This window comes from Vibrio agarivorans (genome assembly GCF_030409635.1).
Classification (GTDB): Bacteria; Pseudomonadota; Gammaproteobacteria; order Enterobacterales; family Vibrionaceae; genus Vibrio; species Vibrio agarivorans.
This window is the reverse complement of the sequence record NZ_JAUFQF010000004.1, coordinates 1782222-1839892: the sequence shown is the minus strand read 5'-3', so window position 1 is coordinate 1839892 and position 57671 is coordinate 1782222. Positions and strand designations below refer to the sequence as shown.

Sequence of the window (57671 nt, the reverse complement as noted above, 5' to 3'; positions counted from 1 at the left end):
GCTGCACTGTGAGCACATCTTTGTACGTCACATCACCTGCTTCGATAGAATCACGTACGCCTCCTGAGTTCATCACACCAAAGTCTGCTTTCGCTCTTTGCATGTGCGATGTGGCAATCAAGCGGCCCAAGTTTGTTTGCTGAAAACGCACCACGTTTCGATCCCCTTCCAACTTACCGTTGGTTTGGGCGATTTTCTCATTAAGCTGAGCTTGGCCCTGCTCTTGGAATGGACGTAAAAAGTCAAGCAGTTCTTGGTCTTGAGCGATTTGGTCACCAATTAACACACGTTGAGACTCTCCATCCACCTTAATTTTCTTCTTCAAGTTCACCGGCACTAGATCATAGCTCACCATGTTGAGCTCACCATTCTCAAACTCAAAATCGGCACGGCCTACATATTTCCCCCACTCATGAGCCTGCACGATATAGGTACCATTCTGTACATCTGGCTTGCACTCATCACCCGGCTTAAAGTTACGGTTGTACATGTTCGGCCCTTCCATACAGACCGGCTCTTGAGAGTGACCACCGACGATCATGTCAAGGTCACCCTCTTGCATATAGCGCGCTAGTGCGACATCACCGGGAGCATTGACGCCTCGGTTACCATTTTCATAGTGACCCATGTGTGTCACCGCAAAGATCAAGTCTGGCTTTTCTGTCTTTTTCAACTCGGCAATAAGTTGCTTCGCTTCTTGTTTCGGGTCACGAAAGTCAATACCACCGATAAACTCTGGATTACCAATCTTTGCAGTGTCTTCGGTCGTTAAGCCAATGACCGCAATCTTGATGCCTTGTTTGGTAAACATCTGATAAGGTTGGAACATGCGCTCGCCAGTCGCCTTATCGTAAATGTTGGCAGAGAGCATTGGGAAGTTAGCCCACTCAATTTGCTTTGCCAGCACATCTAACGGGTTGTCGAATTCGTGATTACCGAGTGCCATCGCATCATAGCCAATGATACTCATACCTTTAAAATCAGGCTCTGCATCTTGTAGGTCCGACTCAGGAACACCAGTATTAATGTCTCCGCCGGAGAGCAGTAATACGCTCCCTCCTTCTGCTTCTATCTCAGCACGCATTTCATCAATTAGCGTTTTTCGTGCCGCCATGCCATATTCACCATACCGGTTCTGCCAGAAGCGGCCGTGGTGATCATTGGTGTGCAAAATAGTCAGACGATAAGTGGTATCGACTTCCCACTCTGGAGCAGATTGAGAAGCGCAGCCTACGAGCGCGGCCATGATAGCGGCACTTAACGTAGCCTTTAACATTCGGCGATGAGTCATATTGATTACCTTATTTTATTTTTTAGTCTATCCACTGCTGCTGGTATTAGGCGATAAAGCGCTCAACATCAACAAAAAACATGATTGAGTCTAAATGCTTATCCAGGCTATCTCACTCCCCTCTCACAAAAACGTGCCGCAGATCACTAACATAACCATCACAAAGTCATTACTTTGTAGGCCTAATTGTTTCAGACATAAAAAAAGCGAGCCGAGGCTCGCTTATGTTTGTTCATTTTAATTCTAGCGAATATCAATGTGCTCAAAGCCTTTAATAAGATCATCAAGGGCTTTCATTTGGGCTAGGAATGGCTCTAGCTTGTCTAGTGGCAACGCCGAAGGGCCATCGCAAAGTGCTTTCTCTGGATTCGGGTGCGCTTCGATAAATAGGCCAGCAATACCAGTCGCAAGACCAGCTTTAGCAAGTTCTACTGTCTGTTCACGACGACCACCAGAAGCCGCGCCTGATGGGTCACGCATCTGCAATGAGTGAGTCACATCAAAAATGATTGGGCTGCCTTTTGATGCTTGCTTCATTACGCCGAAACCAAGCATATCAACCACAAGGTTATCGTAACCGTGGCAAGCACCGCGTTCACATAGAATCACATTGTCGTTGCCACACTCAGCGAATTTCTCAACAATGTTACCCACTTGACCTGGGCTCATAAACTGAGGTTTCTTGACGTTAATTACAGCACCAGTCTTCGCCATCGCCTCAACCAGATCGGTTTGACGTGCAAGGAACGCAGGTAGCTGAATAACATCAACAACATCAGCAACCGGTTGTGCTTGTGCTTCTGTGTGTACGTCAGTAATGATTTTCACGCCAAAGGTATCTTTCAGCTCTTGGAAAATCTTCATGCCTTCTTCAAGGCCAGGGCCACGGTATGAGTGAACAGAACTGCGGTTCGCTTTATCAAAAGACGCTTTGAATACGTAAGGGATACCTAGCTTTTCTGTCACTTTTACGTAGTGCTCACAGATCTGCATCGCTAGATCACGAGATTCCAGTACGTTCATACCAGCAAATAGAGTAAATGGCTTGTCGTTTGCGACAGGGATATCGCCAACGTGGACTACTTTTTGTTCCATAGTGATTCTCTAATTATTTTCGGCAGGGATTTGTCTGCCTGTTAGTGTAGTACAACTTCCTTACGACTCATCAGATTCACTTGAGTCTTAAGCAGCTCTGCCGCTGGGTCTTCAGGGCATTGATCAATAAAAAACTGATAGTCATTCAGGGCAACATTATGACACTCAAGTTGCTGATAGATAAAGCCACGGTCGCGGATCTCATACGGATCATCTGGTACAAACGTCAGTGCTAGGTCAGTACAACGCAGCGCTAGCGCAAAGCTCTCTTCACGCAAAAGTGCACTTTTTAATAGGGCCAGCCAACGACCAATCACGGTTGCGTTATCGGTCACTTCCAAATCCGCGGCGCTGATTTTTGCTAATGGGCCATCATGCCCCACGAGCCAAGCACGCATCGTGTGTGTCGTTACATACTCACCATTGAATGGGTTAAGGTAGCTATGCTGGCCATCTTGCCAATCAATACGCAACACAAATTGAGTCGGAAAAGCGATACCGTGAACACGAAAACCGAGATGGCGGGCAACGTACATTAAAATAGCGCCTAAGCTGACCGGGATGCCCTTACGGCGTTCGAGCACTTGATCCACAAAGCCATTATTTGAGTGAAAGTAACTCTCTTTGTCACCTTGAAAACCCCAGTCGGAGTAAAACAGGCGTAACAAACCCTCAAAGCGAGTTTGCTCATGGCGCTCTGCCACTAGTGCCAGCTCAGCCTCTTTCAATAGTCGACTGAGCTCTTGATGAGCCCAATGCACCTGAGTCTCAGGATTGATCGCTTCATTGAGAATCAATGCCCCTTCGACTAACTCAATCGAATCAAAATCTTCGTCAAACAGTTCTTGCATGGTGTTCCTACAGACTCTTAATGAAGGTCAATTAACCGAAAAACAGCGGTGTTTTCGTTACTGCGATTTTACCAGCCATCGCTAACCATCCCATCGCACCGAAAAATGCAAAGGTACGCAATAAGTTATTTTTTGCTAATTTCAACGAAAAGAAGCCAAGCGCAATGTAGGCAAATACACAGGTAAACTTCTCAGTTAACCATAAGCCTTGTGGTGTAAACGGCACAAAACCGGTAATCATGATAAGCACAAGCCCTGATATCAGTAATACGGTATCATTGATGTGCGGAAATACCTTAAAAAACTTCGCGTTAGTCAAACCTGAGCTTGCCATCATCATCGCATAGCGAACCGTTAACAAAGCGGCGCTCAATGCAATCGTTAACAGGTGAAGATGCTTAATTCCTTCGTACATAACTGTTCCTATTCCTTTATGTTCCACTGACCGAGCGTTACACGGTCATTGTCACCAAAATCTTTCTCGGTTGACACGCTGTCAAAGCCAAACTCAACCAATATTTCGCGTACTGCTTCACCTTGTTGGTAGCCATGTTCCAATAGCAACCATCCGCCTGTGGCAAGATATTGCCGAGCGTGTTCAGTGATGTAACGAATATCGGCAAGACCATTGTCATCGGCAACCAAAGCCGTTTTTGGCTCAAAGCGCACGTCACCTTGGTCTAAGTGCGGATCAGCCGCGTCAATGTAGGGTGGATTTGACGTGATAACAGCAAACTTTGCGCCAGGTTGAATCGGTTCATACCAACTGCCCTGCATAAACTGTGCATTGTGCAGTTGCAAACGATCACGGTTCTCACTGGCTAACTCAAATGCGCTTTGCTGAAAGTCGACGCCAAATACCTGCCTTTTCGGCAACTCTGACGCCAAAGCCAATGCAATCGCACCGGTACCTGTGCCTAAATCCAGAATATCGCCTTCTTGATCCATCGCTTTATCGAGTGCAAGCTCGACCAAACGTTCTGTATCTGGACGGGGAATGAGCGTCGACGTGGCCACTTTTAAGTTCAGTGACCAAAACTCACGAAAGCCGAGAATATAAGCCATAGGCTCACCCTTCTCACGACGTATCACGAACAACTCCAGTTGCGACAGCTCTTGCTCCGAAAGCGCTTTTTCTGGCCAAGTTAAAAGGTAACTTCTTGGCTTATCCAAGATATGACAAAGCAGCAGGGAGGCATCCAAAGAGGGAGACTCACTGCCGCTCTCAACCAAGCGAGCCGTTATCGCTCGCAAGGTAGTATCGATACGTTGTGTAGACATCGAATTAGTTATTTTCAGCCAATGCAGCTAGCTGATCCGCTTGGTGCTCTTGAATCACTGGATCAACCAATGATTGCATATCGCCCTCAAGCACTTCATTTAGACGGTAGATAGTCAGGTTGATACGGTGGTCTGATACTCGGCCTTGTGGGTAGTTGTATGTACGTATACGGTCACTACGATCGCCAGATCCTAATAGGTTACGACGCGTATCAGACACCTCTGCAGCGCGGCGTGCTTCTTCAGCCTGTACAATACGTGCCGCAAGAACCGACATCGCTTTCGCTTTGTTCTTATGCTGAGAACGCTCGTCCTGACACTCAACTACTGTCCCGGTTGGTAAGTGAGTAATACGGATTGCAGAGTCGGTGGTGTTAACGTGCTGACCACCCGCGCCTGATGCACGGAAAGTATCAATTTTCAGGTCTGCCGCTTTAATTTCTGGCAAGTCCGCTTCTGGAATTTCAGGCATTACCGCTACAGTACAAGCAGACGTGTGCACACGACCTTGAGATTCGGTTTCAGGCACACGCTGTACGCGGTGACCGCCTGACTCGAACTTCATCGTACCGTAAACGCCATCGCCACTGACTTTTGCGATCATCTCTTTATAGCCGCCCTGCTCTGACTCGTTGCAGCTCATCACTTCAACACGCCAGCCTCTCTTTTCTGCGAACTTAGAGTACATACGGAATAAATTACCCGCGAAGATACCTGCTTCATCACCACCCGCACCAGCACGGATCTCTAGGAAACAGTTGCGCTCATCGTTCGGATCTTTTGGAAGAAGAAGGATTTGAAGCTCATCGTTTAGGCGCTCAATCGTCTCTTTGGCTTCTTTAATTTCTTCTTGCGCCATTTCGCGCATCTCTTCGTCGTCTTCTTTTGCCATCTCTTCTGCCGCTTCAAGATCTTCTTGAGCTTGCTGATAGGCTTGGAAACACTTGGTGACCTCTTCAAGCTGTGAGTACTCGCGTGACAGCGCACGGAACTTGTCCTGATCGCCAATCACATCGGGATCACCCAGCAGGTGTTGAACTTCTTCATAACGTTCAACGAGCGTTTCTAGTTTCACTAAAATTGAGGCTTTCATAAGTGTCGTCTTATCTGGTTGTTATCCATGAGAGGCGTCAGTATCTAAACCAAGCGACTCTCGGATAATTTGTAGTTTATCGTGTTGTCCTTCTTGCGCCGCTTGCTGCATCGCTTGCGTCGGGGTATGGATCAACTTATTGGTGAGCTTATTACTCAGCTCTGTAAGCACTTTTTCAGGGTCAGTACCAGAAGCCAAAGCTTGCAGGCCCTTTTCTAATAGTGACTTACGAATTTCATGCGCATTATCACGGTAGTCACGAATCCCATTCACCGACTTGAGTGAACGATGCCAGTCCATGAAAACTGTGCTCTCTTCTTTGACTATCGCTTCTGCTTGCACCGCCTCGGCTCGGCGTTGTTCTATATTTGAATCTACTATCGATTGTAGATCATCCACCGTGTAGAGATAAGCGTCATCAAGATCGCCCACTTGAGACTCAATATCACGCGGCACCGCAATATCAATCAATAGCATCGGTTGATGTTTACGTGTCTTAAGTGAGGTCTCCACCATGCCTTTACCGATGATAGGTAGAGGACTTGCAGTAGAACTGATCACGATGTCTGCTTTCGCTAAGTGGTCAGGGATCTCACTTAAAGAGATCACTTCAGCACCAAACTCAGTTGCGAGGCCTAGCGCACGCTCACGAGTTCGGTTAGCAACAATCATCTTACTGCAGCCATTACTCGACAAGTGTTTTGCCACCAACTCAATGGTTTCACCCGCACCGACCAACAACACGGTAGATTTGGCCAGTGACTCGAAGATATGCTTTGCCAGCGTACAAGCCGCATAAGCCACCGAGACTGCTGAACCACCGATATCGGTTTCTGTTCTAACCCGCTTCGCAACAGAGAAGCCTTTCTGGAACAGTTTTTCAATCGACATATTGACAGATTGATGCGTTTTCGCGTCCGCAAAGGCTTGTTTTACCTGCCCGAGAATCTGAGGCTCACCCAACACCAACGAATCCAACCCACACGAAACACGCATTAAGTGCGAAATTGCATCAGCGTCTTGGTGAACATAAATACTCGAACGAAGCTCACTGGATTCCACTTGGTGAAACTGGGTTAGCCAATCGACAAGCGCACGTTCATCATGAGCACTAACGTCACAATAAAGCTCGGTGCGATTGCAGGTAGAGAGGATCACACCACCATCGATACCATCAACTTGCTTGAGTTCAGATAAAGCCTGAGACAGCTTATCGGGACCAAAGGCGACTTTTTCACGCAACTCTACAGAAGCAGTATTGTGGTTGATGCCAAGAGCAAGCAAGGTCATGAAATAGAGGTTCTCTGTTGATGAGGGGAACAAATAAGAGCCGAATTTTACTTGATGCCCCTGTAGATGAAAAGAGCTGTAACCCGCTTTTATGCGCTTTGACTGTCCTATGTGTTTATCAGACAACCAATTTTAGTGATATAGTTGTAGTTTCTTGGTCGCTATTTTACTGAATTATCGCCGCGACGATCGCTAAGACAGAGACTTATCAAACCAATGAATCTTAAAAACTTCTTACGCGTAGCCATACTTTTATCTAGTTCACTGCTCATACTTGCAGGCTGTAGCTCTTTGCCTGAAAGCGAAACCAGTGTTGAGTGGCAAAGCCACCAGCAAAAACTGCAAACCATCGCGAGTTATCAAGCCAATGGTAAGTTAGGTTACATCGGCCCCGAACAACGCCAATCACTCAACTTTTATTGGCGTGACTCAAAGCAGAACAATCAACTGACTCTGCGTACGATCATTGGCCAAACCGTACTCTCTATTTCATCTAGCCCATCTGGGGCTGAAGTAACAACAATGGAGGGTGATACCTATAAAGGCCAAAATGCACAACAGCTGATTGCTGAGCTTACTGGCTTAGATATCCCAGCAGACTCTCTGCCTCGCTGGCTACTTGGCCTGCCTGCTGATGCTGACCAATTTGAGCTCAACAACGAGAACACACTTGGGGCATTAGATAAACAAATCAACGGCCAGCATTGGCGCTTAACTTATTCTCGTTATAGTGATGTGCTGTTGGATGGTGAGAATATCCCACTGCCATCACGCATGACACTCACCAACGGCGAAACCAAACTCAATATTGTTATCTCTAAATGGGCAATCAATCGATGACTCAAGCTTTCATCTGGCCATCACCAGCTAAACTCAACCTTTTTTTGTACATCAACAATCAGCGCGCAGACGGCTACCACGAACTGCAAACCCTATTTCAGTTTGTCAATTTCGGTGATGAATTAGTGATCACTCCCAACCAGTCGGGCAAAATCACGATTTCACCGCAAATCGAGGGACTGGCACTTGAAGATAACCTTATCTGGAAAGCGGCCATGTCACTTAAAGCGCATACTACTCCAGAGCAAGGCGCACACATCGAGCTCACCAAAAAACTGCCAATGGGGGGAGGCATTGGTGGCGGCTCATCCAATGCGGCGACAGCATTGGTAGCGCTAAACACACTTTGGTCAGTGAACTTGTCTGACGATCTCCTTGCAGATATCGGTTTGAAATTGGGGGCAGATGTACCGGTTTTTGTGCGTGGTCACGCCGCGTTTGCAGAGGGGGTTGGCGAGAAGATTGTCGCTGTTGAGCCGCAAGAAAAATGGTATTTGGTGGTGAGACCGGATGTCAGCATCGCGACTGTCGATATTTTTCGTCATCCTGATTTGACGCGAAATACGCCAAAACGCCCACTGGACAAGCTTTTGAACTCGCAATACGAAAACGATTGCGAAAAAATTGTCAGATTGCTGTATCCAGAGGTTGATAACCAACTTTCATGGCTGCTACAATACGCGCCGTCAAGATTGACGGGGACAGGTTCGTGTATTTTTGCTGAGTTTGACGATGAGCAATCCGCTCAAAATGTCCTCACAAAACTGCCGTCAAATGTCACTGCTTTTGTCGCTCAAGGGCGTAATATTTCGCCACTGAAAGAAGCATTAGCCACCTTCAATTCTCCGACAAATTAAACAATTTAAATTCTGCATGCAACCCTGAGGTTTCCACCGTGCCTGATATGAAGCTATTTGCTGGTAACGCAACACCTGATCTAGCCCAACGTATTGCTGACCGTCTATACATCTCTCTTGGAGACGCTACTGTTTCTCGTTTTTCTGACGGCGAAGTTGCAGTGCAAATCAACGAAAATGTTCGTGGTAGTGATGTATTCATCATTCAATCTACTTGTGCTCCAACCAATGACAACTTAATGGAATTGGTTGTAATGATTGATGCAATGCGCCGCGCTTCAGCGGGCCGTATTACAGCAGTAATCCCTTACTTCGGTTATGCTCGTCAAGACCGTCGTGTACGTTCTGCTCGCGTGCCAATCACTGCTAAAGTCGTTGCTGATTTCCTATCAAACGTGGGTGTTGACCGCGTTTTGACAATCGACCTACACGCAGAACAAATCCAAGGCTTCTTCGACGTTCCTGTTGATAACATCTTTGGTACTCCAGTACTTCTTGAAGACATGCAATCTCGTGGTCTAGAAAACCCAGTCGTGGTTTCTCCTGACCTAGGTGGTGTTGTACGTGCTCGCGCAACAGCGAAAGCACTTGGCGACATCGACATTGCTATCGTTGATAAGCGCCGTCCACGCGCTAACGTATCTGAAGTGATGAACCTGATCGGTGACGTTGAAGGTCGTGACTGTGTTATCGTCGATGACATGATCGATACTGGTGGCACACTATGTAAAGCTGCAGAAGCGCTAAAAGAACGTGGTGCTAAACGTGTATTTGCTTACGCTACACACGCCGTGTTCTCTGGTAACGCGCCTTCAAACATTAAGAACTCTGTTCTTGACCAAGTGATCATCACAGATTCTATCTCTATCTCTAAAGAGATGGCAGCGACAGGCAAAGTCACCACACTTAGCCTTTCTCGCATGCTTGCTGAGGCAATCCGCCGCATCAGCAATGAAGAGTCAATCTCTGCGATGTTCAATCAGTAATCACTGATTTAAAACCTTTTCAAAAGCACCTCTCAATGAGGTGCTTTTTTGTTTGTGCCATCTCTGCTATTGCGATTAACACCGTTTTGATAGAGAAATGCACGACATAATATTTCTGTGCTATCATACGGCGCTTTAAAAAATACCCTAAGAGATCCTACCTTGAGTCAACAAATTAAATTGCTTGTTGGTCTAGCGAATCCTGGACCTGAATACGCTAAGACACGCCACAACGCAGGGGCGTGGGTAGTTGAAGAATTAGCTCGTTCAAACAATGTTATCTTGAAAAACGAAACCAAGTTTTTTGGATACACTGGGCGCATCATGGTAAACGGCGAAGATCTCCGCCTACTGATACCGACGACTTTTATGAACTTATCAGGGAAAGCTATTGCTGCATTGGCAAAGTTTTACCAAATTAAGCCGGAAGAGATCATGGTGGCACATGATGAACTTGATCTTCCTCCAGGTGTAGCTAAGTTCAAAAAGGGTGGCGGACACGGAGGCCACAATGGCTTGCGTGACACCATCAGTAAACTTGGGAACAACAAAGAATTTTACCGTCTAAGAATTGGCATTGGCCATCCTGGGCACAAAGATAAAGTAGCCGGTTATGTGCTAGGCAAAGCTCCAGCAAAAGAGCAAGAATGTCTCGATGCTGTGGTCGACGAATCCGTTCGTTGTTTAGATATCCTTATTAAGGATGGCCTAACTAAAGCACAAAACCGTTTACACACGTTCAAAGCTGAATAAGGTTACTATCATGGGTTTTAAATGTGGCATCGTTGGTCTACCAAACGTAGGTAAGTCAACTCTGTTTAACGCACTGACTAAAGCGGGTATCGAAGCCGCTAACTTCCCTTTCTGTACGATCGAGCCAAACACTGGCATCGTACCTGTGCCAGATCTACGTCTAGATGCACTCGCGAAGATCGTTAATCCACAGAAGATCCTGCCGACAACGATGGAATTTGTTGATATCGCTGGTCTAGTAGCAGGTGCATCTCGAGGTGAAGGTCTAGGTAACAAATTCCTAGCGAATATCCGTGAAACTGATGCGATTGGTCACGTTGTTCGCTGTTTTGAGAATGAAAACATTGTTCACGTTGCCGGTAAAGTATCACCAATCGAAGACATCGAGGTGATCAACCTTGAACTTGCACTGGCTGACTTAGACTCTTGTGAGCGCGCTATTCAGCGTAATGCTAAGAAAGCAAAGGGTGGCGACAAAGACGCGAAATTTGAAATCACAGTACTTGAAAAGCTACTTCCTGTGCTAACTGAAGGCGGTATGGCACGTACTGTTGAGCTTAGTAAAGAAGAGTTGGCGGCGATCGGCTACCTAAACTTCTTAACATTAAAGCCAACAATGTACATCGCTAACGTTAACGAAGATGGCTTTGAAGATAATCCATACCTAGACGCGGTACGCGAGTTCGCAGCAAAAGAAAACAATGTTGTTGTGCCAGTTTGTGCAGCGATTGAATCTGAGCTTTCAGAACTAGAGGACGAAGACCGTGAAGAGTTCCTAGCTGATATGGGTATTGAAGAGCCGGGTCTAAACCGCGTTATCCGTTCTGGCTACGATCTACTAACTCTGCAAACTTACTTCACTGCGGGTGTAAAAGAAGTTCGCGCATGGACTATCCCTGTTGGTGCGACTGCACCTCAATCAGCAGGTAAGATCCACACTGACTTTGAAAAAGGCTTCATCCGAGCTGAAGTTGTTGGTTATGACGATTTTATCGAGTTCAATGGTGAGAGCGGTGCTAAAGATGCAGGTAAATGGCGTCTAGAAGGTAAAGATTACATCGTAAAAGACGGTGACGTAATCCACTTCCGCTTTAACGTGTAAACCAAATGCTCAAATAAGTATCAAACAGTCAGCGCTATGCTGGCTGTTTTTTTATATGTGTTTCAAAAGCTCAAACAAAAGCAGCCTATATCCAAACAATTAACTAAGAATGAAACGGAAAAAAACCACCACTTTTAGATCACAAATACGCCTCTTTGCTCAAAAAGAGAGCGAACGGCCGATTTAGCCATTTTTTCTCAAAAAAACTGTTGACGGCTGGCAGGGATCTCCGCATAATCCGCACCGTTCTCAGCGATACCGCAGAGAAACAAAAACATGGCTACGTAGCTCAGCTGGTTAGAGCACATCACTCATAATGATGGGGTCACAGGTTCGAATCCCGTCGTAGCCACCATTTTCTAAATGCTTTTTTAAAGAGTTTTTAGAAAAGACAACGTTATTAAGATTAACCAATCATCTTAGATAACTACACTCTTAGCTAGAGATTAAACAGCAATGCGGAAGTGGCGGAATTGGTAGACGCACCAGATTTAGGTTCTGGCGCCGCAAGGTGTGAGAGTTCAAGTCTCTCCTTCCGCACCATTATTTAGAACGAATTGTTTTTGACTATATGTCTAAATGAATTGTTCGCTGTTGGGCTATCGCCAAGCGGTAAGGCAGCGGCTTTTGATGCCGCCATTCCCTGGTTCGAATCCAGGTAGCCCAGCCAATATTAAAAGTGACAATTATTTGAAAAAAGAGTTGGCACTAGAGCGGAGTTTGTATTATATTCTTCGGCTCTCAAGAGTGGCTACGTAGCTCAGCTGGTTAGAGCACATCACTCATAATGATGGGGTCACAGGTTCGAATCCCGTCGTAGCCACCATTTATACAATGTTACATCGACTTTACCAATTGTCGGTTTAACTAAAGATTTGTTGCGGAAGTGGCGGAATTGGTAGACGCACCAGATTTAGGTTCTGGCGCCGCAAGGTGTGAGAGTTCAAGTCTCTCCTTCCGCACCATTATTTAGTGTGATTGACACTTTAAACAATCCTGTTGGGCTATCGCCAAGCGGTAAGGCAGCGGCTTTTGATGCCGCCATTCCCTGGTTCGAATCCAGGTAGCCCAGCCAACACAACGTCTAGTTGATTCACCAATCATCAGCTAAGACTATAAAATTGATGCGGAAGTGGCGGAATTGGTAGACGCACCAGATTTAGGTTCTGGCGCCGCAAGGTGTGAGAGTTCAAGTCTCTCCTTCCGCACCATTATTTAGAACGAATTGTTTCTGACTATATGTCTAAATGAATTGTTCGCTGTTGGGCTATCGCCAAGCGGTAAGGCAGCGGCTTTTGATGCCGCCATTCCCTGGTTCGAATCCAGGTAGCCCAGCCATTATTTAAATGGTTCAATATTGGAGCACAGTTTTTGATGCCCCATCTATTGTCCCAGGTTCGGCTCTAGGTAGCCCAGCCACTATTTATAGTGACTTGTCTTTAATGACGAAACACAACGTTGAGATCGAGCTTTACCAATTGCTCTCTTAACTACAGAATTGATGCGGAAGTGGCGGAATTGGTAGACGCACCAGATTTAGGTTCTGGCGCCGCAAGGTGTGAGAGTTCAAGTCTCTCCTTCCGCACCATTATTCTTTACTATTAATTTAGTAAATTGGCTACGTAGCTCAGCTGGTTAGAGCACATCACTCATAATGATGGGGTCACAGGTTCGAATCCCGTCGTAGCCACCATTTATACAATGTTATTTCGACTTTACCAATTGTCGGCTTAACTAAAGATTTGTTGCGGAAGTGGCGGAATTGGTAGACGCACCAGATTTAGGTTCTGGCGCCGCAAGGTGTGAGAGTTCAAGTCTCTCCTTCCGCACCATTATTTAGTGTGATTGACACTTTAAACAATCCTGTTGGGCTATCGCCAAGCGGTAAGGCAGCGGCTTTTGATGCCGCCATTCCCTGGTTCGAATCCAGGTAGCCCAGCCAACACAACGTCTAGTTGATTCACCAATCATCAGCTAAGACTACAAAATTGATGCGGAAGTGGCGGAATTGGTAGACGCACCAGATTTAGGTTCTGGCGCCGCAAGGTGTGAGAGTTCAAGTCTCTCCTTCCGCACCATTATTCTTTACTATTAATTTAGTAAATTGGCTACGTAGCTCAGCTGGTTAGAGCACATCACTCATAATGATGGGGTCACAGGTTCGAATCCCGTCGTAGCCACCATTTATACAACGTTACATCGACTTTACCAATTGTCGGTTTAACTACACTCTTAGCTAGAGAATAAACAGCGTTGCGGAAGTGGCGGAATTGGTAGACGCACCAGATTTAGGTTCTGGCGCCGCAAGGTGTGAGAGTTCAAGTCTCTCCTTCCGCACCATTATTTGATGTGATTGACATCTTAAACAATCCTGTTGGGCTATCGCCAAGCGGTAAGGCAGCGGCTTTTGATGCCGCCATTCCCTGGTTCGAATCCAGGTAGCCCAGCCATTATTTAAATGGTTCAGTATTGGAGCATAGAGTTTTGATGCCCCATCTATTGTCCCAGGTTCGGCTCTTGGTAGCCCAGCCAACACAACGTCTAGTTGATTCACCAATCATCAGCTAAGACTACAAAATTGATGCGGAAGTGGCGGAATTGGTAGACGCACCAGATTTAGGTTCTGGCGCCGCAAGGTGTGAGAGTTCAAGTCTCTCCTTCCGCACCATTATTTAGTGTGATTGACACTTTAAACAATCCTGTTGGGCTATCGCCAAGCGGTAAGGCAGCGGCTTTTGATGCCGCCATTCCCTGGTTCGAATCCAGGTAGCCCAGCCATTATTTAAATGGTTCAGTATTGGAGCATAGAGTTTTGATGCCCCATCTATTGTCCCAGGTTCGGCTCTTGGTAGCCCAGCCAACACAACGTCTAGTTGATTCACCAATCATCAGCTAAGACTACAAAATTGATGCGGAAGTGGCGGAATTGGTAGACGCACCAGATTTAGGTTCTGGCGCCGCAAGGTGTGAGAGTTCAAGTCTCTCCTTCCGCACCATCATAAAGAAGGCTCAACGAGAAATCGTTGAGCCTTTTTCCTTTCTATTGCCTCGTTCTTAAATGTGTTTATACATTGAGGACGAAACATATTGTCTAACCCCACTAACATTCCACAAGCTCCTCATTTTGTAGCAGTAACTATCACCATTGGTTCCACTCAAATACGATAGCTATCCCTTGCGTGCTATCTTCCAATTTGACCACCACTCTTTAAAATCTATCCTCCGATAGCACACTGAAGAGTATCGCCTTATTTTCGTTGTCTTACTCACATCAGAAAACACGCTGTGGCAATAACAGTTGATAGTTCGGCCTCTAGTACGCGATACGGGTAGTAATCACGCTCTAATCAGTAGGATAGCCCTTAAAACAAAATCATTGAGAACAGCGATGAGAAGCGTTCAGTACGTAGAGGGCTTCATGATCAATGTTATTGAAGGAAATGGAATGTAACTGCCTTATTTAGCGAAAAGATGTTATCGGGGATTAATAGACAAGCAGATAAGAAAAAGCCCCTTTTCCTTTGAGAGAACCGGGGCTAGTTTGGCTAGTCAGAGCCTGTGTGGAGATCTTGAGAAATGAACACACTTCTGACTGGCCTTTAGTAACTCAACTCAGCACAACAAAGCAGGAGTGAGAGAGAGAGCTTTGATAGCTTTAGTTAAGCTACTTTGCCGTAACAATGTCCACCCACGTCTGGGCATATCGGACAATGCTACTACTACTGCAGCAACGTTACTGCAGAGTTTGGCAACTGTTTTGCTTGAGCAAGGATAGAAGTACCTGCTTGTTGCAAAATTTGGTTTTTGGTCATTTGCGTCGTTTCCTTCGCAAAGTCCGTATCTTTAATTCGGCTATTTGACGCTTCAACATTCTCTTGAATGTTCGCCAAGTTGTTAATCGTGTGGTCAAAACGGTTCTGTTTAGCACCGAGATCAGCACGCTGCGCATCAATATATTTTAACGCAGAATCAATAATGCCTACGGCGTTTTGTGAGCCGGCAACGGTGCGAACATCAATATCTTGTACTGTTGTGTCCACCTTAGCAGCACCATTGAGTCCAAGGTCAGTTGCTAGGCCACCGGAGATTGCCACAGAGCCAAGATCTTCAACCTCAGCTTCAGCAAAGAACACTTGCAGTTCGCCATTCTCACTGACTGATGCCTGAAGTTGATCAGTTTGACCGTTAATGTAGGTCGCAAGCTGCTCAATATCGTCTCCCGCTTTCGCAAAAATCTCGATAGAAACAGGGTTGCCCTCTTTATCATTGAAGTCAAACTTGATGTCAGAAGCTGCAGGATCAACACCCCACAGTGCATCTTTACCATTTGTCGCGAAGTATGATTGACCACCCATACGGTAGTCATCAGCACGCACACTGGTTAAGCCCATAATGACCGCTTCACCCGAAGCCGCACCGATTTGGAAAGATGCCTCTCCGAACTGACCATTCAATAGCTTACGGCCACCGAATGACGTTGTTTCAGCAATACGATTCAATTCAGCTTGTAGCGCTTCTACTTCGTCGTTGATAGCGATACGGTCCGCATCTGTATTAGTACCGTTTGCCGACTGAATAGATAGGTCACGCATACGTTGAAGAATCGAAGTCGACTCATTCATTGCGCCTTCAGCAGTTTGGGCAATCGAAATACCATCATTTGCGTTGCGCATAGCAACATCTAAACCACGCGACTGTGCCGTCAAGCGGTTAGAAATCTGTAAACCCGCAGCATCATCTCGAGCGCTGTTGATTTTGTGTCCAGAAGACAAGCGTTCCATTGACGTGTTAAGGTCATTCGATGCCTTGTTAAGGTAACGCTGAGCCGTCATGGCTGAAACGTTGGTGTTCACCGTAATGGTCATATTTTTGCTCTCCGAGTGAGTTCGCAACTCTGTGTCGCGAAGCGGTCAGCTTTATCTCAATTGGAAGCACTGACCGTAAAATTACTTGCTAAACCTACTGTGTCCACATTCGTTTCCAGAGTCGTGTCCATAGACCTGTTCACAACAGTGCCACAATGGGTCAAGTTATTTATCGTTCGACAGGCAATGCACATAGCATGCCAATTAATATTTTTATTATTAAACATAGTGTTACAACTCACAGTAACTCAATACATCACAGTATTAGTCGTAACATAGGAACAAGCTTGCCGCTTTTCACTCGCGCTTTTGGCATCGCACAAAAGGCATTGCTTGATCAGCTAAGCGTCTGTTCCAATTTGCTGCCAAGGTCATTACAAACCTAAGCTGCACTTAGTTATAGGTAGTTAAATAGAGACAAATCTTTTGTCTTACCGAACGCCAGCTGCGAAGCTTGCAACGCTCGGGAATTTTCACTGAATTCAATCACCGCTTTTGAATAATCCAAATCTTCGAAGTTACTCTTAGATTTAGCCAGCGACATTTGAAAATCTTTATGTTGGTCTTCTTGTATATCTAATGTACTCAGACGTGTGCCGACTTCAGTGCGAACTTGTCCCAAATGAACAAACGCCGCAGATAACTCTTCTGTCACCTGATGCAGATGTGCGGTATTCGAGGCATCAGATACAGAGCCTTCAGAGTAGTCAATCGCATCTCTTAATGAATCAAACACACTGAATGTTTCTCTGCGGTCCAACTCGACTTTGTCGCCTGCCGCAATCTGCCCACGAAACTGAACACTTAAATCACCAAATTCGATGCCCTTTGTCGGGTCATAAGTATCGACTTTTACCGCAACGCCATTTTGCTCAAGCTGATAACCAAACTGTCCATTACCCATATCAACAAAGGTAATGTTGTAAACCGAGAGATCGCTACTGTTGGCATTTTCTGCACGCTCCAACAATAGCTCTGAACTTGACGTTAAGCTGTAGTTGGCTGAATAATCACCGTAAGGGTTTGGTATTTCCATAAACACCTTGCTGCCCGGATCATTCATCGCAATCTCCATGTTGTTGGAGATCTTCATCTTTCTTTGGTAGTCGTCGCCGACATAAGTCACGCTTCCTTGTGCATCACGATAAAACGGTTGATGCCTAGGTTTTGTCCCAGCAAAAATATAATTGCCTGACTCATCCTGAACGTTAACCAAGTTAAGGAAGTTGTTCGCCAGCTCCTGCATTTCTTGCGCTTTCGCAGCTCGGTCTTGAGGAGAAAATGCACCGTTGATCATCTCCATCACACTGCGCTTTGCGCTATCGGTAAACTGTTCTGCATTGTCTAACAGCACTTCTTCATGATTGAGACGATTGCGCGATAACGTGACCCCTTCGATATAGTGATCAAGCTGTGTGTTCTGCTGCGAGATGCTTTGAATATAGTGTGATGCTAATGGGTCATCACTTGCCTTTACCAGCTGTTTACCGGAAGCCAGTTGAGCATGATTCTGATGAATCCTACCCTCTTGACGACGCATATCGTTTTGCACAGATTGATAGTTATGAAAACTTGAAATTCTATTCAGCATGTTTTTCTCCTATCAACGCAGTGCCAAGATGGTATTAAAGGTGTCATTCGCCGTCTGCATGATGCGTGAAGACGCCATATAGGCCTGCTGGAACTTCATCATATTGGCGGCTTCTTCATCGAGGTTAACCCCCGATATTGCTGCAATACGCTCTTCCGCAGCCTGCTTCTCCATACGAGCCATATCGGTTTCACTCGATGCCATGGAGCTCTTTAATGCAAGGTCTGTGTTCAGGTTGTGGTACAAACCGATCAATGTGGTTTCGCCATCATCCATCACTTTCTGAGTTTGTAGGCTCTGAATTTTACGTAAGTTCCCGTTATCACCTTCAGCTGCATTTAGGTTCGCAGTAAACTTATCGTTCGGTAGCGCGCCATCCGTTAGCTCAAAAACGGTACCACCCACATTCACTTGACCAACCGGTGGATAGGTCTGTGGTGGCAATAAGATATTGCCTTTAGTATCCGTCACGGCAAATTCATTCCCTTGAGGGGAGACGATAACCTCAAACTCTTTAACGCTACCCGCGCTAATAATCTTAAAGTCCGCTTGCCCTTGAGCATTGGTTGTGGAAGCTTGAAAGCTTTGTGCCGCTATATCACTCGGGTCACTGGTTGCCGTTTTTATCTCACCAGCAGCATGACGAGTCGGTCTAATAAACAAGCGCTCACCCTGTGCCATGCCTTGTCTAATTTCAACGCGCAAGCCTTCAAAATGCAGCTCTTGACCAATAGGAGCGATTACCGACTCTTCTCCAAGTGGGTTCGTGACATGATATTGACCACTGTGATAATGCACCGAATACTCACCACCACGCAGTTGCGCGATGTCATCGATGAATACTGCTAATTCCGCTTGGCTATCTCTTGCCGCAACGACACGTGAGGTCGCTGCCAGTTCACTGTTTACATCGGTAAACAAAGGCTTGCCCACCTCACCTTTAAGGTCTAAACCTTGCGATTGCAAATCATTCACTTGGTAAGAAAATGCAGCAGCAACACGACCAATTTCGTCTAGCAGCATCGGAATATGCTCGTCTCTTGATTTTAAGATCGCGCTAATCTTGCCGTCGATATCTTTATCAGAGATCGCCTTGACTCCCTTCCCTTCTACCATGGCTAAACGGCGTTGGTGAACATCAGGATGCCCATCAATCACTTTAAGTTCACTAGCTTCAGTACCAGAGACCAAGGTGTGACCATTACCAATCAAAACGTTGAAACCATCACCGTTGGCGCGGCTAGTCACGGTCACTTTGGTGAACTCTGATAGCTCCTCAATAAGCTGATCATGTCGGTCCATCAAGTCATTATGAGGTCCTGGCGTTCGCATCATCAGACGGTGCAGATCGCGAATCTCAACACCAATTTGGTTCATTCTTTCAACGCCCACTTCTAGCTTGCGATTAATCTCGCTTGCTTGCAGGCGGACACTTTCGTGAAACTCATTGAGGTTATTTGTCACCATCGCGGCTTGGTCAATAACGACTTTACGGGCACCCACATCGTTTGGAGTATCCGCTAACGTCTTAACCGAGTTAAACCAGTCGTTGAGGTTTTCAGGAATTTTCTTTGCTGAAATAGAAGATGCCAGTTGTGACATCATCTCTAGATTCTGCTCGACATCCACTTTTGCGGCATAATTGGTGGTGGCAATCTGTTTTTCTTTGACGGCAAATTGGTCCCATGAGCGGCGAACATTTTCCACATGCACGCCCATCCCGTACGACTGCCCACCAAATTGCCGTGGGTGTGACGTCCCTTGAATGACTGACTGACGGCTGTAGCCTTCAGTATTTGCATTCGAGATGTTATGACCTGTGGTGTTCAGCTGTCTCTGAGCAGTAAGAACACTTTGTGAACCTACATTCAGAAGATCTGACGCCATTTTGCCCCCAAGGAAAAGTAACAATAGTTGCCGTAATACTGCTATTTAGCAATTTAAGTGCCAACTTTATAGGTTACTGATGTAATTATATTTTTGTAGAAATGTATGTCTGTTTTATAGACAAAGGCCTGCAAACTGCAGGCCTGAAGGGTTACATTTGGTCGATGCGTTTTTTCACGCTCATCACTTTGTCGACATAACGAGGATCTGTCGCATATCCCGCTTGATGAATGCCGCGCATGAAGGTTTCAGAATCACCCTGGTGATTTTCTAACGCCGTGGTGTAGCGAGGGTTGCGCTCCAAAAACTGAACGTAGTCATCGAAGCTCTGTTGATAGCTGTCATAAGAGCGGAATGCGGCACGCTCTTGCACAGGTACTCCTGAGTGGTATTCCAGTGTTTGAGTAGCCATTTTGTCCCCCTGCCAACTGCGGTCAGCTTTGATATTAAAGAGGTTATTACTGCTTCCACGGCCGTTCTGAATTACTTTTTGTCCCCAACCTGTCTCTAGCGCTGCTTGTGCTATCAGTACTGAGGAATCAACGCCCAAAGCTTTAGCAGCGCGGTCTGCATAAGGTTTCATCGCACTGACAAAACTCTCTGGTGTATCAAACGTCGATGGCGCGACTGATTTCACTGTGTCAGATTGTTCTGCTTGCTCAACGCGATTTTGTGCATAAATTTTCTTATCAGTATGAACGCGTTGCATCATCTCTTCGAAATTCTCTTGAGGCGCTGCTGCATTCTGGTTTTCAATACTGCCTGTGCTTAGCTGCGCCACGATCATGTCAGCCAGTCCCAAAGAGCCGTTTGCACTCATTTCAGAAGCCATCTGCTCATCAAGCATTTGACGATAGAAACTTTGGTTCTGACTGTTCATCAAATCAGATTCAAAGTCTGCATTCGCATCACGCATCGACTTAAACAGCATTGAAGTAAAAATCGCTTCAAACTGTTTCGCAGCTGCTGTCAGTGCGGCTTTCTCATCCCCTTCCGAGCCTTCAACTGCACTTTGGCGTAGTCGGTCAAGACCTGAAATATCATGAATAAAGCCAATATCATTGCCGTTATTAATCATCTCAATACCTTTCGCGTTAGATAATGATTAACTGGCCTTCAATCGCACCCGCTTGTTTGAGCGCTTGAAGAATAGCCATTAAATCTGAAGGAGCTGCGCCAACTTCGTTCACTGCACTCACTAAGTCATCTAAGGTTAAACCAGGTTGAAAGTTGAACATTGAACCTTGTTTCTCTGTCACCTCAATATCGGAATCTGGAACAACGACCGTTTGGCCACCAGAGAAGGCATTCGGTTGACTGACGTTCAGGTTTTCCTTGATAGCCACCGTCATACCACCATGTGTCACGGCCGCTGGCTTGAGGCGAACATGCTGCCCAACCACAATCGTGCCGGTGCGAGAGTTTACGATGATCTTTGCCGAGCCATCAGCTGGATTGAACTCGATATTTTCTACTGCAGAAAGAAAGGCGACACGTTGACTAACATCACGTGGCGCTCTCACTTGCACTGATGTCGCATCCATCGCGTTAGCCATGTTGGGGCCAAGGAAGTTGTTGATGGCATCTGCCATGCGCTGTGCTGTGGTGAAGTCAGATTGAAGTAGGTTAAAAGTAATATGGTCACCACGGCTAAACGGAGATGGAATTTCACGCTCGACCATAGCCCCACTTGAGATCATGCCTGCTGCTGGGTTATTACCCACTACTTTTGAGCCATCTGCACCTGACGCACTAAAGCCGCTTACGACTAAATTACCCTGTGCCACAGCGTAGACTTGACCATCTAAGCCTTTCATCATCGTTTGCATTAGTGTACCGCCACGAAGACTCTTCGCCGAGCCAATAGAAGAGACCGTGACATCAATGGTTTGGCCTTGCTTTGTAAACGCTGGAATTTCAGCCGTCACCATTACAGCGGCAACGTTTTTGGTTTTAGGTTTTGTACCTGGCGGCAACTGAATGCCGAAGTTTTGCAGCATCGCATTAAAGCTCTGGTCAGTAAACGGTGTTGATTCACCAGTACCCGGCAAACCTGTTACAAGACCATAGCCCACTAATTGGTTACTACGCACTCCCGCAACCTGCGCCACATCTTTGATGCGCGCCGCATGCGCTTGAGTCAATGTCATGACAAGACCCAAGATGACCAATACAAACTTCTTCATTACGTTACCGCTTAAATTAGAACTTGAACCACTGCCGCCGGCAGACCTTACATAGTCACATTAAAAAATCGTGCCAAGAATCCAGGTTCTTGCATATCTTGATTCGTTCCGGTGCCAGAGTATTGAATTCGCGCATTAGAAATACGGGTAGAAGCGATGGTATTGTCAAAAGTGATGTCGTCAGGGCGAATGGTGCCGCTTAAACGAATGTATTCATCGCCAGTATTAAGCGTTAGCCACTTCTCACCACGAATAATCAGGTTGCCATTGGCCAGCACTTCAATTACCTCGACGGTAATTGAACCAGAGAGGCTATTGCTTTGATTTGCCGCTGCACTTCCACTGAAGTTGTTGTCATTACTCATCTCATAAGAGAAGTTGTAGTTGCCCACATTCAACTCTTGTCCACCAACGACTAACGGGTCCATTGAAGCGTCATTATTTTTAGAAAGATCAGCATCTGCACTTTTTGCCGCTTTCGTGCTCTCATCGAGCATAACCGTAATAATGTCACCTAAACCTCGTGGCTTAGTATCATCATATAAACTGTTTAAGCTATTGGTATTGAACAACGAGCCTGTTTCTGCCGCATAGTGGTCAGGCTTGTGTTTTGGATGGATTGGTGCCCAAGCTGGGTCGCCTTGTACAGGATCAGTGCGGCGGCGCAGAGCATCAACAAGACCACCACTTTGATCTTGGCTACCTTCAACCGCATCCACATCAGTCACACCCGAAATATCTTCCGGCGTTTCTGGCGGCTGCATTCCCACACAGCCCGTCATAAGTACAGCAAACACACATGGCAGTAATCGCTTCATCATCTTAATGACCTACTTATAGCTGCTGGTTAACAAAGCTCATCATCTTGTCGACTGATGAGATAACTTTTGAGTTCATTTCGTACACTCGTTGCGCTTCGATCATGTTTACGAGCTCTTCAGTCACATTTACGTTTGAAGTCTCAAGCATCGATTGACGCACGCTACCAAACCCATCCAAACCCGGAACGCCTTCTTGCGGATCACCGCTTGCTCCAGTTGGTAAGTAAAGGTTTTGACCAACGGGCTCAAGACCGCCTGGGTTAATAAAGTCGACCGTAGTAATCTGACCTAATACCTGATTATCTTGCTGACCTCGAACGCGCACCGAAACTTCACCATCATTGCCAACAGTAATGCTAATTGCGTCGTCAGGAATCGCAATTTCTGGCTCAAGCGTATAGCCAGCACCAGAGGTCACAATTTGCCCTTCACCATTCACAGTAAATTGACCGTTGCGTGTATAACCAATGTTGCCGTCTGGCATCAATACTTGGAAAAAGCCATCACCTTCGATCATCAAATCCAGCGCGTTGGAGGTCGTCTGTGTATTACCCTGCGTATGCACTTTTTGAGTAGCCACCACTTTTGAACCTGCACCTAGCATTAAGCCACTCGGCAGTTCAGTGTTCTGTGAAGACTGGCCGCCCGGCTGGTTAATATTTTGATAGAACAAGTCTTCAAAAACGGCACGGCTCTTTTTGTAACCAACGGTTGACGCGTTGGCCAAGTTATTAGAAATGGTCGAGATGTTGGTTTGTTGAGCATCTAAACCTGTTTTACTAACCCATAATGCTGGATGCATGTTGTACTCCTAACTTCCTATTAGCTGCTGCGAAGTAGAGAGTCGGACGCCTTGTCCATCTCTTCTGCGGTGCTCATCATCTTGACTTGCATTTCGAACTGGCGTTGCAAATCGATCAGACTGGTCATTTCGCCTACTGCGTTAACGTTACTGCCTTCAATAGCGCCTTTAAGTAACGTCACGTTCACATCAGCTTGATAAACTTGATTGGGATCTTTGGCTCTAAACAAGCCATTGGTATCTTTAAATAGGGTTTGATTGTTGGTGTTAGTGAGCTTAATGCGATCGACAATTTCAAGTGCGTCCGCAGGCGCGCCTTGAGGTACAACCGAAACCGTACCATCAGTACCAATCTCCACTTTACTAATCGGAACAGGCAATGTGATTGGTGCGTCATTCTCACCAAGGATCAGTTGACCAGCACTGTTCATCAACAGACCTGTATCACTCACGTTCAGGTTACCGTTACGAGTAAGGCCCTCTTGTCCGGTTTTGTCGAGCACTGAAATCCAGCCGTCACCTTGAACAGTGACATCAAGATCACGACCTGTAGTAATCACACTGCCTTGATTAAAGCTATGTCCTGGACGCTCTGTCATGCTAAACACGCGTGTAGGTAAACCTTCGCCATACGCCTGCATTGAACGAGCCTGTGCGAGATCAGCACGGAAGCCAGTTGTGCTGACGTTTGCCAAGTTATTCGCTCTAAGCTGCATAGCTTGCATGTTTTGCTTTGCACCACTCATGGCGAGAAACAGTGAACGATCCATAGTACAGTCCTAACAATCAAAGATATCGTTAGATTTGCAAATGGCGTGCCAAAAAATAATCAGCTATAAATCAGTGACTTGACTAAATAGAAAGGGGAAGTTGAAAGAACCACTCTGCCAGGGAGGCAAAGCGGCAACCGGATCAAACAGGCATTGCCGCCTGTTTGATCCTTCAGATCATCGCACGATTCAGGTAAAAATCTTACCTTAATCCAAAGAGACGATTAGCGGATTTGTAGGATGTTCTGCTGTAGCTGATTGTGCACTTCAAGTGAACGTGAGTTCGCTTGGAAGTTGCGCTGTGCAGAAATCAAATCCACCAGCTCTTGCGTCATGTCGATGTTAGACTGCTCAAGCGTACCGTTGCTGATACTACCAAATGAACCTTTGTTAGATTCACCCCAAATCTTGTCACCAGAGAACTGAGTTGAATCCCATTGAGTACCACCCTTCTTATCAAGACCTTGCTCATTCGGTACTCGCACCATCGCCACGCGGCCAAGAGTGACGTTCTCACCATTAGAGTAAGTCGCAAGAACACTGCCGTATTCGTCAAAGTCAATCTTAGTCAGGAAGCCTGTTGTCGCACCATCGTCCGTCATCTTAGTGATTTCAAAAGGCGCGGCAAACTGAGTCGACTCTTCTAAGTTGAAGTTCAACGTTTGTGCCGGATCAGCACCATTCAAATCAACCCCAGCCGCACCCAGTGTTTCTGTAATGACTGGATTGCCACCATTGATGGAATTGAGAGTACCATCATTGTTGAAGGTCATGGTGTGACCAACATGACCACCTGGCGTAGCAGCATTACCATTTTGAATGTCTACTGGCTTTTCACCAGCAGAATCCGTCACGGTATAGTACTTCTGCCAAGTATTCGGCGCATTTTGGTCTTTAAGGTAATACGTGGTCATTTTGTATGCTTGGCCCATCGAGTCGTAAATCGTCGATGAGGTCGCACGGTTGTACGTATCAGGATCGGTGTGATCAAACATCAATGGGTTCTTCGTCTCTGCGTTCGCAGGAAGGTTAACACCCACTTCAAGGTTTGAACTCATCTTCGGTTTGCCAAACTCTGGCGGAATATTCAGCGGACCTGGCTCATAAGATAAAACTTCACCCGTATCGCGATTCACTTCATAACCCAAAAGGAACTCATCGTTTGAACTGACAATGTAGTTGTCTTTGTTGATATGAAAAGCACCGTTACGTGTCAGCTCATTCTGTTGAGGAATAAACTTCTCTTTGGCAACTGCGAAGAAACCCGTACCTTGGATACGAAGATCCAGCGGGTTATTGGTATAGATACTTGAGCCCTCGTGGAACTGCTGTGCCACTTTTTGAGCCTGAGCACCTTGGCCCGGGGTTGTTTTCGCATTAGTAAACAACGATGTTGAATACACATCGCCAAACTCCGCACGAGACTCTTTAAAGCCAAATGTGTTGGCGTTCGCAATGTTGTTACTGGTTGTGTTTAGATCTAACTGAGCAGCCGATAAACCGCTCAAAGCTACGTATGACATTCCAAAAATTCTCCTATCTAGCTAGCGCAATTACGCATTGCCAACTTCAAGTACTTCAGCTAGTCGAACTGGCGACTCAAAGCCAGCCAGATTGAGCAGTACGTTTCCATCACCCTTACCAAGAAGTACGCTATTGACGTTTGCATAAGTTGAAACTTCAAATTCGCGGTTCTCACCATCGACCAAACCAGTAGCTCTCACTCTGTATTTGCCGCCAGGCAATGGGTTACCGTTATCATCATTGCCGTCCCATTCAACGCGGCTATCACCGGCAGGTTGTGCCCCCACTTCAAACGTACTAACAAGTTGGCCCATTTCGTTTTCAATACGAACGAACAACCCATCCATTGCTTGAGGAAGCTTCACCATGGCCGCCATACCCGCATCTTCTTGTTTCACCCCGGCTGCGCCAGGCACAAGAACGTCACGACCTACAAGCGTTGAGGCTTGCAGTGCTTGGTTTGAGGTCATTGAAGTGTTCAGTGTTTCAAACTGAGTGTTCATTTGACCAATACCGTCAACCGTCGCAAATGATGCCATCTGTGCGATCATCTGGTCGTTGCTGACCGGCTTAAAAGGATCCTGCTGTGCCAGCTGTTTAGTAAGCAGGGACAAGAAATCTTCTTGCTTTAAGTCCTGTTTACCTGTGGTTTCATCTGGCTTTTTGTCCTCTTGCAGGGCTTTTAGCTGGTCAACATAGGACAAGCCACTTTGACCACCAAGATTATTGATTCCGGCCATACGCTATCTCCTATTATTGACCCATCTGCAGCGTTCGCAGCAGCATTTGTTTACTGGCATCAGCGACTTGAACGTTCGTTTGATATGAACGTGACGCTGAAATCATATTCGCCATCTCTTCCATGACATTAACGTTCGGCTTATAGATATAACCCTCTTCGTTTGCTAATGGATGATCAGGGTTGTACTCCGCATTCAACGGCTTATCACTCTCCACAATACCCAACACCTTAACAGGGACGTTGTGATCGCGGTTGTAACGCGCCTTGTTCAATTCTGCACCGAAGACAGCATGACGAGCCTTATAGGTCTCTTTTGCTGAACTGCTGATGCTGTCTGCATTTGCCAAGTTACTTGAGGTCGTGTTTAGACGAACAGACTCAGCACTCATTGCGGAACCTGTCACATTGAATACATTGAATAAACTCATCTAATTACTCCCCTTTAATTGCCTTGGTTAAATTTTTGAACTTGCTACCCAAAAAATCGAGTGAGGCTTGATGACGCAGTTGGTTTTGCATAAACAAGTTACGCTCCAAATCAACATCTACCGTATTGCCGTCACCTGTATCCGGTTGGGTCGGAGTGCGGTACTTCATTTCCCCTGTCACACGAGTAGAGGCAGAGATATGCCGACCATCAGTACGGTTAAGCCCAAAGCTTGCCCCTGATGTTGCCGCCTTCAACGCTCGGTCAAAGTCCATTCCTCTCGACTTAAAGCCGGGTGTGTTTGATTGCGCAATATTGGTAGAGATCACCTCTGCATTGCGCTCACGTACACCCACCGTGTGTTGGTGGATACCCAGAGCATTGTTGAAAGAAATAGCCATGTCGTCCCCGTATTCGTAATAAATGACCGCCAGTACCGATAATAAAGCAATATCCATACCAAAATAGAATAGGTGCTTTATTATCCCTCGTAGTTACAGCAATTTCCGTTCCAACAATCGTTAACGCTGGAATGTCAGTAACGACATTAACGTTCGTTGGAACAAGACTGCTCCTTCAAGTATATAAGCAGTCGGCGTAAAGTGGCAGTTTTCAAAAGGAGTGTATCGTGCGCACACAAAAAAGGCCGAGTAACAACTCGACCTTTGCAAAAAAGCGTTTCCTTTTTAAGGTAAGACTTTAGGTTATTTCAGCTTGTAGATGATACCTGGATTGCATCGTACCATTTCAAAGCGGTCCGTCAGCCCAGTCAGTGACTCAGATGCTCCAAGCAACAAATAGCCACCTGGGTTCAAACTGTTTGCCATTTGGTTCAGTACTTTGGATTTCATCTCTGGAGAGAAGTAAATCAGAACGTTACGGCAGAAGATAATGTCAAACTTACCCAATAGTGCGTAGCTTTCCGTTAAGTTCTGTGGGCGGAAAGACACCAGTCGCTTAACGTTATCATTGATTTTCATCTTACCGTCTCCCGCATCTTGGAAGAAGGTACGACGACGCTCTGGTGATAGACCACGACCAAGAGCCAGGTTGTCGTATACCCCAGACTTACAGATATCCAACATACTGCTTGAGATATCGGTTGCCGTGATTGATACACTCGGCAACAAGCCCGGCTTACGCTGCTGAGTTTCCAAAATCGTCATTGCCATCGAATAAGGCTCTTGACCTGACGAACTCGCCGATGACCAAATTTTAATTGGTCGTTTATTGGCAGCCAACTCAGGGAGCAGCTTTTCACCTAGCACGGTATAGGGGTAACTATCTCTAAACCACAAGGTTTCATTGGTTGTCATTGCGTCAACGGCTGCTAAACGAAGTTCACGATTTCGACCGCTAATAACGTCACGCAACAGATCGGACAATGAATTGAGCTTGAACTTTGCCACTAGGGGGCTCAAGCGACTTCTTACTAGATACTGCTTACTGTCACCAAGGACAATGCCGCACTGCGCCTCTAAAAAGCGGCAGAACTCTTTATATTCCTGCTCGCCAATGGTAATTGTTGTCATTATTAGCTCTTAAACTGTCAGTGCTGATTTCACTGCATTTCCTAGCTCATCAGGGTTAAACTTCGCAATGAAAGAGTTTGCTCCCACTCGCTCAACCATAGCTTGGTTAAATACCCCACTCAACGATGAGTGAAGGATTACATAGAGATCTTTTAAGTCTGCATTTCGGCGAATTTCTGCCGTGAGTGTGTAACCATCCATCTCTGGCATCTCAATATCTGAAATGACAAGAGAGATCTGGTCACTGATTTTGCCTTTCTCTGCCATTTCAAGCAGCATGCGGTAGGCTTCTTTACCGTCTTTCGCTGCCACAACCTCAAAACCAATCGACTCAATAGCACGTTGAACCTGCTTACGCGCTACGGTTGAGTCATCGGCAATAAGAATACGGCGAACAATCTCTTTTTCTGTTTCAGCTTGGGCAATCTCTTCACCGATTGACGAGTCCATTGACTCATCGATTGGTGCGATCTCGGCAAGAATCTTCTCAACATCAAGAATTTCAACCAGTTCATTATCGATATTGGTCACTGCCGTGAGATAGTTTCCTTTACCTGCGCCATCTGGCGGCGGCAAAATCGCCTCCCAGTGCATGTTGATAATGCGCTCAACTGACGAGACAAGGAAACCTTGAATCGTACGGTTAAACTCAGAAATAACAATAAAGCATTTATCAATATCTGTTGTTGGGCGACCACCAATAGCGAGGCTAAGGTCGATCACCGAAATTGTTTGTCCACGAATATGTGCAATTCCCTTAACCAAAGGATTAAGGTTGGGCATAGACGTCAGTTTCGGACACTGAAGAACTTCTTTTACCTTAAATACGTTAATGCCGTAGCGCTGGCGCCCCATTAATCGGAACGTTAAAAGTTCTAGGCGGTTCTGCCCAACAAGTTGCGTGCGCTGGTTAACCGTATCCAAAACGCCGGTCATAAGCTCTTCTCCATCTCAAAATCACACGAAATATGGTTTTATACTGCAAGCTAGGATCGAACCTTATGAAGCAGAATGGTATATTCTATTCATATCGACGTGCCAGTACCATATTTATGTGTAGAAAATCAGTTAATAGTATTTACATTTTTATCGGTCTTTTTGTTTCTTTCTTTAGCTTTTTTTCTCAAGCGGCGACACCGGAGCAAATTGACGCAATCAAAGCGACCGCGGAAGAGTTTGTTTTGGACCGAGTAATCCCACCTGAGGCTGGCGATATAGAGGCGCGTGCCGGCAATATTGACTCAAGAGTCTTTGCTACCGATTGTTATACCGGTTTGGTCGCTTCATCGTCGAATACCCGCTCAACCAGTAACATGACGGTTCTCGTAGAGTGTCCTGAAGACGCATGGCGCATCTACGTTCCAGTCAGAATCATCACGACGGGCCCACAAGTCACCGCCCTCACCTCGCTTGCTCGAGGTCACTTGATAACCGCAGCAGATGTGACCGTATCTTACATCGATGTGAATCGGTCGCGCCGTCAAGGTTTTACTGATATCGACCAAGTTGTAGGCTCAAAGGTTAAACGCTCAATTCGTGCCGGAAGCACAATAGAACGTGGCGATGTCTGTGTGGTTTGTCGCAATGAAGAGGTCATGATCAAAGCGGAGCGCAACGGTATGACAATCTCTACTAAGGGTACTGCGCTATCAGATGGCTCGATAGGAGAGCAAATCAGGGTGAAAAATAACAAATCCAATCGTATAATTGATGCGAGTGTATCGGGTATTGGTGAAGTTTCAGTACAGTTTTAATCGTTGCTGACGATATAGAGTTGCTGACATGAGGCAGAGAGTGTCGCACACCTTGATCAGAAAAAGCTGAAAAAAACACTAAAGTTTCGTGGCTTAACGTCGATATCAAGGGTACACAGGTTTCCATCTAAGATAAGGCTTTGATATGGCAGGTATCGATAATATTCGTACGGGTCAGACTATGACGACCACAACGCGTGGCGCACAACGTTCTGATTCGTCTTCACAATCAACAGAGAGCACTGGCACTAGCCAGACTGCACAAGACTCTGTGTCTCTCAGTCAGCAAAGTAAGGACATTGGTGCGATGCACTCAAACATGGCGCAATCACCAAGCTTTGATAGTGCAAAAGTTGCTGCTATTAAAGAAGCGATCGCTAACGGCTCATACTCGGTCGATGCTGAGAAGTTAGCTGACAATATGATGAAATTTGAGCAGGAGCTAGGCGGTTTCTAAGCGACTCTGTTGCTTTAAACCGTTTACGATAATCTATGGCTGCTTTGCTTAGTCTGGTTGAATTTCAACTAAAAAACGCTCAAGACCTGAACGCTCTCCTCATCGAAGAGAGAGCGGCGATTGCATCGCGTTCGACCATTGACATAGAAAAACTAGCAAAAGACAAATTAACACTCATTGAGCAAATTCAAACGACTGATCAGCGCATTGGGCAGCACCCCAATGTCGACGAGCTTAAACAAGATGGAAACCTTACAAGCTTAGTCGAGCAGATCAATCACACTATTGAAGTATGCCAGAAAGAGAACACCCTTAATGGCGAGGCGCTTGATAGAGCGCAATTGAGCTATAACCGTTTGAATAACTTGATGCAGCAGAGCCAGGGTAAAATCGGCATGACTTATAATGCCGATGGCCATACCCACACCCTATCTACCCTTGGCACAAGCTTGAAAGCATAACGCTAGCTCACTGATACAAGAAACGGCACGTGAAGTGCCGTTTTTGTATCAAGATAAGAGAGAATTAGAGTTTAGAAGAGGGTTTGTCGTCTTCGTTCTGGTACTTGTTGCACTTCACCATAATCACGTAAGCGTTCCATTTTATCGACATCAAGACGCAGCTCAGTGACATAGCTATCACCCACTTTATAACTGCGTACCACTTCCGCACCACGAATTACACCATCAACCGCTCCAGAGGTGGTTTCTGTACCTAGCCTTTGGTCCGTTAGATCAGCTCGCCCACTAACTCGCATACCGTAGACCTGCTCTGCAAGTTCGCGATAAGCATCAATTTTTGAGGCGCGCATCGCACGCACTTGCTTCTCTTCAAGGTTTTTGCCCGTTTGCTCACTGATACTTGCGTACCCTACCGCCGTTAAAAAGCGATCGTCATACATTGGTGTCAGCGGCTGACAGCCAACCATCATAAAGCTCATTACCCCTAAAAGGGCCATCAAGACAATATTACGCATGCTTCCCCCTATGGTCTCAACGTCACAGTATAAGGCTGTGTCATGGTTGGATCAGAACGAATTAACACACCGTCTTGGGTACGAATAGAATTTAGAGTATCAAGATCACGACCTATGCGATCGGCAGGCAAAAAGCCCTGAGCCGTTGCCACAACAACACGCGATTGCATTCCCACAACACGCGCGTTAATGATCACACCACCTTCTTGACGAAGCATGGTACCTGTCAATACGTACTGCACCTCTTGCTCGTGTGTTAGGTCCTTCCAATCGCGGCTAAAAGCAAAATCGCCTTCTTGCGTGACTTGAATATTACCTGTGGTTTTGTAATCCACGACCTTAAACCCACGGCGCTGAAACTGATGGATAAATCCTTCTGAAACAGAATTACCTAACCAGTTGGTAGTGTCCATGTTTTGTAGATCTACAAAGGAGGTCACAGCAACTGGCGTGCGAGCCGTCACACTGGTGTTTGAAATCATCAAGTCTTCGGTCATGCTATCAATAAAATAATCAAGCGTATGACGTGGACTGTCCATCAACATAAACTGAGAACCACTGTAGGGTTCTTTGCCATTATAAATCGGCGCATAAGCACACGCTGTTAAAAAAACAACGGGAACTAGCGTCAACCACTTTTTCATCTCTCTCATCTCCTGTTCTTTTCTGAGCGAAAAGCTGGAACACTCTTTGCTTTACTAACGCTGATTCGATACGTTAATGCCGCTGCTCAGGAACTCTGATAAGCAAAAGCAATTTACATACCAATATAAGACATGGTCATGAAAAAGATTTTTAAACAAGTAATATCAACCCTTTGCATATTTGCTTGTACTTTACCCGCCTCTGCTGCGTGGTATGAAGTCACAGGCACGGCAACGGTTGTCTCTTCTGAAGAGGTGGCAAGGATCCATGCACTCGAAGATGCGATCTATCGTGCTGTTGGGTTTGCAGGGGCGGACATTGGTAGTATCAGCAACATTACGCCCTTCCTAGAAAGCGCCCGTAAAGAGTACCAGTTCACCGGACATGAAATCAGAACCATCCTGATCGATACTCAAAAGGTCAGAGGTGGCGTCATGCAAGTAAAGGCAAAAATCGATATCTACCCATCGGCAAGTACTTGCCGTACAGACCAATACAAAAAGACGTTCTTAGTCGGCAACTTTGATATCGCAAGCCCCCAGCAAGCCGTCATGGGGCAAGTGTATAACTTAGGCCGAGATTACTCTGAAGTAGTCAGCCGCCAATTAGAGCAAGAGTCTCTGAGCTTTGTATCACTCGGCACAACTAACTATGAAATAGGTCGTGTTTATCCACAGCGCACGAAAATGATCGCCCAAGACACCGGAGCACATTACATTATTGCGGGCGCAATTACCGACCTCACCGCCACTATCGATGAAAAAGTGTTTAAAGATGACATTATCAATCGCCAGTTTGCCCTAGAAATCCAAGTCTACGACGGCAAGACAGGCCATGAGATTTATCAACAAAACTATCGTGAGGTTGCCAAGTGGCCCTTCTCTCGAACCAGTCAGGTTGATACTCGTAGCGCACGATTTTGGGCTTCAACCTACGGCGACATGATGCTGAGATTAAGTCGCAATATTATGCTTGATTTGGAATCTGAGCTCTCATGCAAGATGACATTGCCGCAAGTCATTAGCAAATCTGGCAATAATCTCACTATTGACCTAGGGCGGATTCACGGCGTCGAGAAAGGCGACAAATTGAATGTATGGCATACCAGCTCATTCATTGACCAACACGGCCTGCCACGTAATCAGGTCTCGCAAAGTGGAATTACGGTAACGGTCAGCCGCGTCTATGAACAAGAAGCCGAGGTGAGTATTGATCAACCTGATCTTGCTGGAGCCATTCAGATCGGTGACGTAATGCATAAAGATCTGTAGCAATAGAGTTCAACGTAATTTAATTAATGCCTCAAGGACTGGTTTAGACATAGACCAGTCCTTTGTTATCTTTAGACCCTTCACTACTGATTTCCACACCTATCAACCAACCATAATTGTCATATTTCCATATGGAATCGGCGATATTCCCAATTTACATTCAACAATATGTAACCTGCGCGACACTTAAAGCTAAATTACAGATTAACCAATAAAAACAGCTATTAAGTCACTGTATATTTTCGGGTAAATGGAAACCACCTGCTAACTCCAACCAGTAAGCAACGTTACAATGGAACTATGTGTTGCACAGAGATACCACTTTGTTCAAGTACCTTTTATGCACTAGTGCACTTCTTCTATTCAGCGCTCAGTCAGTTCAGGCGACAAATACCACGCCATCTCACTACGACGACAACCATCTCACACTCATTCAAGAGTTTCTTGAACAAGACGAGCGATGGTTTGAAATCAAAGATCAAATTCGACGCGAGAACATTCGCGCTGTTGCAATTTACAACGAAACCTATTTACCTGATGGCCATGGCGAAAACATCGAGAGCCAAGTTCAGGCAATGATCTACCGTATGTTGCACCAACATGATATTGCCGTACGTGAGTGTATCGAATGCAATAAAACTCACGTCAATATGACGGATGACGGCATTCGCATCAAGCGAGGTGTTGAAAGCAATGAGATGCTGCGCGATGTCGCTAATGACATCAGTGCCGATGCGTTTTTATTCTGGGATGTTCGTCCGCATCTCGATTCTTACGATATCTCACTGCGCTTGGTCAAAACACTGAATAACCAAGTGGTTTGGTCTGACAGCTATGTCTATGCCAAAGCCGAAGAGATGAGTCGTAAAGGTCGTTGGGGTATGGCGGTAAGCTACCTTGGCTTTGAGAGCGATGTATATCCTTCGATCTCCGGGCAGCATGAAAACTTTTCTAACGTCACTGATTTCAGCCTGCGCTATCACTCTTACCGCGATAGTCAAAAACGTATCAGTTATGGCTTTGTTGGCCACTACTTTAAGAGCTTAGACAGCCGATACTATACCGTTGATGGATGGGGTGTAGAGGGGCGTGTTTACTATGGATTAACACAGTCTCCAACTTGGTTAGATGTACATGCCTACGTGGGTGTAGGACAAACCTTCATTGATGACAGCCACGATATCTCCTTCCGAGCAGGTTTTGAGCTCGAATACGCAGAGTATGGGTATTTCGATCTCGGCATCGTCCACTTTGCTGAACAATCTCGTTCAGGAATAAATTACTACTACAGTGAGCGAGCACTTGGTGATATTGCGATCGATTTTACGCTTGGTTTCCGATTTTAAGGGTTTGATATGAAGTTATTGATGACATTTATGCTGTTGATGAGCTGCTCTATTGTGTGGGCTCAATCAAATGACAACGCAAATAACATAGTGGTTATCTCTCACAAGACCGCAGGGTATGAAAGCTCACTAAACCTAGATATCAATGATCCAAACGTCATTTTACACATTGATACTAGCGAACATAACGGTGATCAAGATGACGAAGATACCTCATCTATCACTGGAGACATCAACAAAGCGGTAGAACTATCAAACTCTGCACAGTCTCTCGCGGAGGGTGAGAACTTCACTCAAGCACTGGAAGCACTAGAAAGTGCACTTGAGCACGCTCCAAACATGGCAGAAACACATGCCCTAAAGGGAAGCGTGCTATTTAAGTTAGGCGATTCAGCGGGCGCAAGACAAGCGTGGAAACGCTCTCTAGAACTCAATCCGAACCAACCTGATGTTAAAGACATTCTTGCTTGGGTAGGTGAATAATATGCACCGTTTCCTCTCTTTTGGGTTGATTGCCCTGATTGCCGTACCTGCAATTGCTGAACTGCAAATTCGTCAGTTTGAACTTGCTTCTGTGCTTGAGACACGTATCAGTCGCGATATTGAACGCGTCATTGATGCAGATGCTTTTATTCTCGATATTGATATTGAGCTAACCAGTCATTCCGAGAACGCCAGTCATAACCCAGCTCCCGTGGCACAAACGCAAAGCATGTCGCAGCCACCGATAGCACCTTTAGTGCAACCTAAGTTGCCAGGTCTCTCTCAAACACAACCTGATATTGAGCCTATTCAGCCTCCTGTTGAAGAAAATCCACAAGTCGCCGCCGTGCCGCCAGTCAGCGGCGAAACTGTACGTAACATCCAAACACTCCTGGTGATCGATCATTCGATCAATGGAGAAGATGTGGCGACAATACGTGGATTAGTCGCCAAGAAGTTAAACTATGACCCACTTCGTGGAGACGAGATCCGCGTTCAACGAGCAGAACTAATTCGCGCTCAAGCGCCTGATGCAACTACAGAACCTCTAGTAGACAGTGATTCAGAGACTACTCAACAGTGGTGGATATTAGCCGCCATCGGTGGTGCGCTGGTGTTGCTTCTGCTCATTTGGCTACTTACTCGTAATAAACGAGCATGCCAACCCGTATATCAAGAAGAAGCGCCCACGAGCCCACAACAGTTGCTGAATACTAAGAAAGCGGAACTCAAATCGATTCGCCAAGATCTTATCGCTTACAGTCTCGCTGAACCAAGCAAAGTCACAGCCATAATGGAGAGGCTAAGTCTAAACGAGCAAAACTTACCAATGTTAGCCGCATGCTACCAAGAGCTCGGCCGCTCACTGTTTACTTCAATGTACCCAAGCCTTGAATCGCGAATTCCAGCATACCTTCGATACCTTGAAGAGCACCCGGCAGACTACGATACCCTAGTGACACAAATGAGTGACCTTCATCAACTGCTAAAGAACAGCAATGAAGATCAGCGCGCTCAAGGTCAATCTCGACCTTTTGCCTTCCTTGAACGTATGGACACCAATCAGGTTCACTGGGTGCTCAATGATCAACCTACTCGTATTAAAGCGATTGTTTTGTCACAGCTTAATGCAAAAGTCTCTTCCGACTTACTTGCGCTGCTCGATGAACAAGAGCGAACACAAGTCGCTATTGAGATTGCTCAGCTCGACACTATTCCACTGGCGACTTATCGCGAGGTAGCGGCTCAGCTTGCAGAGCGTGCGCAGTGGGCACCAAAAGTGGAAAACGTCGTCACGGATGGAAATGACCTGTTGATCAAACTTCTTGACAGCATGACCATTAAGCAGCAAAGCGCACTACTGAATAAGGTGAAGTTAGAGTCCCCTAATGCTTACTTGTCGCTGCGTAAGAAATACTACGCCTTTGAGGATATCTTGCGTACTCCACAAGATGTACTTAGTAATGTGCTTCGTAGCCTTGAGCTAACGGTTCTCGCTGGTGCTATCGCTGATTTAGACCAAGCTAAATCGGATTACATACTGGCAGGCTTCCCTGATCGTCTAAAGATGGCGGTATCTCAAGAAATAGAGTCGGCACAAACGCTGTCGCCTGATGTTCGTAATGATTATAAAGCCCAAGTCGTACAACGCTTGCGCGCTGCGATGGACGATAACCTGTTCTCTATGGGAGATCTTGCGGCATGATATCACTGAGTACTTTCGCCGGCTTTATGGCAGCGATTGCCGTCTTAGGTAGTGCGATTGTCATGAGTACCGATAACTATTTGCTGTTTGTGAGCTACTCAAGCGTTGTGATTGTACTAGGCGGTACATTCACAGCCACCCTCGTTAGCTACAGTTTCCCTCTGTTGGCAGGGGCAATTAAAACGCTGTTTGTCAACTTGCTTAACGAGGACAATTATAAAAAAGAGTCTCATCGCATCATTAAACGTGCGGCAGAGCTCAATAGTGTTTATCGTAATGGCGGTATCGCTGCACTAGAGGGAGCATTAACTGCAAAAGAGCAGAAAGACCAGTTTATCACCTTGTGTATCGAGTTGATTGGAACAGGATATAAAGGTGAAGAGCTCAATAACATGCTTACCGAGAGCAATAGCAGCCAGTCACATGAAGAAGAACGTAGCTCAAAAGTGCTAGAAACCATGGGTGCGTTCGCGCCCGGGTTTGGCATGATAGGGACACTTATTGGACTGATTATCATGTTGGACAATTTAAGTGGCGATTTTGCTGAGCTCGGAAAAGGACTCGCCATTGCATTGCTGACTACCCTTTACGGTGTGTGTTTTGCGCAGCTTCTTTTCAAGCCTGCAGCGACAAGGGCATTCCGTCGCATCGATGACAATTTTCAACTAAGAGAGTTGCAAGCGCGCTCATTTGTATTGATTTTAGAACGCAAACCAGATTTGTATCTGAAAGACAACCTGAATGGCTTCCTATCCTCTAAGCATAGATTGAAAGAGCAATGAGTCGACGTGCCCTCTCTCCTCGTAGAGATACCTCTGACGGTAACGACTGGATGACAACATACAGTGATGCTATCACTTTGTTATTGGCATTTTTTGTCATGCTGATCAGTGTTGCTCAAATTGATGAAGGTAAGTTTGAGCAACTTAAACAAGGTTGGGGACAAACGTCACAAGGTAGTACTGAGCAAGAGTCTCAGCCTGAAACGACTTTTTCTACCGATGTCGAAGGGGTTGAGGTTCAACAGCTTGAGCAACGTATTGAAATTGAAATCGCCAACGAGCACCTGTATGACACAGGCTCGGCACAACTAAAAGACAGCACCATCCCTTTACTAGAGCAACTAGCCGAAGAGATCCAGACTTTTACTCAGACCGATTTGCACAACCAAAATCGCATGATTTCGGTAGAAGGGCATACCGATGATGTCCCAATTCAATCCGCAATCTTTGCGAGCAACTGGGAGTTATCCGCCACTCGAGCCACTACCGTTACTCGAAAGTTGATTGAGCTTGGTATTGATCCCAATCATATCCAAGCCGTTGGCTTTGCGGACACGCGCCCTAAAGTTGGCACAACAGGCGAATTTAGCGATAAACAGCGACAACTCAACCGACGAGTTGTGATTGCTATTTATCAATAGCGACCGTCCTGAAAATCTGCGAAGAACCATAAAAAAGGCTCTGCGTGTTAATTGCAGAGCCTTTTATCTATTGGTATTGGAACAACGCTAAACGTTACTCTTCTACTTGATACTCAAACTCAGGCACAATGATTTCTACAAAACGGTTTTTCTTGCGCCCTTCAGGCGTACTTTCGTCGTATTCAAGTTCAGATTCGCCCACCCCACGCGCAGTAATGCGGTCTTCTGAAATACCTCGTTCCACCAGCGCATCTGCAACAGCATTAGCGCGTTTTTCTGATAACTGCTGGTTATATTCATCGGAACCAGAACTGTCGGTGTGGCCGACAAGCTCAACGTTCGATTGTGGGTACTTATTCAAAAAGGCAGCGAGTTTATCGAGGTCGCTCTGTGCTGCCTCGGTAAGTTCAGCACTGTTGAGCGCAAAGGTCTCTTCACCCATTTTCGCAGTTTGGTGCTTCATGGTTTGCACTTCTGGCTCAGGCTCAGGTAATTGCTCTGGCTCAGGTGGTGGCGCAACCACAGCAGGCTCTGATGCACCAAATCGGTAAAGCACACCTAGCGTTGCACTATTTCCTTCTGCTCGAACAATTTTATTATTGATGTCTGTTAACGTTTGATACTCTAATCGCACACCAATTTTTGGGTGTGGAGTTAATTCAACACCAGCAGCACCGAGGTATGACCAATCATCTTCATCACCATAGTCAACATATGCACCACCAACTTTAGCGTAGATACCCCACAAATCGTTGATATGGTAGGTGAACTTTGGAGCTAGTGTCCACGCGGAAACACGATCATCATTTAGTCCCGCTGGTGTTGTCGTATGTTTACCTAGGTCATCATATCCCAACTCTAGCGCTAGATAATCTAGGAAGTCGTAACCAACAAAGCCACCAAAGTGGTTCGCTTCATCATCACACTCACCACCAGAAATACAAGCATCGTCTAACCAAGATTTACCTGCTTTCGCACCGATATAAAAGTCAGCGAAGGCTGGTTGTGCTGACAGCACCACTGCTGCCGAAATTGCCACTGCAAGTTTTTTCATAATTCACGTCCCTCGTTGTTTTATGAATTTGGCATTCATTCGAAAGTATAGGACGCGTTTTTTCTCTTTGACGGAAATTAATCAACTATTTTTTTGTTCAAAACCATTTAGTTACAGGGTTGAGACAAAAAAAAGCCGCAGCATAAAGCTACGGCAATTTACTAATAATCAGTGACTTATATTATGCGTTCGCTTCACGCTCAGCAATAAACGCTAGCGCCATGTTAATGCGAGCAATAACACGCTCTTTACCCACTAGCTCCATCACAGCATCTACTGAAGGCGATTGGCCACCACCAGTAACTGCGACGCGTAGAGGCATGCCGATTTTACCCATACCAATTTCTAGCTCTTCACACACAGCGGCAATCACACCCTGTTTGATGTTAGCCGTTGTCCACTCTTCAAGCGCTTCTACTTTAGCTAGTGCCAACGCTAGAGGATCTTTCGCTACACCACGTAGGTGCTTCTTAGCTGCGCCTGCTTCAAACTCAGCAAAATCTTCGTAGAAGTAACGAATTTGCTCTGCAAGTTCGATGAGAGTATTGCAGCGCTCACCGACCAACTTAATCACTTCTGTAATTGCTGGGCCGTTTTCAATGTTCAGGTTTTGCTGATCTAAGTGCCATTGCAGGTGCTTCGCTACATGCTCAGGTGCTGATGTCTTAATGTAGTGGTTGTTCAACCACAACAGCTTTTCAGTGTTAAATGCTGAAGCTGACTTTGAGATAGCATTTAAGCTGAACAGGTTAATCATCTCTTCTTGAGAGAAGATCTCTTGGTCGCCATGTGACCAACCTAGACGTACTAAGTAGTTGTTAAGTGCTTCTGGCAGATAGCCTTCATCACGGTATTGCATAACAGAAACCGCACCATGACGCTTAGACAATTTAGCACCATCATCACCTAGAATCATTGCACAGTGTGCAAAGGTTGGTACTGGCGCACCCAGAGCTTCATAGATATTGATCTGACGAGGCGTATTGTTGATATGGTCTTCACCACGAACAACATGAGTGATACCCATATCCCAATCGTCGACAACCACGACAAAGTTGTATGTTGGTGAGCCGTCTGTACGGCGAATGATCAGGTCATCTAGCTGGCTGTTTGAAATTTCGATACGGCCACGGATCTGGTCATCAAATACAACGCTGCCTTCTTTGGGGTTGCGGAAACGAATAACACACGCGTCACCCTCTTTAGCCGCTGCGTTCGCTGCAACAATTTTCGGGTGGTTGGCATCGTAACGAGCCATCTCTTTGTTGGCTTCTTGCTCTGCACGGATCTCATCGAGCAGCTCTTTAGACGCATAGCATTTATACGCTTTGTCTTCTGCAAGTAGCTTATCAACCATTTCGTTGTAACGATCAAAGCGCTTAGATTGGAAGTATGGACCTTCATCCCACTCCATTCCTAGCCACTGCATACCTTCAAGAATCGCATCAACCGCTTCTTGAGAGTTACGTTCTAGATCCGTGTCTTCGATACGTAGAACAAATTCACCGCCTTGGTTTTTTGCAAATAACCAAGAGTAAAGTGCAGTACGTGCACCACCAACGTGAAGGTAGCCTGTTGGGCTAGGAGCAAAACGAGTTTTAACCGTCATGTTTTAGTTACCTTTTTAATAGACTTCGCCATAAATTTAGCTTAAGCCAAACTTTGCGGCGTATTCTAACATTGCCAGTCAAAGGACTACAACGCGGCATTATTGCTCAAACACTATAATTGTCGTTCACCTTGGAAAATCTTCGGGCTGTATGTACCTCTGGAAGCCTCTTTCGGCTTCCGTTTTAAATTGAGGCTCTGATGGATAGCCCTTGCATTGACCTCGATATCTATTACCTTCTAGCCCCCACTGATACCCTTTATTGCCTTGGCACAACTGTGCTCGACCTTGTTCAAAACCAGCAACATACTCAGTATACAAAAGATCTGCTTGTTTTATCGTATCTGTTACTAATTGTTCTATTTTTTGCTTTTCAGCCCCCTTAGAACCATCTAGCACACCGATCCTGAATGGTTGGAAATCTTTTCCTACCGAAGTACAGCCAACCATAAGAATGATAACTAACAGCCCATATCGCTTCATAAAGACTCCAAAAAACAAAAGCGAGACTTGCTAGAAGCCTCGCTTGAAAGATTGATACAATTATTTAATTGATAGAGGGATAACTAATGTTACTTTCAGGTCATTCTCGTCTTGGAAGCCATTGGTGTAACCCGTCCAGTTTGGCGCATTTGAGTCGTTTACGTAGCTGGTAAAGTAAACCCCAAATATTGCGTCTTTAAGAGCGCCACCTTGAATCGCATAGTTGGCAAACACACTGCCTGAGTATTCCACCAACTCATCGAAGCCTTCTGCTTCTGCACCAAAGGCATACACACCATTAATACCTGCAGAGAAGCCTGGTGCACCCCAATCACTAAAGTCACGACTCATTTGACCAAAGAAGCCAATTTCACCATCATGGTTAAAGTCAGAACGGTTGTTCCACCAAATGTCGTAAGCACCGTTCGAACCACCATAGACTTCCGTTAGACGGTAAGACATGTTACCTACACTGCTCTTATCACCCGAGTCAGCCGATGTATAAGTTGTTTCTAGGCGGAAATTGTATTGCCCTACTGATTTCGCAGACAAGAAAGCCAACTGGAATGCCGTGCTATCAAATTGATCTTCATCATCGACAATGTAAGCCTGTGGTGATAAGTACCAGCCGTTAGCAGTGTTATGCTTCAGTTTAATGTGTGCGTTTTTACGATCACCCTTTGTCAGGCCCGCATAGGCGATATCGAGTGAGGTCGCATCACTAAAGCGATACACACCACCTATAGAGTACGCATCACCGGCATCTTTATCTTGACCGTCTCTAAACTCATAGCTGTGTTTAAACCATGGAGCTCGATACTCCGTTGCATAAACAAAGCCTAAATCTAGGTCACCAAATTTTGCCCCAAATTCGCCACCGGTGTATGTACCTGCCGCAAAAGACCAGTTGACTCCCATTGCTGATGGTACACTCGGTTGGAAATAACCTGCTTTTGCACGGAAATCCTCTCCGAATTTGAATTTGAGTGCAGCAGTTTGGATAGCAGCACCGTTATCGGTACACTCAGAGTCCCAGGTACCTGAACACCCACTTGTCCCTGTTGGGTTTTGATCATACGGGTTATCTACGCCCCAGAAGTTCATTTCGTGATCGGGACTTGCATTGTTCCACATATCAAATGTGGCATAAGCATTGAGGTCTAAACCCACTGTATCTGCGATATAACCAGAGGAAAAACCCAAACCAATGTATGTCGAACCATGATCTAGATTCGGCTTGCGACCTACATCGTTACCATTTTTGTCAACATCGCCTCTTGTACGATCACGCATCCAAAAGTTAATTGCACCATTAAATGTCGATTCTTCAAAAAACTCTGTCGCGGCTTGTGAATATTCAGGGCCAACTGGGTCGGCAGCTTGCGCTACCCCAACTGAACCTATTGCCATTAACACTGCTGCGCCAACGATCGACTGCTTAAATGTCTTTTTCATTCTAATCAACCCTTTCCATGTTGGAATTTTTTAAGTGCTTCGCTCATTTGGGCCTTAGGACTCGAGCCGATAAGAGCGAAGCGTTTTGTATGGACGAGTCGACTATGGCAATCTTTTTTTACCAAGAAAAACAATGCAAAATTAATTGCGACACAGTTCAAATGTAAAAACCAAAACCACAAAATAACCCTTTAAAAACATCAGGTTAAATTCAAAATAAAAAAGAGTAAAAAGATCCAACTTGAACTAGCTCGCAACAAACTCGTCAATATCGAGACAAAAACGTGAGGGAAATAAAACACATTTGAGAACATTTTTTTCAAATAAAATGAACTTCCATTGAAAAGTTGAATCAGATCTCATCAATCTAGTTTGTAGCGCAAATATCTCCCGCTGTTAAAACCGTTAATTTCTAATTGACCTTACCGTTAGGTCAAGGTTTATGATGAGAGTATGTTTCCTAATTCAAGGTGCCTGATATGCTTTATCAACTCCCCATTGCCGGGGCCAAGTGCAATGGCTGCCTCAAAAAAATCAACACAGCCATTGATTCGCTCGATCATACCGCTGTCATTGAGTTGTCTCTCTCTGAGTTAGTTATCGATACCCCTTTGCCATTGCAGAAGGTGATTGATGCGATTGCTGAGCAGACGAATGTCTCAGTTGGTCAACCTATTCAATTAGCATTAACTGGACTGAGTTGCGGGCGCTGCATTGCAAAGCTTGAAGATGCTCTGACCTCAGATCTGCGTCACGTTAATATTGATGTGACCAAGACAGAACTGAGCTTAATCTCTACGGCTTCAGTCGATGAGATCATTGAGCAAGTCAACCAATGTGGCTATCAGGCTCACGCCAGCACCCACCACATTCCAAGCCAACAAGAGCAAGATGAACCGGTAGCGTACTCTGAAGTTACGCCCCAGTTAGACTCTCAACACACGCAAACTCAGCGATTACTGATTGGAGGCATGACATGTGCGAGCTGTGTGCGCTCAGTCGAGCAAGCGATCATGCAGATCCCTCAAGTATCTCAGGTGCAAATTAGTCTGTCTGAGCAATCAGCGCTCGTTTGGACAACGGAAACACTACCAACGCAGCAAATCGTCGATGCGATTTCAGTCGCGGGATACCGAGGTGAACCAATGAGTTCAGACTCAGAGACTGCACTCGATACTCTAGTTGAACAACAAGTGACTCAACACAAAACGAGCGCCATCCAAGGCCTATTGATTGGTGGCCCTCTTATGTTGTGGGGTGTCTTAGGCGGTAACATGATGATACGCAACCCCACCGACCAATGGGTATGGGGTGTGGTTGGCGTGATTTGCTTTTGGCTTTTAGCCAGCGGGGGCAAACACTTTTTCACCCAAGCGTGGCAGGCGTTAACTCATAAACGTGCGACGATGGACACGCTGGTGGCACTTGGCACCGGTGCTGCTTGGCTGTTTTCTATGGTTGTGGTTATCGTACCTGACCTCTTTCCAGCTAAAGCTCGCCATGTCTATTTTGAGGCAAGTGCGATGATTATCGGCCTGATCTCTCTTGGCCATTTCATTGAAGCCAAAGCTAAAGTAAAAACCCGTGCTTCCCTCAATGCGCTACTTAGCCTGCAAGCAAAGTCAGCGACACAGATCGTTGATGGTAAGGAGCACACCATAGCAATCGAGGCTGTGAACAAAGGGATGATTTTACGTATAAAGCCCGGAGAGCAAATCCCAGTCGATGGGGTTGTAGTGCGCGGTGAGTCATATGTTGATGAATCGATGTTGACGGGTGAACCTTACCCTATCAACAAAGCGATAAAAGACAGGGTTTCTGCAGGTACGGTCAATCAAGATGGTAGCCTAGATATCGAAACCAGTTCGATTGGAGAGCACACCAAGCTATCACAGATCATCGAACTCGTGCGCAAAGCCCAAAGCAGCAAACCGCAATTAGCAAAACTGGCAGACCGTATTTCAGCGGTATTTGTTCCTGTTGTTGTAGCCATTGCATTACTCTCTGGCCTTGTTTGGTTTCTGGTTGGCCCGCAACCTCAGTGGAGCTATACATTAGTCGTGACCACCTCGGTACTGATTATTGCCTGTCCATGTGCTCTAGGGTTAGCAACCCCGCTCTCTGTTACAGTCGGAATTGGTAAAGCTTCGGAGCATGGTGTGTTGATTAAAGATGCAGATGCCCTCCAGCAAGCGAGTAGTGTCACCACAGTTGTGTTCGACAAAACGGGGACACTGACACTAGGTAAACCTGTCGTTCAACGTTTTTATACTGTTGACGATAATAGTGAGTATGTACTTACTGGCCTAGCATCACTGGAGAGTCACTCTGAACATCCGATAGCGAAAGCTATTGTGGGATACGGGAAAGAAAAAGACGTTGAAACAACCGATATTTCAGAGTTCGTAAATCAACGCGGTAAGGGAGTAAGTGGTTACTATCAAAATAACCACCTGCAAGCTTTATCTCCAAGTGCAGCCAAAGAACTAGGCATCGACCTTAGCCCTGTCCAAGCGGCGTTAATGAGTGCCAATGACGAAGCGCAAACCGCGATTGTGATCGTGGAGAATGGCATTGCTATTGGTATTGTTGGGCTTTCTGACCCACTAAAACCAGAATCTAAATCAACCATCGATGCGCTGCACCGCCAAGGTATACGCACAGTGTTACTAACCGGTGATAGTCAAGCGGTCGCACAACACATCGCCAAAGAGCTAGGGATTGATGATGTGATCGCGCAAGTGTTACCTGAACAAAAAGCGGCGCACATCCAGAGCCTCAAAGATGCTGGACAACATGTTGCAATGATTGGTGATGGCATTAATGATGGCCCTGCATTGGCAACCGCCGATGTGGGTATTGCGATGGCAACCGGGAGTGATGTAGCGATTGAAAGTGCTCAAGTGACCCTATTAAACAGCTCACCCATGAGTGTAGTATCAACCATTGCTATCGCAAAAGCGACGCTTAAGAACATGAAACAAAACCTTTTTGGTGCGTTCATCTATAACACCTTAGGTATCCCAATTGCAGCCGGGATTCTCTACCCTGCTTTCGGCTTGTTACTCAGCCCAGTAGTGGCAGGCACTGCTATGGCGCTCTCGTCGATTACCGTTGTGAGTAACGCCAATCGATTAAGACACTTTTCTCCGTTAGAGAAATAGAAAGGAAAACACAATGACAAAACTGGCTTTAGCCTCTTTGGCTCTATTCTCGGCTTCGGCGTTGGCAAACAACGTTATTAACCATAAATCTCCCCATTGCGGTTGCTGCGGTGGCTGGAGTGAGCACATGGAGGAAAACGGCTTTAACGTTGAAGAAAAGCTGCATGACAACATGCTTGGTATCAAACAGTCACTGGGCATTACCCAAGAGCTTGCCTCTTGTCATACGGCCGAGATTGATGGCTATATATTTGAAGGGCATATTCCCGCACAAGACATCGAAACATTTCTTGCTAATCCACCCGCCGGTGCAAAAGGACTGGCAGTACCGGGTATGCCTCTCGGCTCACCGGGTATGGAGTATGGCGACACCAAGCATGAGTATGTGGTTTATGTATTCAACGAGAAAGGTCAAGTCGCTGAATTTAATCGCTACGAGGGAAACCAATAAGCTTATTCTCTGAAAACGTTTCCTTGCAAAGAAGACTGCGTTTGCAAATAGTACTTCCCTTGTAAAATAAATGCCGAGCTAACAAGCTCGGCATTTTTCGTTAAGGACTTTTGAACAAAACTGAGTGTGGCTTAGAAGCCGTATGATGCACCAAATACAAATGCGTGGTTATCAATCTTAGAACCTTCAATTTTCACGCCGTTTGCTTGGCTGCGGTACTCAAAATAAGGTTGTACGCCATTACGAGTCCATGTTGCACGAAGCTCGTGATCCATTGAATCTTGCTTCTTGAATACACCTGTATACTCTTCTGACTCGTTACCAGCAAATACGTAAACGTTGTTGTAGCTTAGAGTAAGCTCTTCATTCACTGTGTAAGCAATGCGGTTATCCATACGGTAATCGTTGTCTAACTTGCTATCTTCATTGATGTGAGCACGAGTACGGTTGCTGATAGAGATACCGTTATCGAAGTTGTAGCCGATCTTCACTAATGGGCGGTATTGTAGAGTCTCGCCTTGGTAAAGTAGGTGTTGGTAGCCTGCTGCAACCCAAAGGTTATCGTTAATAGCAAACGCCTGCTCACCACCGATAGTCCAATAAACATTGTCCATAGAGCCGCGCTGCGTCGCAGTAGATTCTACTTCTAATTCACCAAGTTGAATTCCATCAAACTCAGTGTAAACCGTCAAACCACCAAGTTGATTTGTGAATGTATGGCCAGCTTCTAGCGTAGAGGTGATGTCAGAGCCATGTAAGCCATCAGTATGGAACTGAAGGTTGCCTGTTACGTAAGAAGATGCGAATGCGCTTGATGCAAATGCTAAAGAAAGTGCGCTTACTGCTAATACTTTTTTCATTGTTACTGCCTTTTCGTTTTTTATTTTGTGCCGTGCTTCGGGGTTCATCATGAGATAAGCATCAACACTGTGGACTGCGCTTCCTTGCTGCTGGGATGGATACTGCAACAATTAATTTGCGTTGAAAAATAATCGATCGATTTTAGTGATCTAAATCACCTCATGAAAAGTGAAAAAACAGTAAACCATTTAAAAACAGACATTTAATAATGAATCTTTCATAGGTGTTAATATTAGCATTTCTCTTTTTGAGTGTTTTTTAAGCGCAAAACACTTGATTTCGTGACCCGCATCAAGCCGATTTGATAAGTTTTTTTTAGATGTAAAATATTAAAGGGCAAAAAATGAGAAATGGATCACTAAGCCGTTGAATCACATAATGACGAAAGCCCAGCGTGATACTGGGCTAGGTAATTGAAAATTGAATGCTAGTTAACCGATGTTACACGGCTTACCTTGGAGCCTGTCGCGGAGATAGAGCGAATAAAGATCTCTCCTTCTACCGTCGGTTTTTGCTCTGCATCGTAATTATTCCACGTTTGGCCATCTGTCGAGTATTGTAAAGCCACCCCTGGGAACTGAACATTCATATGCAGTTGGTTATTCTCCACCTTTGCTCCCGGAACAGGCAGACGGTAGTCAATCCCCGCTTTTTCGAGTTTGGCTAACTCACGTTGACCAACAACATTGGCAAAACGGTTGTAATCATCATTCAAAGCACTCTTGTTCACTAAATCTGACTGCTGTGAATACTCAACGCCTACTTGGTAGTCGTTTTCCCACTCAGCTCGATGCCATGCACGCTCTGCAGCTGCTAAAACACGTGGGAATACCATGTACTCATACTGCTCATCGTTCCGCACGGTTTCAGACCACAACTGAGCAGATAAGCCATAGAAAGGCGCAGCTTCGATTTCACCTTTACCGGTAAATCCGTTGCCATCTCTATCCAATGACGTCTCGGCGTTTTGTGGCATATTCTCTGGCGCAAACCCAAACATCTTACGCGTGTCCGTTGCACGAGTTGCCCAATAGTAGCCTCGCTCTTTTGGATCCGCCTCATATGGCATATCCATATACACGTAGTCTGGATTTGACACTATCACGTCATAGCCCTTTTCTGACCACTCATACACTGACGATGTTCCACCCCAATAAAGCACATCCCAGAAGTTAACTCGTGTATTTTCCGTTGCAAAAGCGTCAACACCTTCACTGTATTTCAGACCATCTTGCCACGCTTGGAAGTTTGGTATGCCTTTCTCCGCAACGAGCTTAGAGACTTCTTGAGCAAAGTAGCTTGGTAAATGGCCAAAGTCACTGACAATACCGTCTTGGAGTAATGCCTGACACTGTGGAGACTGAGCAAACGGTTTGTCTTGCTGTGACAAATCGATATTCCCTTTCCATGCCACCTTTTCTTGTGCATTGATATCTTGGAAACCTGCTGCGAGTTTAATGTTCTTCGCTTCATCCCCTCCAAAATGCCATGTCGACAGAGGCATACCCGCTTTCACGTGCATCGCTGCGACTTCCGAAATCACCTTGTCAACGAAACGAGTCGAAGAAGCCATACATGGGTTTATGAAGCTTTGTTTGTCATAGAACTGAACCGTTGTTACGTTGGAGGTGTCTTGCGGATCCATTAAACGGTATTCATTTGCTTGCTCTGCTTTGCCCTCCGCCATGAGTCGATCATAACGCGCTTCCATAGAAACGACCGCAGCACGTGCGTGTGCTGGCATATCAATTTCAGGGATCACTTCGATATGACGCGCCTTCGCGTAAGTCAAAATCTCAACATAATCTTGCGTAGTGAAGTAGCCACTACCAAAATTATCCGAGGTTGAACCCGACCCTAGTTGTGGTAATAAACAGCGCTGCTCCTCTAAATCAAAACAGCGATTTGCCCCTACATCAGTTAGCTCGGGTAAGCCTGGAATTTCTAAACGCCAGCCTTCATCATCGGTAAGGTGCAGGTGCAGTTTGTTCATCTTGTAGGCCGCCATCTGATCAATAGTGGCTAAAACAACTGGCTTCGAGTGAAAGTTACGCGCGACATCGATCATGACACCGCGATACTCAAAACGTGGGGCATCATGAATGCGCACGTTAGGCAACTGGCTTGGGTTTTCTATATCCACCAAACCAAACACAGACTGCATTGCATAGAAAGCACCTGCTTTGTCAAAAGCCACTACCTCGATACCTTGGTGACTAATTGAAAGCTGATAGCCGCCAGATTTTGCATACTCCGTTGGCAGTTCAGTAGACAATTCAATGGAAACTGCTTGACCCCCGCTAAGGTTAACGCCCAACAACTGAGCACGTTCTGTCAAAGCGCCGATTTGCAGCTCATCGAACACACCCTCTGGCAGTGCCAGTCCAGAGCTAATATCAAGCTTACCTTCACCTGCTACTACTGAGGTCGGGGTTGGCAATAGCGACGTCGATACATCCTGTTGGGTTAAGTCACTGTTTTTATCAAAGCGTGACAGCGCATTGGCAAACACATTGTTATCACCCGGTGTGCGCTTTAAGTTATCGCCCTCTAAACCTGAAACAAATGATGCAACGTCTTCCGTGTTTAGCGCGGCAATCAATCTAGGCTCAGCATTCGGCGCTGCAACAAAAGCACCCGGCATGAAGTCTGTTTCAAACAACTGCCAATATTCGCCAATCAACGGGATGACAACTTCTTCATTTTCACCAAAACCATCAAACTTATCCGTTGGCTCGAGTTTATGCAGATCGCCCGTCACTCGTGTCACTTTAAACTGGTCATTACCGACATCAAGAATCAATCGAATACTGTGAAAATAGATCGCCCAATCGCTTGAATCTATTGCTGAGCCTTGATTTGTCAATGTCATATTGACCTGATTACAAGACGCCCATTCAGCACCTAAGTCTTGGCAAGCGAGACCATCATCCGCACCGTGATTTGTCAGCACTTGATATTGGATATCGAGATGGGTGGCTAACGCATCGACCGCTTCTTGTTGAATCGCATCTTGTTGAGTATTGCTTGTCGCCGAGCAACCCGCTAATACCGTGACCATTGCAGTAGTGATAAGAGAATATTTGAACATCTTACAAACCTATAATTTATTGAATCTTTCTCTAATCTACTCAAACTTTTTTATCGAAATAAATTAAGAGCTGAAATGATTGATTCCCTTCACAAACCACAAATGTGAATTTATATAATTTCTTTTAAAACAATAAATTAGATCCAACGTCAAATTCGACAATACTATTTTGACGGAATAAATGAGATATAAGTCACGCAAAACACGGCACAATTAATATCGTAGCCACAAAAACCATCAGCGCAGTTTCGAGTGAAACCAACCTCGCCATAAGAATCATGAACGCGATCACAAGAAAAAACGTCAATTGTTTGCAAGGGAGAACGATTTTTACAATTTTGCCGTTAATTTTTCTCTACTCTTCCCTAGGAACCTTTACACTAGGTGCATATAGCGTCAATCAAGGTTCACTTTCATGTCTTACTCTAAATTGCTCAGCCCTCTACTGTTATTGTTGTCTCACGTTGCACAAGCAGAACCTCTTTCATGGTTTGCAGAAAAGGAGGGGCTGTCCTATACCCTCGTTGGCTCCGTGCATGTTGGAGATAACTCAATGTATCCAATGCCTGACAAACTCACCCAGCGACTGCAAGCTGCAGATGGCCTAATCGTTGAAGCGAATACACTAGAAGCAAAACAGCTTCGCTACCCTAGCGCAAACACGACAGTGAAAGAGCAACTCAACGACAGCCAGCTTGAACGGCTAGGTCGAATTGCTCGCATGAGCGGCATGCAAATTGAAGACGTGCAATCTTTCCCGCCTTGGATGGCCGCAATGAGCCTACAAATGAGCCAACTACAGCGCCTCGGTTACACACCAGATAAAGGGGTTGATTTACACTTTATGCAGCAGGCCACATCACAACAAACCCCAATCTACGGTTTAGAGTCACTGCAGTTTCAAATTGACCTCATCGCTAAGCAACCCGATGAGGGCTTAGAGATGCTGACCGCCTTTATGGAAGAGTTCAATCAAACCCAGCAGCTTACTCGCTGTCTCATTGATACTTGGGATGCCGGAGATGAATCCAACCTTGAAGCTTTCGCCCATATATCCGAGATGTCCCCTGAACTAGAGAAAGCCTTTATTGATGATCGCAACCAAGCATGGGCAGAGATCCTCAACCAAAAACAACCGCTTGAAGGCCAAGACTCCACCATCGAAGATGGCAATTACTTTGTCGTCGTAGGCAGCCTTCACCTTGTTGGCGAAGGGAATGTACGCGAATTACTCGAGGCGCGTGGGTTTGAAGTGACACAGATTTCCAATAGTTCAGCAGCAGGGTGTGAGTTTGGGGGGGAATAATAGGTAAGTTGAAGGTTGAAGGTTGAAGGTTGAAGGTTGAAGGTTGAAGGTTGAAGGAGAGTTTAGTGAAGCTTTTAGTATTTAGAATACAGATTTCAGAATACAGATGTTAGAGACATCGACCCTGTATTCTGAATTCTGTACTCCCACTTACCTGAGCACCAAAACACACCCGTTGTGATCTTCCCCTTCAACCTGCTTTTCCATATTTCAGAAACGCGAAAAGCTCGCTATAAAAGCGAGCTTTTCTAAAAATGGCCGGTGAAGAGGGATTCGATCGGACTGGCGCTCCAGCCCACGTCCCGCATGCGCTTTTCTTTATTCCTGATACGCGAAAGCCCGCGTAAATACGCGGGCTTTCTGAAGGTGGTCGGTGAAGAGGGATTCGAACCCCCGACCCTCTGGTCCCAAACCAGATGCGCTACCAAGCTGCGCTATTCACCGAGATACATTCGCTTGAGAAACTATCTGTCTCACCGAATGGAGGCGTATAATACCGCGAAAAACTTTCGGTGCAACCCCTAAAGAGCACTATTTTTACGTTTTTTATTTCCTTGGCATCCGATCGAATAGAAAAGCATCAAAACGTGAGCTAAGGCGCATAGCTTTAAACATAAAAGCCACAGCCCGTTAACGATTGATCCAGATCATAACCATTCATTTATCCAGCCGTTAACGTAAGCCTTGTCTTCGCTACTTAGAGGAAGAAACGATGAACTTCTGGCTTGACTTGCTGTTTGGCAACGCTGTTGAACTCTCTTCAATGATAGTTATCTTCGCTGCTTTTAGCCTGATGCTCTTTTACGGCGGTTTCTTCATCTATAAGGTTTTGAACGACGAATCTCCTCACTAAGTCGCTTCGCGCATGTTCTATTGAACTCTGCTTAGCACCGGATTAGATCCTGTATCTAATCCGGTTTTTATTATCTTTCTTCATCACTTTTCGTATAATTCTGCTATCAACAATCAATACGGATTATCAGCCATGAATCACGATGATGATCTAGCCCTATTTCAACAAATGATGGGCGATGTTAAACCTCTCCATAACGATACAGCAGAACACAAAAAATGCATTGAAGTGACTGAGTCACACCTGGCTAAACGAGAGGCTGCAGTATGGTTAACAGACAAAGACCCCGAACACCTCTCCATTGATCATGCTCCGATGCTTAAGCCCGATGACATGATTGAGTTTAAGCGTGATGGTGTGCAAGAAGGTGTCTATCGCAAACTGCGCTTAGGAAAATATCCAATTCAAGCACGCCTTGACCTTCATCGTAAAACGCTCAAAGAGAGTCGTGATGAGGTGGTTAAGTTCCTCAAGCAGTGCATTCGTATGGACATACGCACCGTCGTAATTGTGCATGGGAAAGGGGAACGTTCTAATCCACCAGCATTGACTAAGAGTTTTGTCGCTCATTGGTTAACCCAGATAAAAGACGTACAGTGTGTTCATAGTGCCCAACGTTTTCACGGAGGAACAGGAGCCGTTTACGTGCTGTTGCGTAAAAGTAACGACAAGAAGATAGAGAACCGCGAGCGTCATCAAAAACGGTTAGGCTAACCACCACTCTAGTGCTAGAATCCCTCGCCTATTTTTTGCTCTGATAGCTATTCGTTTGTATTAGAGCAAAGAAGGCGATTCAATAATCTCTTTTATTCCTATATTAAAAGATCGATACCACCACCGTTGTGAAACGTTAGGAGCAACAACATGTCACAAGATAACGCAAAGCGTCTAAATAAATACATCAGTGAGACAGGGTTTTGCTCTCGTCGTGAAGCTGACAAACTGATTGAGCAAGGCCGAGTCACTATCAATGGTCAAACACCTGAAGTCGGTACCAAAGTAGTGCCTGGTGATGATGTTTGTATCGACGGTAAACCAGTGAAAAGCAAACAACGCCCAATCTATATTGCTTTGAACAAACCCACAGGCATCACTTGTACCACTGAGCGTGATATTCCAGGTAACATCGTTGATTTTGTCGGACTCAACCAACGTATTTTCCCTATCGGTCGCCTTGATAAGCCCTCTGATGGCCTGATCTTTCTCACCAACGATGGTGACATCGTGAACAAAATTCTTCGTGCCGGAAACAACCACGAGAAAGAGTATGTGGTGCGTGTTGATAAGCCTATTACACAAGCTTTCATCGATAATATGTCGAAGGGTGTGCCTATTCTCGACACCGTTACTTTGCCATGTAAAGTGACTAAAGAGACTAAATTCTCCTTCCGAATCGTATTAACGCAAGGTTTGAACCGTCAAATCAGACGTATGTGTGAGGCCCTTGGTTACGAAGTCTTTAAGCTGCGCCGTGTGAGAATCATGAACATCAGCCTAGATGGCATTCCAAACGGTCAATGGCGCTATATGACAGAAGCTGAAGTCGCGCAAATCCTTGCGATGTGCGAATCCTCTTCAAGCACAGAAGAAGCATCGAAACTAGATGCGAAAGGCAAGCGTATTCGCCGAGCTACAGATGCAAAGCTATTTGATAGCCGTGAAGAGAACCAAGACTCAACCGCACGCCGCAATCAAAAGCAGCGCACGTTTAAAGGCCGTAATGCCGATGAATTCCGTCACGCGCCAAACTCGAAAAAAGGTCGTGGTAAACCTGCTGATTCACGCCGTGACGATGACAAGCGCTCTGATCGTAACGCACCAAGCAAAGGCAAGACTTACTACAAGCCGAAAGGGGAAACGGCCAACACGCCAAGCAATAAGCCTCGTAAACCCGGTACGCTGAGCTTAAAACGCTAAGCAGTCTAATCAACAAAAAGGGGGAAGCAGCTGCTTCCCCCTTTTGATTCAATCATACTTAAGTATCTATTATTGAGTTACTTAGTACCGAAGATTTTGTCACCCGCGTCACCAAGACCAGGCACGATGTAACCTTTGTCGTTTAACTTCTCATCGATTGCAGCAGTGTACATTTCAACATCTGGGTGCGCTTTTTCTAGTGCTTCGATACCTTCTGGCGCCGCAACAAGTACCAACACTTTGATGTGCTGACAGCCTTTCTCTTTCAAAAGATCGATAGTTGCGATCATCGAACCACCCGTCGCTAACATTGGGTCAACAACAAGCGCGATACGCTCATCGATGTTAGAAGCTAGCTTGTTGAAGTATGGTACAGGCTCTAGTGTCTCTTCGTCACGGTAGATACCAACCACACTGATACGAGCACTTGGCATATGCTCAAGGACACCATCCATCATACCTAGGCCTGCGCGTAGAATTGGCACAACCGTTACTTTTTTACCTTTGATCTGATCGACTTCTACTGGGCCGTTCCAGCCATCAATAGTCACTTTTTCAGTTTCAAAGTCTGCCGTTGCTTCATACGTTAGTAGGCTACCGACTTCTGTTGCCAACTCACGAAAACGCTTTGTGCTGATATCACCCTCGCGCATCAATCCAATTTTGTGCTTAACAAGTGGGTGTTTCACTTCAACAACTTTCATTTTCTTCTCCGACTAGTTCAGTAAACTCAACGATTATAACGCTTATAAAGACAAATGGGCAGGGTAAAGCTCACGTACAACAACTAACCCATGTCAGTGATATGCGATTAGCTTCTTCTATCTCAACGATGATTTGTCACGACAATTCAGAGCACTAACGCCTAGCACTGATCAGATTAATCAAACAACACCGACTTTCTCTCTCATCCGTTTCATCGTATCAAATCTCTAACCTTCTCTTTACCGACGATTAGCATCCGTGGGTGCGTTATATTTGAGACAAACGTGCATATAAAAAACTTTGCGCAAACGTTTGCTCTTTGTATTTAAGCACTGTTAGAATAGCGCCGTTTTCACATCCAACTAACTACCGAGGATTTCTCCGTGAGTGGTAATAACACATCTCTTAGCTACAAAGACGCTGGTGTAGACATCGATGCGGGTAACGCATTGGTTGATCGTATTAAAGGTGCGGTAAAACGTACTCGTCGCCCTGAAGTTATGGGCGGTATTGGCGGCTTTGGTGCCCTTTGTGAACTTCCAACTAAATACAAAGAGCCTGTTTTGGTTTCTGGTACTGATGGCGTTGGTACAAAACTTCGTCTCGCTCTAGACCTAAATAAGCACGACACGATTGGTATCGACTTGGTAGCAATGTGTGTGAATGACCTCATCGTACAAGGTGCTGAGCCACTATTCTTCCTAGATTACTACGCGACGGGCAAACTGGATGTTGATACCGCTGCAGACGTAGTATCTGGTATCGCTGATGGCTGTATCCAAGCAGGCTGTGCGCTAATCGGCGGTGAAACTGCTGAAATGCCTGGCATGTACGAAGGCGACGACTACGATGTTGCTGGCTTCTGTGTGGGTGTTGTCGAGAAAGCTGACGTTATCGATGGCACAAAGGTTGCAGCAGGTGACGCACTGATTGCGGTCGGTTCAAGCGGTCCACACTCAAATGGTTACTCTCTAGTTCGTAAAATTCTAGAAGTCTCTGGCGCTGATAAAGGCGAAATGCTAGAAGGCCGCACTATCGGTGAACACCTTCTAGAACCAACCAAAATTTACATCAAATCAGCACTTAAGATGATTGAGAAGCATGACATTCACGCTATCTCACACATCACTGGTGGTGGTTTCTGGGAAAACATTCCTCGTGTTCTTCCTGAAGGCACGAAAGCGGTTGTAGATGGCAACAGCTGGGAATGGCCAGTTATCTTTAAATGGCTACAAGAGAAAGGCAACGTAGACACACACGAAATGTACCGTACATTCAACTGTGGTGTTGGCCTTGTAATCGCTCTACCAAAAGACCAAGCGGATGCGGCTGTTGAGCTTCTTAAAGCTGAAGGCGAGAATGCATGGGTTATTGGTGAGATTGCTACCGCTCAAGAAGGCGAAGAGCAGGTAGAGATCAACTAGGCATGAAAAGTATTGTTGTTTTAGTTTCAGGGAATGGTTCTAACTTACAGGCGATTATTGATGCTTGTGAAACCAACATTGATAATGGCAAAGTGACCGCTGTTTTTTCAAACAAAGCAACAGCTTATGCCCTAGAGAGAGCAAAATCTGCAGGTGCTGCAGCCAAACACCTCAACCCTGAAGATTTTGATACTCGTGACGCATTCGACAAAGAGCTCATGCGTCAAATGGATGAATACCAGCCAGATTTGGTTATCTTGGCTGGCTACATGCGCATTCTTAGTGGCGAGTTTGTTCGCCACTACCTTGGTCGCATGATCAACATTCACCCGTCGCTACTGCCTAAATACCCTGGTCTTAATACTTATCAGCGTGCAATCCATGCTGGCGATGAGGAGCATGGTACCAGCGTACATTTCGTAACAGAGCAACTGGACGGCGGGCCTGTCGTTCTTCAAGCAAAGGTGCCTATCTTTGAAGAAGATACCGTTGCAACATTGACTGAACGCGTTCAAACACAAGAGCACAACATCTATCCGATGGTGGCTAAGTGGTTTGTTGAAGACCGTTTGGAGATGCGTCAAGGCAAAGCCTTCTTAGATGGCAAGCAATTGGGTATTCACGGTCACGCGCCTGAATAGTGAGTCTTGTT

General features: G+C 45.7%; 52 protein-coding genes and 20 tRNA genes (1 of these 72 only partly in view). 41 read left to right on the top strand and 31 right to left on the bottom strand.

Features of this window, described 5'->3' with window-relative positions:
* The 7 genes from ushA to hemA form a co-directional block, all read right to left on the bottom strand.
* Nucleotides 1-1291, bottom strand: partial view of a bifunctional UDP-sugar hydrolase/5'-nucleotidase UshA gene (gene ushA, locus QWZ05_RS17025; protein ID WP_264878201.1) — the 5' portion only. Its footprint begins 371 nt before the window's first position; 1291 of the gene's 1662 nt are visible here — the first part of the coding sequence; it begins with the start codon at nucleotides 1289-1291; its stop codon lies off the left edge, out of view.
* Nucleotides 1292-1534: 243 nt separating this feature from the next.
* Nucleotides 1535-2386 carry a 3-deoxy-8-phosphooctulonate synthase gene (kdsA, locus tag QWZ05_RS17020; RefSeq protein WP_264878200.1) on the bottom strand — a complete coding sequence of 284 codons (852 nt, stop codon included), beginning with the start codon at nucleotides 2384-2386 and terminating at the stop codon, nucleotides 1535-1537.
* Nucleotides 2387-2427: 41 nt separating this feature from the next.
* The gene (locus tag QWZ05_RS17015) at nucleotides 2428-3237 is read right to left on the bottom strand and encodes a SirB1 family protein (RefSeq protein ID WP_290299609.1); all 810 of its coding nucleotides are present in this window, start codon (nucleotides 3235-3237) and stop codon (nucleotides 2428-2430) included.
* Nucleotides 3238-3268: 31 nt separating this feature from the next.
* The gene (locus tag QWZ05_RS17010; RefSeq protein ID WP_264878198.1) at nucleotides 3269-3652 is read right to left on the bottom strand and encodes a SirB2 family protein; all 384 of its coding nucleotides are present in this window, start codon (nucleotides 3650-3652) and stop codon (nucleotides 3269-3271) included.
* An 8-nt stretch (nucleotides 3653-3660) separates the two neighbouring features.
* Nucleotides 3661-4518 carry a peptide chain release factor N(5)-glutamine methyltransferase gene (prmC, locus tag QWZ05_RS17005; protein WP_290299606.1) on the bottom strand — a complete coding sequence of 286 codons (858 nt, stop codon included), beginning with the start codon at nucleotides 4516-4518 and terminating at the stop codon, nucleotides 3661-3663.
* 4 nt (nucleotides 4519-4522) lie between these two features.
* Nucleotides 4523-5611, bottom strand: coding sequence for a peptide chain release factor 1 (prfA, locus tag QWZ05_RS17000; RefSeq protein WP_264878196.1), 1089 nt, complete (start codon nucleotides 5609-5611; stop codon nucleotides 4523-4525).
* 21 nt (nucleotides 5612-5632) lie between these two features.
* Nucleotides 5633-6901, bottom strand: coding sequence for a glutamyl-tRNA reductase (hemA, locus tag QWZ05_RS16995; RefSeq protein ID WP_290299604.1), 1269 nt, complete (start codon nucleotides 6899-6901; stop codon nucleotides 5633-5635).
* 216 nt (nucleotides 6902-7117) lie between these two features.
* Between hemA and lolB the strand changes: the two genes are divergently transcribed.
* The 24 genes from lolB to QWZ05_RS16875 all read left to right on the top strand — a co-directional run bounded on the left by lolB (nucleotide 7118) and on the right by QWZ05_RS16875 (nucleotide 14435).
* Complete coding sequence (lolB, locus tag QWZ05_RS16990; protein ID WP_290299602.1) at nucleotides 7118-7741, top strand: lipoprotein insertase outer membrane protein LolB; 624 nt, start codon at nucleotides 7118-7120, stop codon at nucleotides 7739-7741.
* Nucleotides 7738-8598, top strand: a complete 861-nt coding sequence (gene ispE / locus QWZ05_RS16985; protein ID WP_290299600.1) for a 4-(cytidine 5'-diphospho)-2-C-methyl-D-erythritol kinase — start codon at nucleotides 7738-7740, stop codon at nucleotides 8596-8598. The genes lolB and ispE overlap by 4 nt, the downstream gene beginning before the upstream one ends.
* A gap of 38 nt (nucleotides 8599-8636) precedes the next feature.
* Nucleotides 8637-9584, top strand: coding sequence for a ribose-phosphate pyrophosphokinase (locus QWZ05_RS16980; protein ID WP_264878192.1), 948 nt, complete (start codon nucleotides 8637-8639; stop codon nucleotides 9582-9584).
* 162 nt (nucleotides 9585-9746) lie between these two features.
* Nucleotides 9747-10337: an aminoacyl-tRNA hydrolase gene (gene pth / locus QWZ05_RS16975; RefSeq protein WP_289960781.1), complete on the top strand. Its 591-nt coding sequence runs from the start codon at nucleotides 9747-9749 to the stop codon at nucleotides 10335-10337.
* A 10-nt stretch (nucleotides 10338-10347) separates the two neighbouring features.
* Nucleotides 10348-11439 carry a redox-regulated ATPase YchF gene (gene ychF / locus QWZ05_RS16970; protein WP_290299596.1) on the top strand — a complete coding sequence of 364 codons (1092 nt, stop codon included), beginning with the start codon at nucleotides 10348-10350 and terminating at the stop codon, nucleotides 11437-11439.
* A gap of 278 nt (nucleotides 11440-11717) precedes the next feature.
* Nucleotides 11718-11794, top strand: a tRNA-Met gene (locus tag QWZ05_RS16965).
* A gap of 103 nt (nucleotides 11795-11897) precedes the next feature.
* Nucleotides 11898-11982: transfer RNA gene (locus tag QWZ05_RS16960), tRNA-Leu, on the top strand.
* A 52-nt stretch (nucleotides 11983-12034) separates the two neighbouring features.
* A tRNA-Gln gene (locus QWZ05_RS16955) sits at nucleotides 12035-12109 on the top strand.
* A gap of 79 nt (nucleotides 12110-12188) precedes the next feature.
* Nucleotides 12189-12265, top strand: a tRNA-Met gene (locus QWZ05_RS16950).
* Between the two features lie 54 nt (nucleotides 12266-12319).
* Nucleotides 12320-12404: transfer RNA gene (locus QWZ05_RS16945), tRNA-Leu, on the top strand.
* Between the two features lie 35 nt (nucleotides 12405-12439).
* A tRNA-Gln gene (locus QWZ05_RS16940) sits at nucleotides 12440-12514 on the top strand.
* Between the two features lie 51 nt (nucleotides 12515-12565).
* Nucleotides 12566-12650 (top strand) — tRNA-Leu (locus QWZ05_RS16935).
* A gap of 52 nt (nucleotides 12651-12702) precedes the next feature.
* A tRNA-Gln gene (locus QWZ05_RS16930) sits at nucleotides 12703-12777 on the top strand.
* A gap of 165 nt (nucleotides 12778-12942) precedes the next feature.
* Nucleotides 12943-13027: transfer RNA gene (locus QWZ05_RS16925), tRNA-Leu, on the top strand.
* 28 nt (nucleotides 13028-13055) lie between these two features.
* A tRNA-Met gene (locus QWZ05_RS16920) sits at nucleotides 13056-13132 on the top strand.
* Nucleotides 13133-13186: 54 nt separating this feature from the next.
* Nucleotides 13187-13271: transfer RNA gene (locus QWZ05_RS16915), tRNA-Leu, on the top strand.
* 35 nt (nucleotides 13272-13306) lie between these two features.
* Nucleotides 13307-13381 (top strand) — tRNA-Gln (locus QWZ05_RS16910).
* Between the two features lie 51 nt (nucleotides 13382-13432).
* Nucleotides 13433-13517, top strand: a tRNA-Leu gene (locus QWZ05_RS16905).
* A 28-nt stretch (nucleotides 13518-13545) separates the two neighbouring features.
* Nucleotides 13546-13622: transfer RNA gene (locus tag QWZ05_RS16900), tRNA-Met, on the top strand.
* A gap of 72 nt (nucleotides 13623-13694) precedes the next feature.
* A tRNA-Leu gene (locus tag QWZ05_RS16895) sits at nucleotides 13695-13779 on the top strand.
* A gap of 35 nt (nucleotides 13780-13814) precedes the next feature.
* Nucleotides 13815-13889: transfer RNA gene (locus QWZ05_RS16890), tRNA-Gln, on the top strand.
* Nucleotides 13890-14022: 133 nt separating this feature from the next.
* A tRNA-Leu gene (locus QWZ05_RS16885) sits at nucleotides 14023-14107 on the top strand.
* 35 nt (nucleotides 14108-14142) lie between these two features.
* Nucleotides 14143-14217, top strand: a tRNA-Gln gene (locus tag QWZ05_RS16880).
* Nucleotides 14218-14350: 133 nt separating this feature from the next.
* Nucleotides 14351-14435 (top strand) — tRNA-Leu (locus tag QWZ05_RS16875).
* Nucleotides 14436-15158: 723 nt separating this feature from the next.
* On the opposite strand, the gene QWZ05_RS16870 is transcribed toward QWZ05_RS16875, so the two are convergent.
* The 14 genes from QWZ05_RS16870 to QWZ05_RS16805 form a co-directional block, all read right to left on the bottom strand.
* Complete coding sequence (locus tag QWZ05_RS16870; protein ID WP_264878189.1) at nucleotides 15159-16304, bottom strand: flagellin; 1146 nt, start codon at nucleotides 16302-16304, stop codon at nucleotides 15159-15161.
* A 397-nt stretch (nucleotides 16305-16701) separates the two neighbouring features.
* Nucleotides 16702-17895 carry a flagellar hook-associated protein FlgL gene (flgL, locus tag QWZ05_RS16865; protein ID WP_290299594.1) on the bottom strand — a complete coding sequence of 398 codons (1194 nt, stop codon included), beginning with the start codon at nucleotides 17893-17895 and terminating at the stop codon, nucleotides 16702-16704.
* 12 nt (nucleotides 17896-17907) lie between these two features.
* Nucleotides 17908-19782, bottom strand: coding sequence for a flagellar hook-associated protein FlgK (gene flgK / locus QWZ05_RS16860; RefSeq protein ID WP_290299592.1), 1875 nt, complete (start codon nucleotides 19780-19782; stop codon nucleotides 17908-17910).
* A 151-nt stretch (nucleotides 19783-19933) separates the two neighbouring features.
* A complete protein-coding gene (gene flgJ / locus QWZ05_RS16855) occupies nucleotides 19934-20860 on the bottom strand; it encodes a flagellar assembly peptidoglycan hydrolase FlgJ (RefSeq protein WP_264878186.1) in 927 nt (308 codons plus the stop codon).
* Between the two features lie 16 nt (nucleotides 20861-20876).
* On the bottom strand, nucleotides 20877-21968 hold the full coding sequence (locus QWZ05_RS16850; protein WP_264878185.1) for a flagellar basal body P-ring protein FlgI: 1092 nt from the start codon (nucleotides 21966-21968) through the stop codon (nucleotides 20877-20879).
* 47 nt (nucleotides 21969-22015) lie between these two features.
* Entirely contained in the window at nucleotides 22016-22786 is a 771-nt protein-coding gene (gene flgH, locus QWZ05_RS16845) for a flagellar basal body L-ring protein FlgH (RefSeq protein ID WP_264878228.1), read from the bottom strand.
* Between the two features lie 16 nt (nucleotides 22787-22802).
* Nucleotides 22803-23591, bottom strand: coding sequence for a flagellar basal-body rod protein FlgG (gene flgG / locus QWZ05_RS16840; RefSeq protein ID WP_264878184.1), 789 nt, complete (start codon nucleotides 23589-23591; stop codon nucleotides 22803-22805).
* Nucleotides 23592-23611: 20 nt separating this feature from the next.
* Complete coding sequence (locus QWZ05_RS16835) at nucleotides 23612-24361, bottom strand: flagellar basal body rod protein FlgF (protein ID WP_290299588.1); 750 nt, start codon at nucleotides 24359-24361, stop codon at nucleotides 23612-23614.
* A 224-nt stretch (nucleotides 24362-24585) separates the two neighbouring features.
* Nucleotides 24586-25884 (bottom strand): flagellar hook protein FlgE, encoded by a 1299-nt coding sequence (flgE, locus tag QWZ05_RS16830; protein WP_264878182.1) that lies wholly within the window; start codon nucleotides 25882-25884, stop codon nucleotides 24586-24588.
* A 30-nt stretch (nucleotides 25885-25914) separates the two neighbouring features.
* Nucleotides 25915-26625, bottom strand: a complete 711-nt coding sequence (locus tag QWZ05_RS16825) for a flagellar hook assembly protein FlgD (protein WP_264878181.1) — start codon at nucleotides 26623-26625, stop codon at nucleotides 25915-25917.
* A 13-nt stretch (nucleotides 26626-26638) separates the two neighbouring features.
* Nucleotides 26639-27055 carry a flagellar basal body rod protein FlgC gene (flgC, locus tag QWZ05_RS16820; RefSeq protein ID WP_264878180.1) on the bottom strand — a complete coding sequence of 139 codons (417 nt, stop codon included), beginning with the start codon at nucleotides 27053-27055 and terminating at the stop codon, nucleotides 26639-26641.
* A 4-nt stretch (nucleotides 27056-27059) separates the two neighbouring features.
* Nucleotides 27060-27455, bottom strand: coding sequence for a flagellar basal body rod protein FlgB (flgB, locus tag QWZ05_RS16815; protein WP_164648825.1), 396 nt, complete (start codon nucleotides 27453-27455; stop codon nucleotides 27060-27062).
* A gap of 303 nt (nucleotides 27456-27758) precedes the next feature.
* A complete protein-coding gene (locus QWZ05_RS16810) occupies nucleotides 27759-28586 on the bottom strand; it encodes a protein-glutamate O-methyltransferase (RefSeq protein ID WP_264878179.1) in 828 nt (275 codons plus the stop codon).
* A gap of 9 nt (nucleotides 28587-28595) precedes the next feature.
* Nucleotides 28596-29522, bottom strand: a complete 927-nt coding sequence (locus QWZ05_RS16805; protein ID WP_264878178.1) for a chemotaxis protein CheV — start codon at nucleotides 29520-29522, stop codon at nucleotides 28596-28598.
* A 65-nt stretch (nucleotides 29523-29587) separates the two neighbouring features.
* Between QWZ05_RS16805 and flgA the strand changes: the two genes are divergently transcribed.
* From flgA to QWZ05_RS16790, 3 genes are all read left to right on the top strand, one after another.
* The gene (gene flgA, locus QWZ05_RS16800) at nucleotides 29588-30340 is read left to right on the top strand and encodes a flagellar basal body P-ring formation chaperone FlgA (protein WP_264878177.1); all 753 of its coding nucleotides are present in this window, start codon (nucleotides 29588-29590) and stop codon (nucleotides 30338-30340) included.
* Nucleotides 30341-30485: 145 nt separating this feature from the next.
* On the top strand, nucleotides 30486-30797 hold the full coding sequence (gene flgM, locus QWZ05_RS16795) for a flagellar biosynthesis anti-sigma factor FlgM (RefSeq protein ID WP_264878176.1): 312 nt from the start codon (nucleotides 30486-30488) through the stop codon (nucleotides 30795-30797).
* A gap of 35 nt (nucleotides 30798-30832) precedes the next feature.
* The gene (locus QWZ05_RS16790; RefSeq protein ID WP_264878175.1) at nucleotides 30833-31258 is read left to right on the top strand and encodes a flagella synthesis protein FlgN; all 426 of its coding nucleotides are present in this window, start codon (nucleotides 30833-30835) and stop codon (nucleotides 31256-31258) included.
* 71 nt (nucleotides 31259-31329) lie between these two features.
* Here the strand turns inward: QWZ05_RS16790 and flgP are convergent, their stop codons facing one another.
* Complete coding sequence (flgP, locus tag QWZ05_RS16785) at nucleotides 31330-31755, bottom strand: flagellar assembly lipoprotein FlgP (RefSeq protein WP_373875587.1); 426 nt, start codon at nucleotides 31753-31755, stop codon at nucleotides 31330-31332.
* A gap of 26 nt (nucleotides 31756-31781) precedes the next feature.
* Entirely contained in the window at nucleotides 31782-32417 is a 636-nt protein-coding gene (locus tag QWZ05_RS16780; RefSeq protein ID WP_264878173.1) for a FlgO family outer membrane protein, read from the bottom strand.
* Between the two features lie 138 nt (nucleotides 32418-32555).
* On the opposite strand from QWZ05_RS16780, the gene QWZ05_RS16775 reads away from it, so the two are divergent.
* The 6 genes from QWZ05_RS16775 to QWZ05_RS16750 all read left to right on the top strand — a co-directional run bounded on the left by QWZ05_RS16775 (nucleotide 32556) and on the right by QWZ05_RS16750 (nucleotide 38646).
* On the top strand, nucleotides 32556-33689 hold the full coding sequence (locus QWZ05_RS16775) for a flagellar assembly protein FlgT (RefSeq protein WP_290299582.1): 1134 nt from the start codon (nucleotides 32556-32558) through the stop codon (nucleotides 33687-33689).
* Nucleotides 33690-34012: 323 nt separating this feature from the next.
* The gene (locus QWZ05_RS16770) at nucleotides 34013-35035 is read left to right on the top strand and encodes a hypothetical protein (protein ID WP_290299579.1); all 1023 of its coding nucleotides are present in this window, start codon (nucleotides 34013-34015) and stop codon (nucleotides 35033-35035) included.
* Between the two features lie 9 nt (nucleotides 35036-35044).
* Entirely contained in the window at nucleotides 35045-35518 is a 474-nt protein-coding gene (locus tag QWZ05_RS16765) for a tetratricopeptide repeat protein (protein ID WP_290299578.1), read from the top strand.
* A gap of 1 nt (nucleotide 35519) precedes the next feature.
* Nucleotides 35520-37223, top strand: coding sequence for a FliG C-terminal domain-containing protein (locus QWZ05_RS16760; RefSeq protein ID WP_290299576.1), 1704 nt, complete (start codon nucleotides 35520-35522; stop codon nucleotides 37221-37223).
* Complete coding sequence (locus QWZ05_RS16755; RefSeq protein WP_290299574.1) at nucleotides 37220-38005, top strand: motility protein A; 786 nt, start codon at nucleotides 37220-37222, stop codon at nucleotides 38003-38005. Before QWZ05_RS16760 ends, QWZ05_RS16755 begins: the two co-directional genes overlap by 4 nt.
* Nucleotides 38002-38646, top strand: a complete 645-nt coding sequence (locus QWZ05_RS16750; protein ID WP_290299572.1) for an OmpA/MotB family protein — start codon at nucleotides 38002-38004, stop codon at nucleotides 38644-38646. Before QWZ05_RS16755 ends, QWZ05_RS16750 begins: the two co-directional genes overlap by 4 nt.
* 94 nt (nucleotides 38647-38740) lie before the next feature.
* On the opposite strand, the gene QWZ05_RS16745 is transcribed toward QWZ05_RS16750, so the two are convergent.
* The 4 genes from QWZ05_RS16745 to QWZ05_RS16730 form a co-directional block, all read right to left on the bottom strand.
* Nucleotides 38741-39700 (bottom strand): OmpA family protein, encoded by a 960-nt coding sequence (locus tag QWZ05_RS16745; RefSeq protein ID WP_290299570.1) that lies wholly within the window; start codon nucleotides 39698-39700, stop codon nucleotides 38741-38743.
* Between the two features lie 181 nt (nucleotides 39701-39881).
* On the bottom strand, nucleotides 39882-41309 hold the full coding sequence (gene gltX, locus QWZ05_RS16740; protein WP_264878170.1) for a glutamate--tRNA ligase: 1428 nt from the start codon (nucleotides 41307-41309) through the stop codon (nucleotides 39882-39884).
* A 126-nt stretch (nucleotides 41310-41435) separates the two neighbouring features.
* Nucleotides 41436-41792 (bottom strand): DUF2799 domain-containing protein, encoded by a 357-nt coding sequence (locus tag QWZ05_RS16735; protein WP_290299568.1) that lies wholly within the window; start codon nucleotides 41790-41792, stop codon nucleotides 41436-41438.
* 60 nt (nucleotides 41793-41852) lie between these two features.
* Entirely contained in the window at nucleotides 41853-43247 is a 1395-nt protein-coding gene (locus tag QWZ05_RS16730; RefSeq protein ID WP_289960762.1) for an OprD family porin, read from the bottom strand.
* A gap of 479 nt (nucleotides 43248-43726) precedes the next feature.
* Between QWZ05_RS16730 and QWZ05_RS16725 the strand changes: the two genes are divergently transcribed.
* The gene (locus QWZ05_RS16725; RefSeq protein ID WP_290299565.1) at nucleotides 43727-46411 is read left to right on the top strand and encodes a heavy metal translocating P-type ATPase; all 2685 of its coding nucleotides are present in this window, start codon (nucleotides 43727-43729) and stop codon (nucleotides 46409-46411) included.
* Nucleotides 46412-46424: 13 nt separating this feature from the next.
* On the top strand, nucleotides 46425-46862 hold the full coding sequence (locus QWZ05_RS16720) for a DUF411 domain-containing protein (RefSeq protein WP_264878166.1): 438 nt from the start codon (nucleotides 46425-46427) through the stop codon (nucleotides 46860-46862).
* A gap of 131 nt (nucleotides 46863-46993) precedes the next feature.
* Here QWZ05_RS16720 and QWZ05_RS16715 read toward each other — a convergent pair whose 3' ends face one another.
* Together QWZ05_RS16715 and QWZ05_RS16710 are read right to left on the bottom strand one after the other, a co-directional pair.
* On the bottom strand, nucleotides 46994-47722 hold the full coding sequence (locus QWZ05_RS16715) for an oligogalacturonate-specific porin KdgM family protein (RefSeq protein WP_290299561.1): 729 nt from the start codon (nucleotides 47720-47722) through the stop codon (nucleotides 46994-46996).
* 428 nt (nucleotides 47723-48150) lie between these two features.
* Nucleotides 48151-50814 (bottom strand): beta-N-acetylhexosaminidase, encoded by a 2664-nt coding sequence (locus tag QWZ05_RS16710; protein ID WP_290299559.1) that lies wholly within the window; start codon nucleotides 50812-50814, stop codon nucleotides 48151-48153.
* A 415-nt stretch (nucleotides 50815-51229) separates the two neighbouring features.
* Here QWZ05_RS16710 and QWZ05_RS16705 point away from each other — a divergent pair, with 415 nt between their 5' ends.
* Nucleotides 51230-52120 (top strand): TraB/GumN family protein, encoded by an 891-nt coding sequence (locus QWZ05_RS16705; protein ID WP_290299556.1) that lies wholly within the window; start codon nucleotides 51230-51232, stop codon nucleotides 52118-52120.
* Nucleotides 52121-52487: 367 nt separating this feature from the next.
* Here QWZ05_RS16705 and QWZ05_RS16700 read toward each other — a convergent pair.
* Nucleotides 52488-52564, bottom strand: a tRNA-Pro gene (locus QWZ05_RS16700).
* Between the two features lie 268 nt (nucleotides 52565-52832).
* Between QWZ05_RS16700 and QWZ05_RS16695 the strand changes: the two genes are divergently transcribed.
* The 3 genes from QWZ05_RS16695 to rluF all read left to right on the top strand — a co-directional run bounded on the left by QWZ05_RS16695 (nucleotide 52833) and on the right by rluF (nucleotide 54890).
* Nucleotides 52833-52973: a DUF3149 domain-containing protein gene (locus QWZ05_RS16695; RefSeq protein ID WP_264878162.1), complete on the top strand. Its 141-nt coding sequence runs from the start codon at nucleotides 52833-52835 to the stop codon at nucleotides 52971-52973.
* Between the two features lie 132 nt (nucleotides 52974-53105).
* Nucleotides 53106-53687 carry a DNA endonuclease SmrA gene (gene smrA, locus QWZ05_RS16690; protein ID WP_290299554.1) on the top strand — a complete coding sequence of 194 codons (582 nt, stop codon included), beginning with the start codon at nucleotides 53106-53108 and terminating at the stop codon, nucleotides 53685-53687.
* Between the two features lie 150 nt (nucleotides 53688-53837).
* Nucleotides 53838-54890: a 23S rRNA pseudouridine(2604) synthase RluF gene (gene rluF, locus QWZ05_RS16685; RefSeq protein WP_290299552.1), complete on the top strand. Its 1053-nt coding sequence runs from the start codon at nucleotides 53838-53840 to the stop codon at nucleotides 54888-54890.
* Between the two features lie 77 nt (nucleotides 54891-54967).
* Here rluF and upp read toward each other — a convergent pair whose 3' ends face one another.
* A complete protein-coding gene (gene upp / locus QWZ05_RS16680) occupies nucleotides 54968-55594 on the bottom strand; it encodes a uracil phosphoribosyltransferase (protein ID WP_264878159.1) in 627 nt (208 codons plus the stop codon).
* Nucleotides 55595-55978: 384 nt separating this feature from the next.
* Here upp and purM point away from each other — a divergent pair, with 384 nt between their 5' ends.
* Complete coding sequence (gene purM / locus QWZ05_RS16675) at nucleotides 55979-57019, top strand: phosphoribosylformylglycinamidine cyclo-ligase (protein ID WP_264878158.1); 1041 nt, start codon at nucleotides 55979-55981, stop codon at nucleotides 57017-57019.
* Between the two features lie 2 nt (nucleotides 57020-57021).
* On the top strand, nucleotides 57022-57660 hold the full coding sequence (gene purN, locus QWZ05_RS16670; protein ID WP_264878157.1) for a phosphoribosylglycinamide formyltransferase: 639 nt from the start codon (nucleotides 57022-57024) through the stop codon (nucleotides 57658-57660).
* Nucleotides 57661-57671: the final 11 nt, after the last annotated feature.

Coding starts and splice junctions, on each gene's coding strand:
- QWZ05_RS16760 (WP_290299576.1), top strand. CDS start 35,520: ATGCACCGTTTCCTCTCTTTTGGGTTGATTGCCCTGATTGCCGTACCT.
- flgJ (WP_264878186.1), bottom strand. CDS start 20,860: ATGATTAATAACGGCAATGATATTGGCTTTATTCATGATATTTCAGGT.
- QWZ05_RS16775 (WP_290299582.1), top strand. CDS start 32,556: ATGAAAAAGATTTTTAAACAAGTAATATCAACCCTTTGCATATTTGCT.
- smrA (WP_290299554.1), top strand. CDS start 53,106: ATGAATCACGATGATGATCTAGCCCTATTTCAACAAATGATGGGCGAT.
- flgP (WP_373875587.1), bottom strand. CDS start 31,755: ATGGCCCTTTTAGGGGTAATGAGCTTTATGATGGTTGGCTGTCAGCCG.
- flgH (WP_264878228.1), bottom strand. CDS start 22,786: ATGAAGCGATTACTGCCATGTGTGTTTGCTGTACTTATGACGGGCTGT.
- lolB (WP_290299602.1), top strand. CDS start 7,118: ATGAATCTTAAAAACTTCTTACGCGTAGCCATACTTTTATCTAGTTCA.
- upp (WP_264878159.1), bottom strand. CDS start 55,594: ATGAAAGTTGTTGAAGTGAAACACCCACTTGTTAAGCACAAAATTGGA.
- QWZ05_RS16790 (WP_264878175.1), top strand. CDS start 30,833: ATGGCTGCTTTGCTTAGTCTGGTTGAATTTCAACTAAAAAACGCTCAA.
- QWZ05_RS16755 (WP_290299574.1), top strand. CDS start 37,220: ATGATATCACTGAGTACTTTCGCCGGCTTTATGGCAGCGATTGCCGTC.
- QWZ05_RS16715 (WP_290299561.1), bottom strand. CDS start 47,722: ATGAAAAAAGTATTAGCAGTAAGCGCACTTTCTTTAGCATTTGCATCA.
- QWZ05_RS17010 (WP_264878198.1), bottom strand. CDS start 3,652: ATGTACGAAGGAATTAAGCATCTTCACCTGTTAACGATTGCATTGAGC.
- flgM (WP_264878176.1), top strand. CDS start 30,486: ATGGCAGGTATCGATAATATTCGTACGGGTCAGACTATGACGACCACA.
- purN (WP_264878157.1), top strand. CDS start 57,022: ATGAAAAGTATTGTTGTTTTAGTTTCAGGGAATGGTTCTAACTTACAG.
- kdsA (WP_264878200.1), bottom strand. CDS start 2,386: ATGGAACAAAAAGTAGTCCACGTTGGCGATATCCCTGTCGCAAACGAC.
- prmC (WP_290299606.1), bottom strand. CDS start 4,518: ATGTCTACACAACGTATCGATACTACCTTGCGAGCGATAACGGCTCGC.
- QWZ05_RS16835 (WP_290299588.1), bottom strand. CDS start 24,361: ATGGATCGTTCACTGTTTCTCGCCATGAGTGGTGCAAAGCAAAACATG.
- QWZ05_RS16720 (WP_264878166.1), top strand. CDS start 46,425: ATGACAAAACTGGCTTTAGCCTCTTTGGCTCTATTCTCGGCTTCGGCG.
- QWZ05_RS16825 (WP_264878181.1), bottom strand. CDS start 26,625: ATGGCCGGAATCAATAATCTTGGTGGTCAAAGTGGCTTGTCCTATGTT.
- ispE (WP_290299600.1), top strand. CDS start 7,738: ATGACTCAAGCTTTCATCTGGCCATCACCAGCTAAACTCAACCTTTTT.
- hemA (WP_290299604.1), bottom strand. CDS start 6,901: ATGACCTTGCTTGCTCTTGGCATCAACCACAATACTGCTTCTGTAGAG.
- QWZ05_RS16765 (WP_290299578.1), top strand. CDS start 35,045: ATGAAGTTATTGATGACATTTATGCTGTTGATGAGCTGCTCTATTGTG.
- QWZ05_RS16710 (WP_290299559.1), bottom strand. CDS start 50,814: ATGTTCAAATATTCTCTTATCACTACTGCAATGGTCACGGTATTAGCG.
- flgB (WP_164648825.1), bottom strand. CDS start 27,455: ATGGCTATTTCTTTCAACAATGCTCTGGGTATCCACCAACACACGGTG.
- flgL (WP_290299594.1), bottom strand. CDS start 17,895: ATGCTGAATAGAATTTCAAGTTTTCATAACTATCAATCTGTGCAAAAC.
- prfA (WP_264878196.1), bottom strand. CDS start 5,611: ATGAAAGCCTCAATTTTAGTGAAACTAGAAACGCTCGTTGAACGTTAT.
- QWZ05_RS16695 (WP_264878162.1), top strand. CDS start 52,833: ATGAACTTCTGGCTTGACTTGCTGTTTGGCAACGCTGTTGAACTCTCT.
- flgE (WP_264878182.1), bottom strand. CDS start 25,884: ATGTCATACGTAGCTTTGAGCGGTTTATCGGCTGCTCAGTTAGATCTA.
- QWZ05_RS16805 (WP_264878178.1), bottom strand. CDS start 29,522: ATGACCGGCGTTTTGGATACGGTTAACCAGCGCACGCAACTTGTTGGG.
- flgA (WP_264878177.1), top strand. CDS start 29,588: ATGAAGCAGAATGGTATATTCTATTCATATCGACGTGCCAGTACCATA.
- QWZ05_RS16810 (WP_264878179.1), bottom strand. CDS start 28,586: ATGACAACAATTACCATTGGCGAGCAGGAATATAAAGAGTTCTGCCGC.
- flgG (WP_264878184.1), bottom strand. CDS start 23,591: ATGCATCCAGCATTATGGGTTAGTAAAACAGGTTTAGATGCTCAACAA.
- QWZ05_RS16730 (WP_289960762.1), bottom strand. CDS start 43,247: ATGAAAAAGACATTTAAGCAGTCGATCGTTGGCGCAGCAGTGTTAATG.
- QWZ05_RS16850 (WP_264878185.1), bottom strand. CDS start 21,968: ATGAAGAAGTTTGTATTGGTCATCTTGGGTCTTGTCATGACATTGACT.
- flgK (WP_290299592.1), bottom strand. CDS start 19,782: ATGGCGTCAGATCTTCTGAATGTAGGTTCACAAAGTGTTCTTACTGCT.
- QWZ05_RS16725 (WP_290299565.1), top strand. CDS start 43,727: ATGCTTTATCAACTCCCCATTGCCGGGGCCAAGTGCAATGGCTGCCTC.
- QWZ05_RS16745 (WP_290299570.1), bottom strand. CDS start 39,700: ATGAAAAAACTTGCAGTGGCAATTTCGGCAGCAGTGGTGCTGTCAGCA.
- rluF (WP_290299552.1), top strand. CDS start 53,838: ATGTCACAAGATAACGCAAAGCGTCTAAATAAATACATCAGTGAGACA.
- flgC (WP_264878180.1), bottom strand. CDS start 27,055: ATGAGTTTATTCAATGTATTCAATGTGACAGGTTCCGCAATGAGTGCT.
- ychF (WP_290299596.1), top strand. CDS start 10,348: ATGGGTTTTAAATGTGGCATCGTTGGTCTACCAAACGTAGGTAAGTCA.
- QWZ05_RS16705 (WP_290299556.1), top strand. CDS start 51,230: ATGTCTTACTCTAAATTGCTCAGCCCTCTACTGTTATTGTTGTCTCAC.
- gltX (WP_264878170.1), bottom strand. CDS start 41,309: ATGACGGTTAAAACTCGTTTTGCTCCTAGCCCAACAGGCTACCTTCAC.
- QWZ05_RS16735 (WP_290299568.1), bottom strand. CDS start 41,792: ATGAAGCGATATGGGCTGTTAGTTATCATTCTTATGGTTGGCTGTACT.
- QWZ05_RS16750 (WP_290299572.1), top strand. CDS start 38,002: ATGAGTCGACGTGCCCTCTCTCCTCGTAGAGATACCTCTGACGGTAAC.
- QWZ05_RS16870 (WP_264878189.1), bottom strand. CDS start 16,304: ATGACCATTACGGTGAACACCAACGTTTCAGCCATGACGGCTCAGCGT.
- QWZ05_RS17015 (WP_290299609.1), bottom strand. CDS start 3,237: ATGCAAGAACTGTTTGACGAAGATTTTGATTCGATTGAGTTAGTCGAA.
- QWZ05_RS16780 (WP_264878173.1), bottom strand. CDS start 32,417: ATGAAAAAGTGGTTGACGCTAGTTCCCGTTGTTTTTTTAACAGCGTGT.